The 57,671-nt window shown below is 33.4% G+C and carries 56 protein-coding genes and 1 riboswitch (1 of these 57 cut by a window edge); of the genes, 49 read left to right on the top strand and 7 right to left on the bottom strand.

The genetic code is table 11. The features are described 5' to 3' along the window. The 7 genes from hrcA to gndA all read left to right on the top strand — a co-directional run. A protein-coding gene (gene hrcA / locus MN581_RS02875) for a heat-inducible transcriptional repressor HrcA (protein ID WP_117973017.1) crosses the window boundary here: on the top strand, window positions 1–849 show its 3' portion. 198 nt of this gene lie to the left of the window's left edge; only the last 849 of its 1,047 coding nucleotides appear in the window; its start codon lies beyond the left edge, outside the window; the stop codon is at window positions 847–849. 16 nt (window positions 850–865) lie between these two features. Beyond that, window positions 866–1,438 (top strand): nucleotide exchange factor GrpE, encoded by a 573-nt coding sequence (gene grpE, locus MN581_RS02870; protein WP_117973016.1) that lies wholly within the window; start codon window positions 866–868, stop codon window positions 1,436–1,438. A gap of 47 nt (window positions 1,439–1,485) precedes the next feature. After that, entirely contained in the window at window positions 1,486–3,315 is a 1,830-nt protein-coding gene (gene dnaK, locus MN581_RS02865) for a molecular chaperone DnaK (protein WP_117973015.1), read from the top strand. Between the two features lie 142 nt (window positions 3,316–3,457). Beyond that, window positions 3,458–4,621, top strand: a complete 1,164-nt coding sequence (gene dnaJ / locus MN581_RS02860) for a molecular chaperone DnaJ (RefSeq protein ID WP_117973014.1) — start codon at window positions 3,458–3,460, stop codon at window positions 4,619–4,621. A 131-nt stretch (window positions 4,622–4,752) separates the two neighbouring features. After that, window positions 4,753–5,685, top strand: a complete 933-nt coding sequence (locus tag MN581_RS02855) for a metal ABC transporter substrate-binding protein (RefSeq protein WP_241699155.1) — start codon at window positions 4,753–4,755, stop codon at window positions 5,683–5,685. Window positions 5,686–5,773: 88 nt separating this feature from the next. Beyond that, complete coding sequence (locus tag MN581_RS02850; protein WP_241699154.1) at window positions 5,774–6,673, top strand: DMT family transporter; 900 nt, start codon at window positions 5,774–5,776, stop codon at window positions 6,671–6,673. 109 nt (window positions 6,674–6,782) lie between these two features. Next, window positions 6,783–8,210, top strand: a complete 1,428-nt coding sequence (gene gndA, locus MN581_RS02845; RefSeq protein ID WP_117973011.1) for an NADP-dependent phosphogluconate dehydrogenase — start codon at window positions 6,783–6,785, stop codon at window positions 8,208–8,210. Between the two features lie 45 nt (window positions 8,211–8,255). Here the strand turns inward: gndA and yidA are convergent, their stop codons facing one another. From yidA to MN581_RS02830, 3 genes are read right to left on the bottom strand one after another with little or no spacing between them, the layout of a single operon-like run. After that, entirely contained in the window at window positions 8,256–9,074 is an 819-nt protein-coding gene (yidA, locus tag MN581_RS02840) for a sugar-phosphatase (RefSeq protein WP_241699153.1), read from the bottom strand. Window positions 9,075–9,077: 3 nt separating this feature from the next. Then, on the bottom strand, window positions 9,078–10,415 hold the full coding sequence (locus tag MN581_RS02835; RefSeq protein WP_117973009.1) for an HD domain-containing protein: 1,338 nt from the start codon (window positions 10,413–10,415) through the stop codon (window positions 9,078–9,080). Beyond that, on the bottom strand, window positions 10,416–11,270 hold the full coding sequence (locus tag MN581_RS02830) for a lipoate--protein ligase family protein (protein WP_117973008.1): 855 nt from the start codon (window positions 11,268–11,270) through the stop codon (window positions 10,416–10,418). It abuts the gene before it with no gap. A 137-nt stretch (window positions 11,271–11,407) separates the two neighbouring features. Between MN581_RS02830 and MN581_RS02825 the strand changes: the two genes are divergently transcribed. The 26 genes from MN581_RS02825 to MN581_RS02700 all read left to right on the top strand — a co-directional run bounded on the left by MN581_RS02825 (window position 11,408) and on the right by MN581_RS02700 (window position 38,155). Beyond that, the gene (locus tag MN581_RS02825; protein ID WP_241699152.1) at window positions 11,408–11,854 is read left to right on the top strand and encodes a DUF1934 domain-containing protein; all 447 of its coding nucleotides are present in this window, start codon (window positions 11,408–11,410) and stop codon (window positions 11,852–11,854) included. 75 nt (window positions 11,855–11,929) lie between these two features. Beyond that, window positions 11,930–12,535 carry a DNA-directed RNA polymerase subunit delta gene (rpoE, locus tag MN581_RS02820; protein ID WP_117973006.1) on the top strand — a complete coding sequence of 202 codons (606 nt, stop codon included), beginning with the start codon at window positions 11,930–11,932 and terminating at the stop codon, window positions 12,533–12,535. Window positions 12,536–12,592: 57 nt separating this feature from the next. Next, window positions 12,593–12,934: a DUF1622 domain-containing protein gene (locus MN581_RS02815; protein WP_117973005.1), complete on the top strand. Its 342-nt coding sequence runs from the start codon at window positions 12,593–12,595 to the stop codon at window positions 12,932–12,934. 101 nt (window positions 12,935–13,035) lie between these two features. Further along, complete coding sequence (locus MN581_RS02810) at window positions 13,036–14,514, top strand: aldehyde dehydrogenase family protein (protein WP_241699151.1); 1,479 nt, start codon at window positions 13,036–13,038, stop codon at window positions 14,512–14,514. Between the two features lie 146 nt (window positions 14,515–14,660). Continuing rightward, on the top strand, window positions 14,661–15,527 hold the full coding sequence (locus MN581_RS02805) for a class II fructose-bisphosphate aldolase (RefSeq protein WP_117973003.1): 867 nt from the start codon (window positions 14,661–14,663) through the stop codon (window positions 15,525–15,527). 190 nt (window positions 15,528–15,717) lie between these two features. Further along, entirely contained in the window at window positions 15,718–16,995 is a 1,278-nt protein-coding gene (locus tag MN581_RS02800; RefSeq protein ID WP_117973002.1) for a UDP-N-acetylglucosamine 1-carboxyvinyltransferase, read from the top strand. A gap of 1 nt (window position 16,996) precedes the next feature. Next, window positions 16,997–18,268 carry a transcription termination factor Rho gene (gene rho / locus MN581_RS02795; RefSeq protein WP_117973001.1) on the top strand — a complete coding sequence of 424 codons (1,272 nt, stop codon included), beginning with the start codon at window positions 16,997–16,999 and terminating at the stop codon, window positions 18,266–18,268. 90 nt (window positions 18,269–18,358) lie between these two features. After that, window positions 18,359–18,622: a type B 50S ribosomal protein L31 gene (locus MN581_RS02790; protein WP_079347925.1), complete on the top strand. Its 264-nt coding sequence runs from the start codon at window positions 18,359–18,361 to the stop codon at window positions 18,620–18,622. A gap of 66 nt (window positions 18,623–18,688) precedes the next feature. Beyond that, entirely contained in the window at window positions 18,689–19,084 is a 396-nt protein-coding gene (locus MN581_RS02785; RefSeq protein WP_117973000.1) for a hypothetical protein, read from the top strand. A gap of 59 nt (window positions 19,085–19,143) precedes the next feature. Continuing rightward, complete coding sequence (gene nadE / locus MN581_RS02780; protein WP_241699150.1) at window positions 19,144–19,977, top strand: ammonia-dependent NAD(+) synthetase; 834 nt, start codon at window positions 19,144–19,146, stop codon at window positions 19,975–19,977. Continuing rightward, a complete protein-coding gene (locus MN581_RS02775) occupies window positions 19,965–21,842 on the top strand; it encodes an alkaline phosphatase family protein (RefSeq protein ID WP_117972998.1) in 1,878 nt (625 codons plus the stop codon). Before nadE ends, MN581_RS02775 begins: the two co-directional genes overlap by 13 nt. Window positions 21,843–22,084: 242 nt before the next feature. Then, on the top strand, window positions 22,085–24,757 hold the full coding sequence (locus MN581_RS02770) for a cation-translocating P-type ATPase (RefSeq protein WP_117972997.1): 2,673 nt from the start codon (window positions 22,085–22,087) through the stop codon (window positions 24,755–24,757). A gap of 176 nt (window positions 24,758–24,933) precedes the next feature. Continuing rightward, window positions 24,934–25,377 (top strand): hypothetical protein, encoded by a 444-nt coding sequence (locus MN581_RS02765; protein WP_117972996.1) that lies wholly within the window; start codon window positions 24,934–24,936, stop codon window positions 25,375–25,377. 129 nt (window positions 25,378–25,506) lie between these two features. Further along, the gene (locus MN581_RS02760; RefSeq protein ID WP_117972995.1) at window positions 25,507–27,843 is read left to right on the top strand and encodes an HAD-IC family P-type ATPase; all 2,337 of its coding nucleotides are present in this window, start codon (window positions 25,507–25,509) and stop codon (window positions 27,841–27,843) included. A 95-nt stretch (window positions 27,844–27,938) separates the two neighbouring features. Continuing rightward, on the top strand, window positions 27,939–28,400 hold the full coding sequence (locus MN581_RS02755) for a hypothetical protein (RefSeq protein ID WP_117972994.1): 462 nt from the start codon (window positions 27,939–27,941) through the stop codon (window positions 28,398–28,400). A 114-nt stretch (window positions 28,401–28,514) separates the two neighbouring features. Next, window positions 28,515–29,045 (top strand): ribosome maturation factor RimM, encoded by a 531-nt coding sequence (rimM, locus tag MN581_RS02750; RefSeq protein ID WP_117972993.1) that lies wholly within the window; start codon window positions 28,515–28,517, stop codon window positions 29,043–29,045. After that, complete coding sequence (gene trmD, locus MN581_RS02745) at window positions 29,035–29,775, top strand: tRNA (guanosine(37)-N1)-methyltransferase TrmD (protein WP_117972992.1); 741 nt, start codon at window positions 29,035–29,037, stop codon at window positions 29,773–29,775. The genes rimM and trmD overlap by 11 nt, the downstream gene beginning before the upstream one ends. Window positions 29,776–29,893: 118 nt before the next feature. After that, a complete protein-coding gene (gene rplS / locus MN581_RS02740) occupies window positions 29,894–30,241 on the top strand; it encodes a 50S ribosomal protein L19 (protein WP_079347943.1) in 348 nt (115 codons plus the stop codon). Between the two features lie 263 nt (window positions 30,242–30,504). Further along, window positions 30,505–31,887, top strand: a complete 1,383-nt coding sequence (locus MN581_RS02735; protein WP_241699222.1) for an aminopeptidase P family protein — start codon at window positions 30,505–30,507, stop codon at window positions 31,885–31,887. Between the two features lie 93 nt (window positions 31,888–31,980). Further along, on the top strand, window positions 31,981–32,742 hold the full coding sequence (locus MN581_RS02730; protein ID WP_241699149.1) for a threonine/serine exporter family protein: 762 nt from the start codon (window positions 31,981–31,983) through the stop codon (window positions 32,740–32,742). A gap of 11 nt (window positions 32,743–32,753) precedes the next feature. Continuing rightward, window positions 32,754–33,230, top strand: a complete 477-nt coding sequence (locus MN581_RS02725; protein WP_117972988.1) for a threonine/serine exporter family protein — start codon at window positions 32,754–32,756, stop codon at window positions 33,228–33,230. Window positions 33,231–33,310: 80 nt separating this feature from the next. Then, complete coding sequence (gene hprK, locus MN581_RS02720) at window positions 33,311–34,252, top strand: HPr(Ser) kinase/phosphatase (RefSeq protein WP_117972987.1); 942 nt, start codon at window positions 33,311–33,313, stop codon at window positions 34,250–34,252. Next, window positions 34,249–35,067: a prolipoprotein diacylglyceryl transferase gene (gene lgt / locus MN581_RS02715; protein WP_117972986.1), complete on the top strand. Its 819-nt coding sequence runs from the start codon at window positions 34,249–34,251 to the stop codon at window positions 35,065–35,067. The genes hprK and lgt overlap by 4 nt, the downstream gene beginning before the upstream one ends. 103 nt (window positions 35,068–35,170) lie before the next feature. Beyond that, a complete protein-coding gene (locus tag MN581_RS02710; RefSeq protein WP_117972985.1) occupies window positions 35,171–36,181 on the top strand; it encodes an NAD(P)H-dependent glycerol-3-phosphate dehydrogenase in 1,011 nt (336 codons plus the stop codon). 16 nt (window positions 36,182–36,197) lie between these two features. Continuing rightward, window positions 36,198–37,127, top strand: a complete 930-nt coding sequence (gene galU / locus MN581_RS02705; protein WP_117972984.1) for a UTP--glucose-1-phosphate uridylyltransferase GalU — start codon at window positions 36,198–36,200, stop codon at window positions 37,125–37,127. Between the two features lie 35 nt (window positions 37,128–37,162). Continuing rightward, window positions 37,163–38,155 carry a nucleoid-associated protein gene (locus MN581_RS02700; RefSeq protein WP_117972983.1) on the top strand — a complete coding sequence of 331 codons (993 nt, stop codon included), beginning with the start codon at window positions 37,163–37,165 and terminating at the stop codon, window positions 38,153–38,155. Here MN581_RS02700 and MN581_RS02695 read toward each other — a convergent pair. The 4 genes from MN581_RS02695 to MN581_RS02680 all read right to left on the bottom strand — a co-directional run bounded on the left by MN581_RS02695 (window position 38,152) and on the right by MN581_RS02680 (window position 42,106). Beyond that, window positions 38,152–38,913 (bottom strand): alpha/beta fold hydrolase, encoded by a 762-nt coding sequence (locus MN581_RS02695; RefSeq protein WP_241699148.1) that lies wholly within the window; start codon window positions 38,911–38,913, stop codon window positions 38,152–38,154. The genes MN581_RS02700 and MN581_RS02695 overlap by 4 nt on opposite strands. Before the next feature lie 104 nt (window positions 38,914–39,017). Then, window positions 39,018–39,779: a TPM domain-containing protein gene (locus MN581_RS02690; RefSeq protein ID WP_241699147.1), complete on the bottom strand. Its 762-nt coding sequence runs from the start codon at window positions 39,777–39,779 to the stop codon at window positions 39,018–39,020. Window positions 39,780–39,814: 35 nt separating this feature from the next. Next, the gene (locus MN581_RS02685; RefSeq protein WP_241699146.1) at window positions 39,815–40,864 is read right to left on the bottom strand and encodes a TFIIB-type zinc ribbon-containing protein; all 1,050 of its coding nucleotides are present in this window, start codon (window positions 40,862–40,864) and stop codon (window positions 39,815–39,817) included. Window positions 40,865–40,885: 21 nt separating this feature from the next. Further along, complete coding sequence (locus MN581_RS02680; RefSeq protein WP_241699145.1) at window positions 40,886–42,106, bottom strand: SPFH domain-containing protein; 1,221 nt, start codon at window positions 42,104–42,106, stop codon at window positions 40,886–40,888. A 178-nt stretch (window positions 42,107–42,284) separates the two neighbouring features. On the opposite strand from MN581_RS02680, the gene dnaX reads away from it, so the two are divergent. The 16 genes from dnaX to MN581_RS10145 all read left to right on the top strand — a co-directional run bounded on the left by dnaX (window position 42,285) and on the right by MN581_RS10145 (window position 56,603). Next, complete coding sequence (gene dnaX, locus MN581_RS02675) at window positions 42,285–44,009, top strand: DNA polymerase III subunit gamma/tau (RefSeq protein ID WP_241699144.1); 1,725 nt, start codon at window positions 42,285–42,287, stop codon at window positions 44,007–44,009. A 23-nt stretch (window positions 44,010–44,032) separates the two neighbouring features. Continuing rightward, a complete protein-coding gene (locus MN581_RS02670) occupies window positions 44,033–44,347 on the top strand; it encodes a YbaB/EbfC family nucleoid-associated protein (protein WP_241699143.1) in 315 nt (104 codons plus the stop codon). 60 nt (window positions 44,348–44,407) lie between these two features. Beyond that, on the top strand, window positions 44,408–45,004 hold the full coding sequence (recR, locus tag MN581_RS02665; RefSeq protein ID WP_117972976.1) for a recombination mediator RecR: 597 nt from the start codon (window positions 44,408–44,410) through the stop codon (window positions 45,002–45,004). Window positions 45,005–45,021: 17 nt separating this feature from the next. Then, complete coding sequence (tmk, locus tag MN581_RS02660) at window positions 45,022–45,687, top strand: dTMP kinase (RefSeq protein WP_117972975.1); 666 nt, start codon at window positions 45,022–45,024, stop codon at window positions 45,685–45,687. A 5-nt stretch (window positions 45,688–45,692) separates the two neighbouring features. Then, complete coding sequence (locus tag MN581_RS02655) at window positions 45,693–46,022, top strand: cyclic-di-AMP receptor (RefSeq protein WP_117972974.1); 330 nt, start codon at window positions 45,693–45,695, stop codon at window positions 46,020–46,022. 26 nt (window positions 46,023–46,048) lie between these two features. Further along, a complete protein-coding gene (locus MN581_RS02650) occupies window positions 46,049–46,969 on the top strand; it encodes a DNA polymerase III subunit delta' (protein ID WP_158559435.1) in 921 nt (306 codons plus the stop codon). A gap of 12 nt (window positions 46,970–46,981) precedes the next feature. Next, window positions 46,982–47,800, top strand: a complete 819-nt coding sequence (locus MN581_RS02645; protein ID WP_241699142.1) for a stage 0 sporulation family protein — start codon at window positions 46,982–46,984, stop codon at window positions 47,798–47,800. A 12-nt stretch (window positions 47,801–47,812) separates the two neighbouring features. Then, window positions 47,813–48,145 carry an initiation control protein YabA gene (locus MN581_RS02640; protein WP_117972971.1) on the top strand — a complete coding sequence of 111 codons (333 nt, stop codon included), beginning with the start codon at window positions 47,813–47,815 and terminating at the stop codon, window positions 48,143–48,145. Window positions 48,146–48,190: 45 nt separating this feature from the next. Next, complete coding sequence (rsmI, locus tag MN581_RS02635) at window positions 48,191–49,057, top strand: 16S rRNA (cytidine(1402)-2'-O)-methyltransferase (RefSeq protein ID WP_117972970.1); 867 nt, start codon at window positions 48,191–48,193, stop codon at window positions 49,055–49,057. A 170-nt stretch (window positions 49,058–49,227) separates the two neighbouring features. After that, the gene (locus MN581_RS02630) at window positions 49,228–51,087 is read left to right on the top strand and encodes a hypothetical protein (RefSeq protein ID WP_241699141.1); all 1,860 of its coding nucleotides are present in this window, start codon (window positions 49,228–49,230) and stop codon (window positions 51,085–51,087) included. An 18-nt stretch (window positions 51,088–51,105) separates the two neighbouring features. After that, window positions 51,106–52,770, top strand: coding sequence for a glucosaminidase domain-containing protein (locus MN581_RS02625; protein ID WP_241699140.1), 1,665 nt, complete (start codon window positions 51,106–51,108; stop codon window positions 52,768–52,770). Further along, window positions 52,755–52,852: riboswitch (purine riboswitch) on the top strand. It overlaps the preceding gene by 16 nt. A 62-nt stretch (window positions 52,853–52,914) precedes the next feature. Next, a complete protein-coding gene (locus MN581_RS02620) occupies window positions 52,915–53,487 on the top strand; it encodes a xanthine phosphoribosyltransferase (protein WP_117972968.1) in 573 nt (190 codons plus the stop codon). A gap of 195 nt (window positions 53,488–53,682) precedes the next feature. After that, window positions 53,683–54,852: an ATP-grasp domain-containing protein gene (locus MN581_RS02615; protein WP_147340777.1), complete on the top strand. Its 1,170-nt coding sequence runs from the start codon at window positions 53,683–53,685 to the stop codon at window positions 54,850–54,852. Beyond that, a complete protein-coding gene (locus MN581_RS02610; protein ID WP_158559434.1) occupies window positions 54,839–55,465 on the top strand; it encodes a GntR family transcriptional regulator in 627 nt (208 codons plus the stop codon). The genes MN581_RS02615 and MN581_RS02610 overlap by 14 nt, the downstream gene beginning before the upstream one ends. 12 nt (window positions 55,466–55,477) lie before the next feature. Next, window positions 55,478–56,395 (top strand): aldo/keto reductase, encoded by a 918-nt coding sequence (locus MN581_RS02605; RefSeq protein ID WP_117972965.1) that lies wholly within the window; start codon window positions 55,478–55,480, stop codon window positions 56,393–56,395. A 70-nt stretch (window positions 56,396–56,465) separates the two neighbouring features. Beyond that, the gene (locus tag MN581_RS10145) at window positions 56,466–56,603 is read left to right on the top strand and encodes an ATP-binding cassette domain-containing protein (protein WP_347247399.1); all 138 of its coding nucleotides are present in this window, start codon (window positions 56,466–56,468) and stop codon (window positions 56,601–56,603) included. Window positions 56,604–57,671: the final 1,068 nt, after the last annotated feature.

Below are 57,671 nucleotides of genomic sequence, written 5' to 3'. Positions count from 1 at the left end.
ATGAAAGGATATCGTTATTATGTGGATCATTTAATGGATCCTAGTAAGATTAGTTCTACCGATGTTCAACGTATCAAACGATTGTTTAATCGCAAGTTTAACGCCACAAATGAAATCATTGAGTGGTCTGCTAATATTTTATCCGATTTAACAAGTTATACAGCCTTTTCGTTAGGGCCAGAGGTAAAAGAACGTCGATTAACTGGGTTTCAAATTGTTCCGTTGAATACTCGCCAATTAATGGCGATTATTGTGATTGATCAAGGATATGTTGAAAGTCAAGTGTTCTCAATTCCAAGTTCAGTGTCAACTGAAGATATCGAAAAAATGATTCGAATCATCAATGATCGATTGTTGGGAGAAACACTTTTGACAGTTTACCATAAGCTTCGAACGGAGATTCCATTAGTTCTCCAACGTTATTTTAATAATTCAAGTAATATTTTATTCTTATTCGAAGATGTGTTTAATCAAGCTTTTGATGAACAAATTTATGTGGGTGGAGGGATGAATTTATTAAATTCTGCTGCTATTACAAACCCAAATGAGTTTCAGTCAGTGTATTCCTTAATTAGTGATACAGATAAATTGACTGAGCTTCTTATATCGGATAAAGATGAAAAAATTGATATTAAAATTGGAGATGAACTAAACAATGAATTGTTACAAAACATGAGTTTAGTAACTGGATCGTACGATGTTTTTCAACGAGGCAAAGGATTAGTAGCTGTTTTAGGACCTGCTAACATGTCTTATTCGAAACTGTTAGGAGTTATGGATGTTTTGACGGATGAGCTATCTAGACATCTAGAAACATATTATCGACATTTGGAAAATAGTGGAGAGTGAAAGGAGACTGACTAAAGTGAAGAAAGACGAATCAGTTGATAAAGTTAACGAGGAAGAAAAAAAAGACGAAGAGTCGATAGCTGAAACAAATGAGGCTGTTGAGACCGAAGAAGTGGTAGAAGAAAACGAAACGGAAGAATCGTTAGAACAAACATTACAGGAAGATTTAGATAAGATGGAAGATCAATTCCTAAGAGCTCAAGCAGAAATTGCGAATATGCGCAATCGACATAAAAAAGAGCGTGAGGAAGCTTCTAGATATCGGGCACAAGAATTAGCAAAAGAGTTATTACCAGCTTTGGATAACTTAGATCGTGCGTTAGCAATTGAAGTGAGCGATGAGCATGGTGAGGCGATGAAAAAAGGAATTGAGATGGTGAGAGAAAGTATGTTACATGCTTTTAAAGAATCTGGTATCGAAGAGATAAAAGCTGAAGGTGAAAAATTTGATCCAAATTTACATCAAGCCGTCCAAACAGTTCCCGCTGAAGATGGTCAAGAATCAGATGTGATTGTTCAAGTGTTACAAAAAGGTTATATATTGCATGATCGTATTTTAAGACCATCAATGGTTATCGTGACACAATAATATAAATGATATTTAAATAAAATAATTAGATAAAGGAGATTTTTAATATGAGTAAAATAATTGGTATTGACTTAGGAACAACAAACTCTGCAGTAGCTGTATTAGAAGGCGGAGAAGCAAAAATTATTACTAATCCAGAAGGTAACCGTACAACACCATCTGTTGTATCGTTTAAAAATGGTGAAATCCAAGTTGGTGAAGTAGCAAAACGTCAAGCAGTAACAAACCCAAATACAATTTCTTCTATTAAACGTCATATGGGTGAACCTGGATATAAAGTAGAAGTTGAAGGAAAATCATATACTCCACAAGAAGTTTCAGCGATGATTTTACAATACATCAAAGGATTTGCTGAAGATTACTTAGGCGAAAAAGTTGATAAAGCAGTTATTACTGTTCCAGCTTACTTCAACGATGCTCAACGTCAAGCAACAAAAGATGCTGGTAAAATCGCTGGTTTAGAAGTTGAACGTATTGTTAACGAACCAACTGCAGCAGCTTTAGCTTATGGTTTAGATAAAACTGACCGTGATGAAAAAGTATTAGTATTTGACTTAGGTGGTGGTACATTTGACGTGTCTATCCTTGAACTAGGTGATGGCGTATTTGATGTATTATCAACTGCAGGTGACAACAACTTAGGTGGGGATGACTTTGACGAAAAAATCATCGACTACTTAGTAGAAGAATTCAAAAAAGAAAATGGCATTGATTTGTCTAAAGATAAAATGGCAGTACAACGTTTGAAAGATGCTGCTGAAAAAGCGAAAAAAGATTTATCAGGTGTAACAAGCACTCAAATTAGCTTACCATTCATCACTGCTGGAGAAGCTGGACCTCTTCACTTAGAGTTAAACTTAACTCGTGCGAAATTTGATGAATTAACATCTGATTTAGTTGAAAGAACTAAAATTCCAGTTCGTCAAGCAATTAAAGATGCTGGTATTTCAACTTCAGAAATTGATGAAGTTATCTTAGTTGGTGGATCTACTCGTATTCCTGCAGTAGTTGAAGCTGTAAGAAAAGAAACTAAAAAAGAACCTAACAAATCAGTTAACCCTGATGAAGTAGTCGCAATGGGTGCTGCTATCCAAGGTGGAGTAATCACTGGTGATGTTAAAGATGTTGTCTTACTTGATGTTACACCGTTATCATTAGGTATTGAAACAATGGGTGGCGTGTTTACTAAATTAATCGACCGTAACACAACAATCCCAACAAGTAAATCACAAGTCTTCTCTACAGCAGCAGACAACCAACCAGCCGTTGATATCCATGTTTTACAAGGTGAACGTCCAATGGCAGCTGACAACAAAACATTAGGAAGATTCCAATTAACAGATATTCCTGCAGCTCCACGTGGTGTGCCACAAATCGAAGTATCATTTGATATCGATAAAAATGGTATTGTTAACGTAAGTGCAAAAGACTTAGGTACTCAAAAAGAACAAACTATTACAATCAAATCATCTTCAGGTCTAACAGATGAAGAAATTGAACGTATGGTGAAAGATGCTGAAGCAAATGCTGAAGCAGATAAAGAACGTAAAGAAGAAGTTGATTTACGTAACGACATCGATGCGTTATTATTCTCAGTTGACAAAACTTTAGGCGAGTTAGAAGGTAAAGTTGATGCGGACGAAGTGAAAAAAGCGGAAGATGCTCGTGATGAATTAAAAGCAGCTGTAGAAGCTAATAACATTGAAGACATGAAAGCTAAACGCGATGCATTAAATGAAATTGTCCAAGCTTTAACTGTTAAATTATATGAGCAAGCGGCAGCACAACAAGCACAAGAAAATCCAGAAGCAGCACAAAGTGGCGCGGATGATGTTGTTGATGCAGACTTTGAAGAAATCAACGACGACGAAAAATAATGATGAGTCAAGAAAAAAGCCAAAGCATTGTGCTTTTGGCTTTTTCTCTTGATTATTACGATAAAGCATTCTAAAATTGACTGATTTGTGGTATGATTTAAACGAATTTAGACGTTTTAGAAAAATGGGGGGTTAGTTATATATGGCCAAAAGAGATTATTATGAGGTTTTAGGAGTATCTAAAACAGCAACAGATGATGAAATAAAAAAAGCCTATCGTAAACTATCCAAAAAATATCATCCAGACATAAATAAAGAACCCGATGCAGAAGAGAAGTTTAAAGAAGTATCTGAAGCATTTGAAGTATTAAGTGATGCACAAAAACGTGCAGCTTATGACCAATATGGCCATGCAAGTACTGATCCAAACTTTGGTGCTGGTGGTTTTGGCGGTGGTGGTTTCCAAGATTTTGGTGGTAGTTTCGGAGGGTTTGAAGATATTTTTGAATCATTCTTTGGCGGTGGAGGACGTTCTAGTAATCCTAATGCGCCAAGACAAGGTTCTGATTTGCAGTATACATTAGATTTAACGTTTAATGAAGCAATCTTCGGGTTAGAAAAAAATATTCGTTATAATCGTGAAGACGAATGTGCGACATGTCATGGAACTGGAGCAAAACCAGGAACTCATCCAGAAAACTGTCCTAAATGTCATGGTTCAGGTGTTATTAATGTTGAAAGACAAACGCCACTTGGACGTATGATGAGTCAACAATCATGTGATGAGTGTCAAGGGACAGGTAAAATCATTAAAGAAAAATGTGAAACATGTCATGGTGCTGGACGTATGATTAAGTCTCATTCTGTTAAAGTGACTGTTCCAGCTGGTGTTGAAGATGGACAACAAATGCGTTTATCTGGACAAGGGGAAGCAGGTTATAATGGTGGACCTTATGGTGATTTATATGTAGTCTTTAGTGTGGAAGAAAGCCCAATCTTTGAAAGAGATGGTTCTGAAATCTATTATGATCACCATATTACATTTGTTCAAGCAGCGCTAGGAGACGAGATTGAAGTCCCAACTGTTCATGGACGAGTGAAGTTAAGAATACCAGCAGGGACCCAAACAGGTACAACCTTTAGACTTAAAGGAAAAGGTGCACCAAGATTACGTAGTAATGGAAATGGCGATCAACAAGTAACGGTTCATGTTGATACACCAACTAAAATGAATGAAGAGCAAAAGAAACTTCTACGTCAATTTGCTGAATTAAATGGTGAAAAAGCAGTAGTTGAACAAGAAGAAGGTTTTTTTGATAAAATGAAAGATGCCTTTTCTTCAGGTCATAAGAAAAAGAAAAAATAAGTAAGACGAAAAAAGTAAAACAGTTTATTTGTTTTACTTTTTTTATTTTTACTTGAAATAACTATAAAAAACATGTAATATATATTATTAGATAGTAATGTTTACGATTTGAGCGAAAGTGAGGATATACCATGAAACGCATAACGAAAATTATTTTAGGTGTCGCTTTGACTAGTTTACTTGTTGCATGTGGTAATACGGTAAAAGAAGATAAAAAAGAAGCAGATAAACTACAAGTGGTAACCTCTTTTTATCCCATGTATGATTTTGCGAAAAAAGTTACGGGAAACAAAGCAGAGGTGACGGTTTTAACAGAAGCTGGTGTAGAACCGCATGATTATGAGCCAAGTGCAAAAGATTTGGCAAAAATTCAAAATGCTGATGTATTTATTTATAATTCAAACGAGATGGAAACATGGGTAAGAGATGTCCTTGCATCTATTGATACGAAAAAAGTGAAAGTGATTGAAGCAAGCCAAGGTATTGACTTGATGGAAGCAACTGAAGAACATGAGCATGAAGGAGAAGCCTCACATGATCATCAATTAGATCCGCATGTGTGGTTAGATCCTGTTTTGGCTAAAAAAGAAGTAGAGACGATTACAAAAGGCTTAGTTGAAGTTGATACACCAAATAAAGATATCTATGAAAAGAATTCAACTGACTTTACACAGAAACTAAATAAATTAAATGAAGCTTACGTGGATGCAACAAAAGATGCCACTCAAAAAACATTTGTCACACAACACACTGCCTTTTCATATTTAGCTAAACAATATGGATTAAAACAGGTGGCAATTTCTGGCATTTCTCCTGATCAAGAACCTACACCTAAAGAATTAAAAAATATTGAAGACTTAGTCAAAAAAGATAATATTAAAGTGATTTATACAGAAAGTAGCGCGTCATCAAAAGTAGCCGAAACCATTACTAGCGCAACTGGGGCGACACTTTCAGAACTTAATCCGTTAGAGAGTTTGACTAAAAAAGAGATGGATGGGGGAGAAGATTATCTGTCTGTTATGTATACGAATTTAGAACACTTAAAATTAACCATAAAATAAACGATGGAAACCTAGAATATTTCTAGGTTTTTATTGTTTTTATAGGCCTTAAAGCTGTAGAATAAAGCGATAAGGGGGAGGTGAAAAAATGGAAAAAAGAAGTAGTAAATTAAAGGGTATGATTTTAGCTATTTTAGGTGGAGTTTTTTGGGGAGCATCTGGAGTAGTGGCTGAATATTTGATGACAACAAAACACGTATCAGCTAGTTGGCTTGTAGCCGTTAAAATGATTGTGGCAGGTTTTTTAATTTTAATGTATCAAATGGGAAAAGGGAATAAAGATAGCTTATCTCCTCTAAAAAATAAAACTGAATTAATTCAATTAATTATTTTTAGTGTACTGGGAGTACTTGGGTTACAGTATTCTTTTTTCAAAGCTATTCAAGTTAGTAATGCAGCGACTGCAACGATATTACAATATCTATCACCAATATTATTAGTCGTTTATTTTATTATCGAAAAGAAAGAGCTACCAAATAAATCAAGTGTGGTCAGTATTGTGCTATCATTATTGGGGACTTTTTTATTAGTAACTAAAGGAAACCTAAATGAATTAGCTATGTCACCGAATGGGTTGTTTTGGGGATTATTATCAGCATTTTTAGGTGCTTTTTATATTATTCAACCAAGAAAACTTATGGCAAAATATGGAACAACACTTATTATAGGATGGGGTATGCTAATAGGTGGGGTGTCTTTTCAGGTTTATCAACCGATTTGGCAAGATGTACCTACTTTTACACCTGGTGTGTCACTAGGGATTTTAGTTATAGTGATTATTGGTACCGTTTTTTCATATATCTGTTTACTTAAAAGTACAGAATATATACCACCACAGTTTTCGAGTTTATTAACATCATTTGAACCACTAAGTTCAGCTTTATTTTCAGTTTTATTTTTAGGATTGGTTTTAAAACCTATCGAGATAGTCAGTATGTTATTGATTATTTTTGCTGTTTTTCTTTTGTCTAGATGTGATATCTCATAAGAAAAGTCATGTCTATTTATATTTTAGGTAAAATAAGCTATAATTATTAGTAAGATATAATATAGATAAAAAAGTATCATTTTTTGAAAAAAGAATTGGAGGAAGATGTATGTCTAAACAACAAATTGGTGTTGTCGGTATGGCAGTCATGGGTAAAAACTTAGCGTTAAATATAGAAAGTAGAGGATACACTGTTTCTATTTTTAACCGTACATCATCAAAAACAGAGGAAGTAATCAAAGAGTATCCTGATAAAAATTTAGTTGCAACTTATTCTATCGAAGAGTTTGTTAATTCTCTTGAAACACCAAGACGAATTTTATTAATGGTAAAAGCAGGTAAAGCGACTGATTTAACAATCGAAAGTTTACTACCATTTTTAGATGAAGGGGATGTGTTAATCGATGGTGGGAATACTTACTTCAAAGATACTATCCGTCGTAATGAAGCGTTAGCAACTTCTGGTATTAACTTTATCGGTACTGGTGTATCTGGTGGAGAAGAGGGGGCGTTAAAAGGGCCTTCTATGATGCCAGGTGGACAAAAAGAAGCGTATGAATTAGTAGCCCCAATCTTTGAACAAATTGCAGCAAAAGCAGAAGATGGTGTGCCATGTGTGACGTATATTGGACCAAATGGTGCAGGTCACTATGTAAAAATGGTACATAATGGAATCGAGTATGGAGACATGCAATTAATTGCTGAATCATATGACATCTTAACTCGCGTTTTAGGTTTATCAGTTGAAGAAGTTGCTGACATTTTTAAAGAATGGAATACAGGTGAGTTGGACAGCTACTTAATCGAAATCACGTCAGATATTTTAACGCGTAAAGATGATTTAGGAACCGGTAAACCAATTGTTGATGTTATCTTAGATGCTGCTGGTAATAAAGGAACTGGTAAATGGACAAGTCAAAACGCACTTGATTTAGGAACACCACTACCGCTTATTACAGAATCTGTTTTTGCTCGATATATCTCAGCATTAAAAACTGAGCGTGTAGCGGCAAGTGAGATTATTCCTGTACCACCAGTGAAAGAATTTACTGGAGATAAAAAAGAATTTGTAGAAAAAATTCGTCAAGCATTATACTTTAGTAAAATCATGAGTTACGCACAAGGATTTGCTCAAATGCGTATGGCTAGTGAAGAATATGGTTGGGATCTAAATTATGGTAATATAGCGAAAATCTTTAGAGCAGGATGCATTATTCGTGCCCAATTCTTACAAAAAATTACGGATGCCTATGAACGAAATCCAGAAATTAAAAATCTTATTTTAGATGATTATTTCTTAGATATCACAACAAAATACCAACAATCAGTTCGTGATGTTGTTGCCTTAGCTGTTGAAACAGGTGTACCTGTTCCCACATTCTCATCAGCTATTTCTTACTACGATTCTTATCGTACAAAAGATTTACCTGCTAACATCATTCAAGCACAAAGAGATTACTTTGGTGCTCATACTTACGAACGTAAAGATCGTGATGGCGTGTTCCATTATGATTGGTATGGGGAAGAAAACAAATAAGTAAATGAAAAATCCAGTTACTAGAAAACTAGTAACTGGATTTTTTTAGTTATCGTTAAGCACCCATTCGTTAATGGCATATGCTACACCATCTTCATCATTTGTTTTAGTTATTTTGTTTGCAATGCTTTTTACACTGTCTACAGCATTTCCCATCGCAACCCCAATACCTGCATATTCAATCATAGATAAGTCATTTTCATTGTCACCAATTGCCATGACTTCTTCTTGTTTAATGTTTAGATGCTCAGCCAGTTCTTTGACTGATTCTCCTTTAGTTGCTTTAGGATCTAGTATCTCTAGATAGTAAGGAGCACTTTTAACGATGGCAAAGCGTTCATGAAATTCTTGTGGAATTTTTTTAATTGCTGCATCAAGAATATCTTCATGATCAATCATCATTGCTTTTACAAGTTTGATATCTTTTGTCATGTCATTTACCGGTTTATATTGTAGTGGAATACCTGTGATTACTGCTTCGTTAATGGTATAGGGACTAATATCAGGATTAGCTGTATACATTGTATCAGCATCTTGTACATGGAAATGAACGCCTAGTTTACGTGATAATAGTTCGACATCTTGATAGTCATCTAATGACAGTGAATGACGTAAAATAATTTCTTTTGTTCCAGCATTTTGAATCATGCCACCATTATATGTAATAATAAAACTGTGGTCATTTTCTAATTCAAGTTCTTTTACTAAATCAATTACGCCAATAGTTGGTCTTCCTGTTGTTAAAACAATATCAATCCCACTATCAGAAGCTTTTTTAATTGTTTCCTTCACTTTTGGTGTTAATTTTCTTTCTGAATTGACTAAAGTGCCGTCAATATCAATCGTGACCATTTTAATTCCCAAATATTACACGTCCTTTTTAATTATTTCTCCATTTTTTATGGAGTTGTTAAAAGTGTTAATAGAGTCTTCAAATAAAGTATAATTGTCTAATGTAGAGGATGCAAGCATTTCATCAGGGAAATAAAAGCGTTGATCTCCTTTAGTTTCTCCTGCAATTGCTCTAACTAACTCACTAGCACTAGATAGTTCAATCAGTTCACCATCCGGATATATAAGCTCAATTTGTGTTTTATTTTGTGATTTTTCTGGTTTATAAAAATCATAAGGTAAATCAAAACTGGAATTAATGGCAGTATAATAGGTATGATTAAAACCAACTTTTTCAACTAAATCTTGCAAATCTGGTAACATGATAAAGTTCTCAGTTGAAAAGGCTGCTGATTTAAATGGAACACGATTTAAAAATCGTTTAGATAAATCATTTAAAATAGCATCATCTGAATGGCTCCATAAATGAAATGCCGTAGTTAATACACCATCATCTAACACAAGATAATCGTTTAAATCAAAATCATGTGCAAGGAAAGGAACTAAAAGAGGCGACGTTTTATTAAAATATGATTTATTATCATGGTATAAATCTTGAGCTCGTTGTAATAAACGATCTAATACCATTTCCATTCCTCGAGAGACAGGATGAAAATAAATTTGCATGTACATCTGATAGCGGCTAACAATGTAATCTTCAACAGCATGCATGCCACTTATTTTAAAAACAATCCCACTTTTATGAGGTCTGATGACGCGTAAAATACGTGTTAAATCAAATGTACCATATTCTGTTCCAGTAAAATAGGCGTCTCGTAATAAATAATCCATCCTATCTGCATCGATTTGACTAGAAATCAGTTGAACGACTTGTTTATTTGGATAGGTTTTAGCAATCACACTCGCTACTTTGTCAGGAAATTCTTCTGACACTTGTCGTAAAATACGATTGATTTCAGTTTTTTTTGAGGTAATGATATCAACGGTTACTTGTTCATGATTTGTTTTAAAAATCGCTTCAAATGTATGTGAAAAAGGTCCGTGACCTAAATCATGTAATAATGCCGCACATAGTGTAACAAGTCGTTCTGAATCATCCCATCCATACTCCCCGTACTCTTTCACATCATAATTTCGTTTAAAGTAGTTGCAAATGCGGCGAGTAATTTCGTAGACCCCTAAAGAGTGACCAAAACGAGAATGCTCTGATGTGTGAAAGGTTAGAGATGTTGTTCCAAGTTGCTTGATTCGTCTTAGGCGTTGGAATTCTTTGGCATTAATTAATTCTAAAATAATTGGGTGTTCCACTTTAATATCGTGGTGTATAGGATCTCTAAATACTTTTTCAATCAATTAATCCACCTCCTTTAAAATAGTATTAATCCTCTCATTTCGCTGTTCCATTCTTTGGTAGCCCTTGTCGTAACTTTCTTTAAATTCATCAGAAGTTAAAAAATGGTTAAATTTGACTTGAGCAGTATCGTCAATTGTCCAGTTTTGACTAATGGCTTCAATAATGAGCATTTGCATTTGTTCAACGTTCAGTTTTTGTTGTAGTAAGTCCGATAAATTTCGCATAGAGTTTGGATCAACTGGAGGAAAAGTTTCTTTTCCAAATTTGTCTTTTAAACCCGCTTGATAAAATTGTTGGACTAGGTTTCCTCTTTTTTCTTGGTTACCATTAACACTGATATAAATCATAATGCTTAAGCCTTTTTTTATTCGACGTTGGGCAATACCGGCAAATTTTTTTTCATTAATACTTAAATCGTATTCACCAGGACAGTAGGAATTTACTACCTCGAAAGAGTCTATAGTAACATTGAATGAAGATAAAGCATTTGAAATGATGGCTTTCATTGTGTCATATCCATGATTAATACTGGTTTGATTAGTAAATTCTTGTGGTAAAATCATTGAAAAGTTTAAAATCCCATCATCCGCTACTACAGCTAAACCGCCAGAATTTCGTACAACAGGATGATAGTGATGGGATCTAACCGAAGAGATGGCATCACTTAAGTCTGTGACACGAGTATCTTGCATTCCTAATATTAGTTGATTTGTCATCGTCCAAAAATGAATGATAGGCATCCCATGTTTACCTGAGTAATCAGCCAAAATATCTGTTATGATAAATGGATCATATTTATTTTCATTTGTTAGATGATGTTGTTCAAACAGAACAATTGCTTGTTTTAACGACATATATACAACTCCTTTTTATACTTTCCTTATTATACCGATTCTTTTGTGAAACGGAAAGGATTTAAGAACAATGATAAAGGTTTGACAAACCTTTTAAAAAAGACCAAAATATATAAAAAAGTAAAGAGGTGGAATGGGTGTCAAAAAGAGAAAAAACACCAATTAATATTTTGGTGAAAACTGAGGTTACACAAGAGCAAGAATTGAAAGAATTTTTAGTAGAAGTCAAAGGTAATATGGTAGTAATTAATGATGTCATCTATTTAAGATACGAAGAATTACTGGAAGGAATTGATAAACCTGTTCCTGTTACAATAAAAATTTTACCAGATGAAACGGTAACATTGATTCGCTCAGGTGATGTTAAAATGAAATTAAATTTTTCCTATGAGGAAAAGCGGGAAACAACATATGCTACTCCTTATGGCATGATGAGTATTTCAACCATGACTAATCATTTACATATTAGTCTAAAAGATAATCCACAATCAGGTGATTTAACAATTGATTATGATTTATTTGCTGGAGAAGAAAAGTTAGGGACATACCATTTGATGATTAATTTTAGTGGAGAGAATAGATGAAATAAAAATTTTAAATTGCAAAGAAACGCTAGTTATTGTATGATAGAGAGTAGACTGTGAAAGGACGTGTGTCAGTTGGAAATTAAAGCTTTTGAAGGCGTAAATAAAAATGAATTGTCGATGATTGAAGTTGCACATGCAATTTTAAATCAACGTGGAGACATTATTGATTTTAGTGATTTAGTAAATGAAATCCAAAACTACTTAGAAAAAGCAGATAGTGAAATTCGTGACATCTTGCCACAATTTTATACAGACTTAAATATTGACGGAAGTTTTATTTCTTTAGGAGATAATCGTTGGGGCCTGCGTAGCTGGTATCCAATCGATTCAATTGATGAAGAAGTTTCTGGTGTGGATGAAGACGAAGAAGAAACACCACGTCGTAAAAAACGTAAAAAAGTAAATGCTTTTATCGCAATGGATGACGATGCCATTGATTACAATGATGATGATCCAGAAGATTTGGACTTAGTCGATCATGATGAAGATGATGATGAGTTGTATGAAGATGAAGAAGATGAAACAAAAGAAATCAAAGAATACACAACTGATTTATCAGAAATCGGTGCTGACAATGACGTTGATGATGACGTGCCAGAAGGTGTAGAAGAAGATCTAACCATCGTTGAAGAAGATGATTTATACGAAAATGATGATGAAGAAGACGAAGAATTATAATAAAAAGAGTGTCATTTGATGCTCTTTTTTGTTTATTATAGAATAGGAGGGATAGCAATGATTAGTGAGGTAGTAGATAAAATAATTTTTGTATTAAATGCTTTTTCAGTGATTATTCTCTTAGTGGGTGTGGCAAAAGCCGTCATCGATTTTACTAAAAATGAATTTGGAAGCGGCACAAGGGAAGAAATATCTTTCAGAAATAATAAAATTAAATTATATTTAGGATCTTATATATTACTAAGTTTAGAAGTGCTTATTGCGTCAGATATTATTGAAACTATTTTAAACCCATCAACACAAGATATTGTTATCTTAGGTGGAATTGTCGTGATCAGAACTGCTATCTCTTATTTTTTAGGAAAAGAAATTGAACAAACACATAATGAGGAAGAGTAGAGATACTCTTTTTTTTTATAAGCATAACGCTTGAATTTTAAAATGAAAGCAGATACAATTTTAACTATACCGAAATAAAAAAATATCAAAGGAGAATTGTTATGACAGCTTTTAAAGATATATACAAAGAATATAATTTATTTATTAATGGAGAGTGGACAAAAGGCGCTAAGGGAGAGATGTTAGATACTTTTTCGCCTGTAAATGGAGAAAAAATTGGCTCATTTGTTGATGCCGTTGATGCCGACGTTGATGCTGCCGTTGATGCCGCACAACAAGCATTACCTGAATGGCGTGATTGGTCACTTGTGGATAGAAGTAATTTATTATTAAAAATTGCAGATGTTATTGATGAAAATATGGAACATTTAGCCTATATAGAATCTATTGATAATGGAAAACCAATTCGTGAGACCAAATCGGTGGATGTACCACTTAGTGCCGATCATTTTAGATATTTTGCAGGTGTCATTCGTAGCGAGGAAGGCTCAGCGCAAGCGTTAGATAAAGATACTTTAACACTTATCTTAAGAGAACCAATCGGGGTGGTTGGACAAATTATTCCATGGAATTTTCCCATTTTGATGGCAGCGTGGAAATTAGCTCCAGCTCTAGCTGCTGGAAATACTATCGTCATTCATCCATCATCTTCCACTTCTTTAAGCTTATTAGAATTAGTTAGGTTGATTGGTCCAATGTTACCAAAGGGTGTGTTAAATTTAATTACAGGTAAAGGATCTAAATCAGGCGATTATATGTTAAAACATGATGGATTTAATAAACTAGCCTTTACCGGATCAACTGAAGTTGGTTATAAAGTTGCTCAAGCTGCAGCGGATAAATTAATTCCTGCAACCCTTGAATTGGGTGGAAAATCAGCGAATATCTTCTTTGATGATATGCCATTTGAAAAAGCAGTTGAGGGAGCACAACTTGGTATTTTGTTTAATCAAGGACAAGTATGCTGTGCAGGATCAAGGATTTTCGTGCAAGAAGGAATCTACGATAAATTCGTAGCAGAATTAAAAGAAAAATTTGAAGCCGTAGTCGTTGGGGATGCGTTGGATGAAAATGTCCAAATGGGTGCCCAAGTGAATGAGGGACAAGTAAATAAAATTTTAGAAGCAGTTGAAGTAGGGCGTAAAGAAGGTGCAACGATTTTAACAGGTGGAAAACGCCTTGATGGAGACTTAGGAAAAGGATGTTACGTGGCACCGACACTTTTAACTGATGTGACTAATGATATGGAAGTGGCTCAAGAAGAAATCTTTGGTCCAGTTGCAGTAGTGATTAAATTTAAAACAATTGATGAAGTGATAAAAATGGCAAACGATTCTGAATATGGTTTAGGTGGGGGTGTTTGGACTAAAAACATCAACACAGCTCTTAAAGTGAGTCGAGGAATTGAAACCGGACGTGTATGGGTTAATACATATAATCAAATTCCCGCCGGAGCACCTTTTGGTGGATACAAAAAATCTGGTATTGGACGTGAGACGCATAAAGCTATCCTTGATGCTTATAGTCAATTTAAAAATATTTACATCGATACAAAGGAAACAGGATTCAATCTTTATTAAAAAAGGACTGTAATAAAATTTTCTGAAAATAGCATCAAAGATTGTGATTTGACTAGCAAAAATAACTAAAGAGTGTTAAAATGATGGTGTTAGTTAAGTATCACCTATACCAAATAGAGTGATAACATAATAGGAGGAATTTAATTATGGCATTAGTATCAGCAACAGAAATGTTAAAAAAAGCTAAAGAGGGCAAATATGCAGTTGGTGCATTCAACACAAACAATTTAGAATGGACTAAAGCTATCCTACAAGGGGCTCAAGAATCTAATTCTCCAGTAATGATTCAAACTTCTATGGGTGCTGCAAAATATATGGGTGGTTACCAAGTATGTTATGATTTAGTTAACGACTTAATTGACTCAATGGGAATTACAGTTCCAGTAGCATTACACTTAGACCATGGTGAATACGAAGATGCATTAAAATGTATCGAAATTGGTTACACATCTGTAATGTTTGATGGTTCTCACTTACCATTTGAAGAAAATTTAGAAAAAGCAAAAGATGTTGTTGCTAAAGCTCACGCTAAAGGTGTTTCTGTAGAGTGTGAAGTTGGATCAATTGGTGGAGAAGAAGACGGCATTATCGGTTCTGGTGAATTAGCAGATCCAGCTGAATGTAAAGCAATGTCTGAAACAGGAATTGATTTCTTAGCTGCAGGTATTGGTAATATTCATGGTTCTTACCCTGAAAACTGGGCTGGTTTGAGCTTTGATCGTTTAGCTGAAATTGCTGAAGTAATCGATGGTAAACCAATGGTATTACATGGTGGTTCTGGTATTCCATTAGATCAAATCCAAAAAGCAATCTCTTTAGGCGTATCAAAAATTAACGTTAATACTGAGTGTCAAGAAGTATTTGCAGCTGCAACACGTAAATACATTGAAGAAGGCAAAGACTTAGAAGGTAAAGGATTTGACCCTCGTAAATTATTAGCTCCAGGTACTACCGCAGTAACTGAGTTAGTTAAAGAACGTATCCAATGGTTTGGATCAAACGGTAAAGCATAATTTTAAAGCTTGAATGAAAAAAGAGTGTCTGACTTTGTCAGTCGCTCTTTTTTTACGTATAAATTTACCAAGTGCTTTTTTTCATTTATATTGTGTGATAGAATACAACTATATTATGCATAACGAAACTTATTTGGCTGCTTATTTTAAGCGGCTTTTTTAAAGACTAAAGTGAGGTCATTAAGACAAAATGAAAAAATTAATTATAAATGGTGGAAAAAAATTAAAAGGCACTGTCACAATTAGTGGTGCTAAAAATAGTGCTGTTGCTTTAATTCCTGCTGCTATTTTAGCTGATACTCCTGTTATTTTAGAAGGAGTACCTGATATTAAAGATGTGCACTCTTTAAAAGAAATTTTAGAAATTATGGGTGTGAAAGTAACTTTTGATAATCATACTATGATAATTGATCCAACCAACATGGTATCCATACCAATGCCAAGTGGAAAAATTAATAGTTTACGTGCCTCATATTATTTTATGGGAGCGTTACTAGGTAAATTTGGTGAAGGTGTTGTTGGTCTTCCAGGTGGCTGTTATTTAGGACCAAGACCTATCGATTTACATATCAAAGGGTTTGAATCACTTGGAGCTGAAGTAACAACTGAACATGGAGCAACTTACTTAAAATCACCAAATGGGTTAGAAGGCACACGTATTTATATGGATATGGTGTCAATTGGTGCAACGATTAATGTCATGTTAGCGGCGGTAAAAGCAAAAGGTCGAACAGTGATTGAAAATGCCGCAAGAGAGCCTGAAATTATTGATGTCGCAACATTATTAAATAACATGGGAGCTAAAATTCGTGGCGCTGGTACGAATGAACTTCGGATTGATGGCGTGACAGAATTAAAAGGATGTCGTCATTCAATCATCCCAGATCGTATCGAAGCAGGGACTTATTTATCAATGGCAGCTGCTCATGGTGATGGTGTTATAGTCCAAAATGTTATTTATGAGCATTTAGAAAGTTTTATCTCAAAATTAGAAGAAATGGGTGTGCCAATGACTATTCGAGAAGATAGTATTGAAGTACATCCAGCTAAAAACCTAAAACCAATCAACGTTACAACGGTTCCTTATCCAGGATTTGCAACAGATTTACAACAGCCTATTACCCCACTATTATTAAAAGCCAATGGAAAAAGTATTGTGACAGATACAATATATGAGCAGCGAGTCAATCATATTCCAGAATTAGTTCGCATGGGAGCAAACGCAAGTATTGAAGGGAAAATGATTGTATTAAATGGTCAAGATGATTTAGAACTTGTAGGAGAAGATGTTACGGCGAGTGATTTACGTGCAGGTGCTTGTTTGGTAACTGCTGGTATCATGGCAAGTGGAACAACTCGCATTTCTAATGTGGATAATATTTTACGTGGGTACGATAATATCATTGATAAATTAACAAATCTAGGTGCTGATATTCATATGGAAGAAGGCACGGATAAAGAGGGATAATATGCGTGATTATTTAACAATGGGTGAATTAGAACATAAAACCCTAAAAGAAATATATGCTTATGCAAAAGATTTTAAGATACCTTATTATAGTCAAATGAATAAAAAAGAATTATCATTGGCTGTCATTCGTGCACAAGCAGAAAAACAAGGCTTTTTTATGGTGGAAGGTGTATTAGATATTATATCAAATGATGGATATGGCTTTTTACGACCTATTAATTATACACCCAGTAAAGAAGATATCTATATTTCCTCATCACAAATTAGACGATTTGGATTACGAAACGGGGATAAAGTATCAGGAAAAGCAAGACCGCCAAAAGAGAGCGAGCGTTATTATGGATTGATGCATGTTGAAACGGTTAATGGAAAAAATCCAGAAGATGCCAAACAACGTCCACATTTTCCAGCACTTACGGCGCTTTATCCTGATACAAAATTAGTATTAGAAACAACAAAAACAGATTTATCAACACGAATGATTGATTTATTTGCACCAGTTGGTTTTGGTCAACGTGGTCTAATTGTCGCACCACCAAAAGCTGGTAAAACGAGTGTCATAAAAGAGATTGCTAATGGCATTTCAAAAAATTATCCAGATGTGGAGTTAATTGTCTTATTAATTGATGAACGTCCGGAAGAAGTAACTGATATTGAAAGAAGTGTTGATGGTGAAGTAGTATCCTCTACCTTTGACCAGATGCCTGAAAATCATACTCGTGTCGTTGAACTTGTGTTAGAAAGAGCGTTACGTTTAGTGGAAGATAAACGTGATGTGGTGATTTTAATGGACAGTATCACTCGTTTGGCCAGAGCATACAACTTAGTTATTCCACCAAGCGGACGAACACTTAGTGGAGGGATTGACCCTGCAGCCTTTTATAAACCAAAACGTTTCTTTGGAGCTGCACGAAATATTGAAGAAGGCGGAAGCTTAACTATTCTGGCGACTGCTTTAGTTGATACAGGAAGTCGAATGGATGATGTGATTTATGAAGAGTTCAAAGGAACAGGTAATATGGAACTTCATCTATCAAGAGAATTATCAGAACGCCGTGTGTTTCCGGCAATCGATATTAAACGATCAGGAACGAGACGTGAAGAATTGCTTATGTCTCCAGAACACTTGGAAGAAATATGGAAATTACGCCGTCATATGAAAGGTGACTCGATTAATTCAACACATCAATTATTAACTTTTTTAAAGAAAACAAAAAATAATGAAACCTTTTTTGATACATTTAAAGACGTTTCTTTTTTAAAAAAATGAATTGCTAAAAATCATTGAACATGTTAATATAGTATCGTTGTAATAATAACTCTGTTTCAGCACATGAATCAGGGCAAAGGAGAGAGAAATATGAAACAAGGAATTCATCCAGAATATCATCCAGTAGTATTTATGGACTCACAAACAGGGTTCAAATTCTTATCTGGATCAACTAAAACATCTGAAGAAACAATTGAATGGGAAGATGGTAACACATATCCAGTTATTCGTGTGGAAATCACTTCAGATTCACATCCATTCTATACTGGACGTCAAAAATTTACACAAGCAGACGGACGTGTGGATCGTTTCAACAAAAAATATGGTCTCAAAGACGAAAACGCTGCAGAATAGTCTTCAGTGTCGAAAAGATTTCTGGTATTTTATCAGGAGTCTTTTTTTATTGAAAGGATTGGTGAAATGAATTGTTCAACAAATAATCAACCGTTTAAAATAGTAATATGGATTGAACATAATGATCATTGTTTGGTTACCACTAATAAAGATGGTGATAAACATCTTCTTGAAGTCCAACCTGAATTTGCAGAAACAACACTTGAAGCAATTGAAAGATATGGTAAAGATATATTAGGTTTATCATTTGAAACAATTGAATATGTCGATATTATTGAGCAAACAACTCATCAACATGTTGAACGAACCGAAACAGTATTTTTATATCGTGCTGAGATAAGTGAACAGGAAGTATTACCCAAATTGACCCAAAGTCAAATTATATTTTGGTTACCTATCGAAAAATTAAGACAAAACGTTTCTAGTAATTTTTTATCAAAATTTACTAAAGTAAACAAATGATAGTATGTCATTTATTTTTTTTATGGTAAAATAGGGGTTAAATGTAAGGAGAGATGGATATGACAGAGTTACAACAATTGATTATAAGGAATTTACAAGTTAAGCCATATATAAAAGCTAAGGAAGAAATTGCCATACGTGTCGCCTTTTTAAAAGACTACATGTTAGCGCACCCATTTTTAAAAACGTATGTTTTAGGTATTAGCGGCGGACAAGACTCTACTTTAGCAGGTAAACTAGCACAACTAGCAATCAGTGAATTACGTGAAGAAACTGGTGATACTGATTATAAATTTATTGCCGTTCGTTTGCCTTATGGCGTGCAAAAAGATGAAGATGACGCACAAAAGTCATTACATTTTATTCAACCAGATGAGTCATTAGTTATAAATATAAAATCTAGCGTGGATGCTTTAGTGAAAGAATTAAATGAAGGTTCAAATATCGTGGTGAGTGATTTTAATAAAGGAAATATTAAAGCTCGTCAAAGAATGGTATCGCAATATGCGGTGGCTGGTCAAAGAAGTGGCGCGGTAATTGGGACAGATCATGCCGCTGAAAATCTAACAGGTTTTTTTACCAAATTTGGTGATGGCGCAGCAGATATTTTACCTTTATTTGGATTAAACAAAAGACAAGGAAAAGCCTTGCTAAAAGAACTGGGTGCTGATAAATCATTGTATGAGAAAATTCCAACAGCTGATTTAGAAGAAAATAGACCAATGATAGCCGATGAAGATGCTTTAGGTGTGACTTATGAGGCAATTGATGATTACTTAGAAGGTAAAGAAGTTAGTGATAAAGATAGAGAAACAATTGAGAGATGGTATCAAAAGTCAGAACATAAACGTCATTTACCGATTACGTTAGGAGACACGTTTTGGGTAAAATAGAATCAAGGGTTCAAAGACGAGTAGAGCAAACCCAAAAAAAATCATGGCTAAGAAGGATTTTTACTAGTCCAATTACCAAAATCTTACTAACTTTAATCATTGTTTACTTAAGTAATTTCTATTTACAATTAAGTCAAAATACTTGGAGCTTCTCGCTTGCGTGGAAGTTTGCGTTGGAGTGGCATGTTGAGAAATTTTTACTAGGAACGCTTGTATTACTATTTTTAGATATGTTTCTTATTAGTCTGAGTGGGTCATTTTTAATGGGAAATATCATTTATATCACGAGTATTGGGTTACTTGGTATTGCTAACAGTCAGAAAATGGCATTGAGGATGGAACCTATCTACCCAGATGATTTAAAAATGATTTTTGAGTTTACGATGATGAAAGATATCATTGGAAATACGTATTTTATTTTAACGTTAGTGCTGATATTTTTAGCATTAGCAGGACTAGTCTACGCCTTATATCGCTCAATTCGTTTAAGTAAACGTCAACAAGTCATTCGTTTAGTATGTTTTGTTGTCTCAATCGCAGGGCTATTTTATGCCAGTTTATTTAACCAACCAAACAATCTATTACGAAAAGAGTACAATAAAACTGCGCTATGGATTCCATATAGTCAAAAAATGAACTACTATAATACAGGTTTTATGGGTGGCTTTTTATATAATTTAAAAGTTGAAGCCATGGATAAACCAAAAAATTATTCGAAAGAAACAATCGACAAAATCGTCAAAAAATATGATACAAAAGCAAAAGAGAATAACGCTAAAAAGAAAAACAAGGAAAAACCTAATGTGGTATTTATTATGTCTGAAAGTTTTTCTGATCCTGAAAAGTTAGATGGCATTAAATTAAATAAAAGTCCTATTACTGATTTTAGGAGTGTGGCACGACAGTCTGTTTATTCTGGCGAGATGTTGTCGCAAAACTATGGTGGTGGGACAGCAAATATCGAATTTGAAGCATTGACAGGAATTTCAATGGGATTACTTAACCCTCAAATGACGACACCATATACTATGATGTTACCTAAGAAAACGGAATTTCCATCGATTGTCTCGAGTTTAAAACAACAGGATTATCAAACAGTAGCTATCCATCCTTACAATACATCCATGTATAAACGCAAAGATGTTTACAATGTTCTTGGATTTAATCGGTTTTTAGATGAAAATACCATGACTCATAAGGAAAGGTTGTCAAATAATGGTTATATTTCAGATGCCTCAGCGTTTAGTGAAGTGCTAGATGTAATGGAGAAATCTGATAAAGCGTCTTTTGTCCATCTTGTGACAATGCAAACGCATATGCCATATAATAATAAATACACGGATTCACCTTATACATTAACGAACTTAGCATCTAGCGCCTCAATTGATAATTATGCGTTAGATATTTCATACACATCAAACGCATTGAAACAATTTATTGAGGACATTAATAAATTAGATAGACAGACAATTGTGGTTTTCTGGGGGGATCATTTACCGTCAATTTACCCAGACAATATTGTAGAAAAAAATAATCCATTTACAACACATTTAACAGAGTATTTAATTTATGATACTTTAAATAAAACGATTCATCACCAAGAAGTGATGAGCCCATTTTATTTTTCTAGCTTGATTACCGATTTTTCATCTGTTGAGCAGACAGGATTCAATGCCATGTTATTGGAGTTACAAAAAATTCTTCCGGCATTTGAAAAACAAATGTATTATGTAAATGGAAAATGGGAAAAAGAAGTATCTTTTACTAAAGAAGAAAGAGAGCTCTATGAGGACTATCAGTTAATGGTTTATGATTTGGTTTCTGGTGAAAAATATGGTCAACAAATGTTTAATGTCGAATCATAATCATGAATTTTTTAAGAAAATAGTGAATTAATTGTAAGTTAAAAATTTTCATGATATAATCAAGTGGAATTATTCATAAGGGAGTAACTGGCAGTTCTACATACTGCGGTAATGCCACCAATCGAAATCACGACGCATTTCTGGTGTTACCTTAAATAGTGAGACTTATGTATGTAGTTAAGCATACATAGGTCTTTTTTTATTTGACTTATGTATAGCGACAAATAAAAGGAGGAAAAGAGATGTCAGAGCAAAAAAAGAAGCAGTTGAACGATGCATTTTATGTTGAAGATGAGAAACAAGTGTTAGAAAAATTGCAATCAACTCCTAATGGGTTGAGTGCTACGGAGGTGGAAAAACGCCTTAAGGAGTATGGTCATAATCAATTGGATGAGGGAAAGAAAAAAAGTTTATTTAGTAAATTTTTAGACCAGTTCAAAGATTTTATGATTATTATTTTATTAGCAGCAGCTGTTCTTTCATTTTTCATGGGGGATCAAGTTGAAGCGGTTATGATTATTGTTGTAGTTTTCATCATGGCGATATTTGGTGTTTTCCAAGAGTCAAAAGCAGAAGAAGCAATTGAAGCATTGAAAGATATGTCCACACCAAATGCTAATGTACGTCGTGATAATACAACTAAAACAGTGAAAAGTACAGATTTAGTGCCTGGTGATATTGTGTTACTTGAAGCAGGTGATGTGATTCCAGCTGATATGCGTTTGATTGAAACAGCGTCGTTAAAAATTGAAGAAGCAGCCTTAACTGGTGAGTCTGTCCCCGTTGAAAAAGAAGCAGTTGTGTTAGAAAAAGAAGATATTGGTATTGGTGATCGAATCAATATGGCTTATATGAATAGTAATGTGACATATGGTCGTGGAGTTGGTGTGGTAACTGGTACAGGTATGAACACCGAAGTTGGTAAAATTGCTAACATGTTAGCTCAAGCTGACGAAACGAATACACCATTGAAAGAAAACCTAAATAAATTAGGTAAAGTATTATCAATTGCTATTATTTTTATCTGTATTGTGATGTTTGGTGTTGGGATGTTACGTGGTGGCCATGATTGGATGGAAATGTTATTAACATCTGTATCATTAGCCGTTGCTGCGATTCCAGAAGGATTACCAGCGATTGTAACGATTATTTTAGCTTTAGGAACACAAAAAATGGCTAAACGTAATGCGTTAGTTAGAAAATTACCAGCTGTTGAAACATTAGGTAGTACTGATATTATCTGTTCAGATAAAACTGGTACATTGACGTTAAACCAAATGACAGTTGAGGAAGTCTTTACAAATAATAAATCAATACGTGATTCAAAAGATATCCCCTTAGACAATACCACATTAAAAATCATGACATTTTGTAATGATACAAAAATTTCTGACGATGGCACATTAATTGGTGACCCAACAGAAACTGCTTTAATTAAATATGGTGAAGACCGTGGTTATGATATTGCATCAAAATTAAAAGACGAACCACGTTTAGCCGAAGTACCATTTGATTCTGATAGAAAATTAATGTCGACATTCCATAAATTACCTGACGGTCGTTTCTTTGTAGCTGTAAAGGGTGCGCCTGATGAATTATTGAAACGTTGTACAAACTATGACGTCAATGGCGACATTAAACCAATGGATAAATCAGAAGAAGATTTGATTTTAAAGACTAATAAACAATTAGCGACGCAGGCATTACGTGTACTTGCTATGGCTTATAAAATTGTAGATGAGATTCCAAGTGAATTAACAAGTGAAACTGTTGAGACAGATTTAATCTTCTCAGGTTTAGTCGGGATGATTGACCCAGAACGTAAAGAAGCAGCTGAAGCTGTACGTGTTGCCAAAGAAGCTGGTATTCGTCCAATTATGATTACTGGTGACCATAAAGACACTGCTGAAGCAATCGCTGTGCGTCTCGGTATTTTAAAAGAAGGTCAACATGATGCTGTTATTACTGGTGGCGAATTGAATAATATGTCAGATGAGCAACTAGCTAATTCTATTGAACAATATTCCGTTTACGCTAGAGTGTCACCTGAACATAAAGTACGTATTGTTAAAGCATGGCAAAAAGATGGAAAAGTAGTGGCGATGACTGGAGACGGAGTAAACGATGCACCAGCTCTTAAAACTGCTGATATTGGTATAGGTATGGGTATTACTGGTACGGAAGTATCTAAAGGTGCAAGTGATATGGTCTTAGCTGATGATAACTTCTCCACTATTATCGTTGCCGTTGAAGAAGGACGTAAAGTATTTTCAAACATTCAAAAAACAGTTCAATACTTACTTGCTGCAAACTTAGGGGAAGTTTTAACTTTATTTATTGCGACAATGCTCGGTTGGGATACATTATTACCAGTCCACTTATTATGGATAAACGTAGTAACTGATACATTCCCAGCGATTGCATTAGGATTGGAACCTGCTGAAAAAGGTATTATGAAACACAAACCACGTGGTCGAGATTCAGACTTCTTTTCAGGTGGTGTTATGAGTAGTATTATTTATCAGGGGATTTTAGAAGCAGGATTGACACTTGGTGTGTACATGTATGCCATTAATAACCCGGTTCACTCAAGTTATGATGCTATCCATGCAGATGCGTTAACGATGTCTTATGCTACACTGGGATTAATTCAATTAATCCATGCCTTTAACGTAAAATCTGTTCATGAATCAATCTTTAAAGTAGGAGCATTTAGAAATAAAATCTTCAATTACGCGATTTTACTTTCATTTGTTTTACTAGCATCTACAATTGTGATACCTGGATTTAATGATTTGTTTAAAGTGGCTCATTTAGATGGACATCAATGGTTAGCTGTATTTATTGGATCATTTGCTATTCTACCAATTGTAGAATGTGTCAAATGGGTTCAAAGAAAAACAATTTATAAATAGGACATTAAAACTATCCAATCTCTTTTGGATAGTTTTTTGTTTTTATTGACAAACTAAAGGTATCTATATAATATTGAATTAATGTGTTGCAATGTCTAGTAGAGTTATTGTAACTGATCCTTTAACATTTATTTAAAAAAGGTAAAATAAATAAGAATGGTTGAAAGAGGGGAATTATGTTGAAGAAACCAAATATAGGGCAATATTTACAAGTAATTAATGCCATTGTGACTGAATCTGAAAAAGTGGGAGAAAAAATGAATCCGTCATATGAAATTATTCGTACGGCAATTGATGAGGGAAATTTATCAGATTTGACGGTTGAACAATTAACAGATATTAAGAGCCGTTTTTCTGAAGGCACAGAAGAATATAGGGTAATGGAAAACACTTTGAGCCACCTAAAAGCACCTGTTAGAGTTTTAGGAATTCATAAAAAATTGGAAAAAGCATTTAAAGAATATGTTGAAGGCTGTCAAGAAATGATTGATTCGATTGATGCTGAAAATGCTAGAGTTGATAGTGAAGTATTTGATGTGTCAGAGCTTAAACAAGATGCAGCAACTGATGGTATTTCATTCTGTATTCAACGTATTACTCAAATTATTTTGAATAAGTAGTTAAAAAGAGATGAGAGATCGTCTCTTTTTTAACTATATCTAAATAGTGAAAAATTTAGTGTCTCAAGCAGACAGTTTTTTTAATAAATGGTATTCTTATTGTATAACAAGTGTTAGGAGTGGGATGATATGTCAAAAAGAAAATCCTATCCAGGACTGACAGATGAAGAAGTGTTAAATAGAATAGCTAGAGGAGAAGTAAATCAAGCAATCCCTAAGACAACACGTTCATTTAAACAGATTCTATTTGAGAATAGTTTTACATTATTTAATTTTATTAATTTAGTCATAGCTGGTTTTATTATCTATACTGGAAGTTATAAAAATTTACTGTTTTTGGGTGTGATTGTATCCAATACTTTAGTCGGCGTTTATCAAGAAATCAAAGCGAAAAATAATATTGATCGGTTAAGCTTACTTAGTGAATCAAAAGTAATGGTAATAAGAAATCATCAAACATTTGATATTCCACAAAATGAGGTTGTCAAAGATGATTTAATCATAGTTAAACGTGGACAGCAAATTGTTGTAGATGGAACTATTTTAGATACTGAAGGAATGGAATGTGATGAGTCTCAATTAACTGGTGAATCTGATCCTATCATAAAAACTATTGGGTCTTCTGTTTATTCAGGAAGTTATATTGTCAGTGGTAGTGGGGTGATGCAAGCAACGCACGTTGGAGAAGATAGTTATAACTACAAACTTAGTATGGAAGCCAAGCAAACTAAAGGCATTTATAGTGAATTAATTCTGTTGATGAATCGTCTAATCCGTTTGCTTACCATGGTAATCATACCAATCGGTGCTATTTTAATGATAACCAGTTTAACAAGTGGAACTCAGTTGAATGAAGCGATTTTAGGCAGTACAGCAGCCATTATGGGGATGATTCCAGAAGGCCTTATTTTATTAACAACTGTTGCACTAGCTGTTGGTGTTATCAAATTAAGTCGTAGGCAAGTGTTGGTACAAACAATGGGTGCTATAGAAACATTGGCTAGAGTAGACGTTCTTTGTTTAGATAAAACAGGAACGTTAACAAGCGGACAACTAAAAGTTGTAGAATATGATACAGTGGACACAACTCATTTGACAGATGAAACCTTTTCTATTTTAGTTGGTTCAATGATTAAAGGGTTGAATGAAGATAATGCGACTGGACTAGCTTTAATGAACTATTTTAATCAAAGCGACGAAAATTTACTTAAGCCGGTCAAACAGATACCTTTCTCTTCAGCGAGAAAATGGAGTGCTATTACATTTCAAGAAAACGGTACGTATTTTATGGGAGCCCCTGAGTATTTATTTGAAGGCTTTTCTGAAGATCAAACTAAAAAAATGGGATTGGCTTTTGAAAAAGGATTACGAATTATTGCGGTGGCTAAAAGTAATGATATTGAGATATCCCAGGTATTACCAGATCAATTAGAATTATTAGGATTTATTTACCTTGAAGATGAAATTAGACCAGAAGCACCTCAGACGCTTGATTATTTTAAGCAGGAGAAAGTGGATATATGTATTATATCTGGAGACCATCCAGAAACGGTCTCACAGATAGCTAAACGATCTGGCGTATCGCATGATGAAGAATCAATTGATATGAGTAAAGTACCAGATGAGAAAATTCCGGAAATTGTGAAGACACACCGTATTTTTGGGCGAGTTTCACCAGAACAAAAGAAAAAGCTAGTCATAGCACTTCAGGAAGAAAATCATGTTGTCGGGATGACAGGAGACGGAGTGAATGATATTTTAGCATTAAAACAAGCTGATTGTAGCATCGTTATGGCAAATGGGAGTGACGCTGCAAAGGGGATTGCTGATTTCGTTTTATTAGATTCTAATTTTGATTCCATGATAGATGTTGTATTAGAGGGAAGACAAGTTATTAACAATATTCAACGAGTGTCTTCTCTGTACTTGACTAAAACAGTTTATTCATTGTTTTTAGCAGCAATTTATATTTTTGTCAGTTCAGCATATCCTTTTCAACCTATTCAATTAAGTCCAATTAATGCTTTAACAGTGGGCATACCCTCTTTCTTTTTAGCACTTAGACCAAATACGCAGCCGATCAAGGGAACTTTTTTGAAAAATGTATTTGAACCACCACTAGCTAGTGGGTTAACAGTCGTCATTATGACTTTATTGATTGAGGTGTTAGGAAATATATTAGGGTGGTCTTATGAACAAAAATCAACCGTAACAGTCTTATTGACAGGATTTATTGGTTTCATTGTTCTTAGGGAAATAGCTAAGCCTTTGACGAAAAAGATTATAGAACTTTTAAGTGTTTTAATCGTATTGTTTTTATTCATTTTTACATTTTTTGATAACATTTTCTCACTGGTAAGCATATATAACAGTCAGTTAGCTTTTGTGTATTTACCATTAATGAGCGTGTCAGTACCGATTTTTTATCTTATTCGAAAAGTCATTCATAAGTTATTAAAAAAGTAAATTAACACAAATTTCACACTTTATTACTAAAAAAGATATATTTACTATGTAATATAAAATTGTGTTGTAGACATCAGTTTGTTATGGGGGGTAAAATGAAAAAAATAATCTTAAGTAGTATGTTGATTAGTAGTGTATTTGTTATCTCTGGTTGCTCATCTGGAGTGAATACTACAGCAAGTGCAGGACAAACTACTAAAAGAACTGGTGAAATTTCTTCATCAACTTCAGCTGTTAGGGAATCTAACCAAAAAAGCCGTCCCATCTTTGAAGGAAGGTTAACAATGGATCCGATTATTGAAAAAGATACGGTTATTTTATCATTTGAGTCGGTTGATGTAGTATGTGACCCTGACGCTATTCATGATGTTCTTGATTCTAATGGCGTAGTGTTAAATGTGGATAAAAAACTATATGATAAAACTAAAAACAAAGATAAAGTGAGATATGGGGCAATAATCGAGTTCACTTTGACCCCAACACCAGCTCTAACTTTTTCAATACCACCACAAGTGCCTGGAGATTCGATTGAATCAATCAAAGTGTTAGATAAATAGAAATGATTAGAGAGCATTGGTTAGTTTTTTAGCCAATGCTTTTTAAAATGTTTCGCTTTGGCTTAAGCAAAATGTTACAATAATAAAATGAATATGTGAAATGAGGGAATAAAGGTGACAGAGTATTTAAATGTTGGAAAAATTGTTAATACACAAGGAATTAAAGGGGAAGTCAGAGTAATTTCTCAAACAGATTTTCCAGAAAAACGCTATAAAAAAGGGAATATATTGTACCTATTTCAAGATGGAAAAGACATGGTTGAGTTAATGATAAAATCTCACAGAAAACATAAAAATTTTGATATTGTTAGTTTTGAGGGTCATCCGAATATTAATGACGTTGAGAAGTATCGTAACGGCATTTTAAAAGTTAAAAAAGACGAAATCGGTCAATTAGAGGAAAATGCTTTTTATTATCATGAAATTATTGGGTGTGAAGTAGTAGATGAAACAGGAGAACTATTAGGAACCATAAAAGAAATATTATCTCCAGGAGCCAATGATGTGTGGGTAGTCAAACATAAAGAACATGGGAAAAAGGATATCTTGTTACCCTATATTGAATCAGTTATTTTAAATGTAAATGTGGATGCGAAGAAAGTGACTGTTGATATTCCAGAAGGGTTGATTGACGATGAGAATTGATGTTTTAACTCTTTTTCCAAAAATGTTTGAAGGTCCGCTAACTGAATCTATTTTAGGAAAAGCCATCACTAAAGAGTTGCTGGATGTTCATGTAAGAAACTTTAGAGAGTTTTCGACAAATAAACACCAACAAGTAGATGATTACCCGTATGGTGGGGGAGCAGGAATGTTGTTGAAAGTTCAACCTATCCATGATGCACTTACTTTCATTGAAGAAGACGCAAAAACTAAACCTCGTGTGATTTTACTTGATCCAGCAGGCAAACGATTTAATCAAGAGATGGCGGAAGAATTTTCTAAAGAGGAACACTTGGTTTTTATTTGTGGTCATTATGAAGGCTATGATGAAAGAATTCGTTCTTTAGTAACCGATGAAGTGTCACTTGGTGATTATGTGTTAACAGGTGGAGAGCTTGGCGCAATGGTGATGATTGATGCAACAGTGAGGTTATTACCAGAAGTTTTGGGTAATGATCAGTCAGCCAAAACCGATTCTCATTCAACAGGTCTTTTGGAGCATCCACAATACACACGTCCGGCTAATTATGAAGGAATGGAAGTTCCTCACGTATTAACCAATGGAAATCATAAATTAATTGAAGAATGGCAGTTAAAAGAATCGCTTAGAAGAACCTACTTAAGACGACCTGATATGTTAGAATCGATTGAGTTAACAAAAGAGATGGAAAGATTACTAGAAGAAGTGAAAAAGGAAGAAAAAAGTATTTAGCCTCTTTACTGAAAAGAGTAATTATGCTATTATTATTTAGTGAGTCAAATGGCTCATCTATCACAACATTCCGCTGTGTAAGACTCATATGAATGTTTAGAATAAGGAGAATGTGGACATGAATCCATTAATAGAAGAAATTACAAAAGAACAATTGCGCTCTGATATCCCAGCTTTTAGACCTGGTGACACTGTACGTGTACATGCTAAAGTTGTTGAGGGTACTCGTGAACGTATCCAGTTATTTGAAGGTGTTGTAATCAAACGCCGTGGAGCTGGAATTAGCGAAACTTACACTGTACGTAAAATTTCTAATGGTGTTGGTGTGGAACGTACTTTCCCAATTCATACACCACGTGTTGCTCAAATCGAAGTAATCCGTTATGGTAAAGTTCGCCGTGCGAAACTTTATTATATCCGTGCATTACATGGTAAAGCAGCAAGAATTAAAGAAATCCGTCGTTAATAAGTCATTATTAACTAACAAAGAACTCTATGAAAATAGGGTTCTTTTTTGTTTGAATTCAAGTAGAGATATGAAAGTAAGTTTATCAATTAATAAACCTAATAGTAGCTCAATGAGCATTGGTTGTAACGTTTAAAATCAAAATATTGTCATAAATAAATCGCTAAATTTTGTTAATCTATCATTATCCTATAATGATAGTAGTTATTAACTTATGTTATGATATTGAATAGATAAATAAAAATAGGAGGTTTATTATATTGATGAATATAGATTTAGATATAGTAGAGGAATTAGTAGTTGATAGAGAGCTTCAACCTGTACCGTTAACAGATGATACGATAGGAGAACGCTTGGATAAAGTAATTAAAAGAATGTCAGATAAAAACTTAGATGCTATTGTTGTTTATTGTGACTTGGAACATGGTGGAAATTTTGAATATTTGACAGGATTTGTGACACGTTTTGAAGAAGGTATGTTAGTGTTACATAAAACAAAAGAGGCCTATTTAATATTAGGAAATGAAAACTTAAATAAAGTTTCTAAATCACGTATTAAAGCTAAGGGTATTCACATGCCTTATTTATCTTTAGCAAATCAACCAATGGATAATGACAATCCAATTACAAATTATTTTAAAGAAGCTGGATTGTCAAATAACATGCAAGTTGGTGTAGTAGGTTGGAAGTTATTCACTAGTCACTATTGTGATAATAACAAACTATTTGATTTACCTAACTTTTTAATACAAGGTTTAAAAGAAGTAGTAGATGAAAAAAATCTATCCAATCAAACGGGATTATTTATTAGTAGTGACAATGGAGCAAGAGTTACAAATAACAGTAATGAGATTGCTCACTATGAATTTTGGGCTCAGCTATCTAGCCAAAGCATGTCAAAGGGTTTGCAAACATTTGATGTTGGTATCTCAGAAATGGAGATTGGGGACGTGATGCAAGAGCTTGGACAACCAAGAAGTGTGGTAACAATTGCTGCAACCGGTGAACGTTTTGAAAAAGCCAATATGTACCCAACTAATAAAAAAGTGACTTTGGGAGATCCAGTATCTATGACTGTAGGATATAAAGGCGGACTCACTTCTCGTGCAGGCTATGCTGTTTCGACCGCTAAACAGTTACCAACAGGAGTAGAAGATTATTTAGATGTCTTAGCAAAACCGTATTTCAATGCTATTGCCACATGGCTTGAAACAATAAAAATTGGTATGACTGGGCATGAGATGTACAGTATCATAGAAGACATTTTGCCACAAAAAACGTATGGATGGCATTTAAATCCTGGACATTTATTTGCTGATGAAGAATGGTTATCTTCACCAATCTATCCAACATCTGATATCGTATTAAAAAGTGGGATGATGTTTCAAACAGACATTATACCCTCGATGGCAGGTTATGCAGGAGCAAGTTGTGAAAGTGGTATTGTTTTAGCAGATAGCACCTTACAACACGATATAAAAAAACATTATGTTGATCTGTATGAAACATTTATGATCCGTAGAAAATTTATTGAAAATCAACTGAATATAAAATTAAGTGAAGATATCTTACCTATGACAGATACTGTGGCCTATTATCGTCCTTTCTTTTTGTCTAAACATCACGCATTAAAACGAATTAAATAAAAAATCATGTTTTATTCCTATTATATCTGTATAATAGGAATTTTTTTTCGTTATAGTAAATGAGATGACATTGTATGAAAGAAGGAAATGCAAATGAATTCTCAACCTAGTTTTGATGATATTGTACAAGTATGTTTGTTATATGGAAAGATTTTACAAGAAAGTAATGCGACAAGTGATATGATTAATGCTAATATACATAAAATTATTAGTCATTTAAATATAGAAAATAATGAGTTATCAACCTTTAATGCAGAAACGAGCTTTGTCATTATAAATCGACATGATAATACAGTTAAGATGATTCCAGTAGAGAAATCAGGATATAATTTTGAAAAAATACTGCGAGTTGAACGAGTATTGGATGACTTTTTAGCTAATAAAATGGATACTCAGAGCTTTTTAAATGAGTTAAGAGTCATTAATCAAAAAAACTATTCTTTTCCTGAAAAAACACGAATTATTAGTGCAGCGCTTGTCTGTGGTGGGATGAATGTCATTATGAACGGCTTAAACTGGAGTTTTTTTACAACGTTTTTTCTAGGAATTATTGGATATTGGTCGTATTTAAAAATAAAAGAAACAACCAGAATAAATATCTTTTCTATTCTGTCTTATTCAACTATTATTTGCTTTTTTATTGTATGTCTAGTTAAAGTACATGTGGTGAGTGAACCATATTCTATTTTATTTAGTTGCATTATGCCATTGTTACCTGGTACGACATTTGTTAATGCTATTAGGGCAATGATGGACGGTAATTATTTGACGGGAATGATTCAAACTATGGATGCTTTTAGTACAGCCTTAATGCTAGGACTACCCGTTGCTATCATTTTTTCTAGTGCTTTATAAGGGGTGATTCGATGATTATAAAATTATTTTTTAGTTTTATTGCTGGTTGTGCCATTGCTGTTCTTTATAACATTGAGAAAAATTATACTTTGCTATGTGGGTTATCAGGGATGTTTACATGGTTTGTATATTATGTATGTACAAAATTGTCTTTTAGTGAAGCCTTGTCTTCTTTAATAGCATTGCTTGCTTTAGTATTTTTTTCTCACATACTAAGTAAGTGGAAAAATGTATCCAGTCTAGTATTTAATATGCCAGGAATTATGCCGATTGTACCAGGTGGACTGTTATTTAAGACCTTTAATAATTTGACAGAAAAACATTATGAAGTCGCTCTCCATTATGGCTTTCAAGCGTGTTTAGTAGGCGGGGCAATAGCCATTGGTTTTATTATTAATGAAGCAGTATCTAAAATTTTATTGGCAGCTAAAATAAAAATTGAAGAAGAATCATTTATAATCAAAAAAAATAAATCGAGTGAAAAGTAAAACGGTATCAAAAGATAGTCACTTAGCAAATTAAGTGTTAAAATAGACAAGATGAGTACTTAAAGTAAGGAAGTGAAAAAATGGTTCAAATCAAAGATATTGTTAATCAACTACATCTGGATGTCTATTCAGGTGATGATTTTTTAAATCGCACTGTTTCTTCCAGCGAAATTTCACGACCAGGATTGGAATTGACTGGTTATTTTAATTATTACCCATATGATAGAATACAATTATTAGGTATGAAAGAAATTACGTTTATTGAAAAGATGACAGTAGCTGAAAAAACAATTATTTTTAAAAAATTATGTAATGATGATACCCCTTGTTTTGTTGTAGCTAGAGGATTATCCGTGCCACAAGAATTGGTTAAGGCGGCAAACAAACAAGCAATACCGATTATACAATCTACTATTTCTACTTCTCGTTTATCTGGTATGATTTCAAACTTTTTGGAAAGTCAACTAGCCGAACGGGTTTCTATTCATGGTGTATTAGTAGAAGTATATGGTTTAGGTGTATTAATTCAAGGTAGCAGTGGTATTGGTAAAAGTGAAACAGGTCTAGAATTAATTAAAAAAGGGCATCGTTTAATTGCAGATGATCGTGTGGATATTTATCGTCAAGATGAACGAACTGTTATTGGAGAATCTCCTAAAATTTTAGAACATTTGATGGAAATTCGTGGAGTGGGTATTATTGATGTAATGAACTTGTTTGGGGCCAGTGCCGTTAGAAATCATGCTCATATCTCTCTTGTTGTACACCTTAGAGATTGGAGTGTTGATAATACATTTGATAGATTAGGTTCAGGTACTGAGTCAATTGATTTAGCACATGTTCCCGTACCTAAAATTAGTATTCCAGTTTCTACTGGTCGAAATGTTGCGGCAATTATTGAAGTTGCAGCAATGAATTTTAGAGCAAAAACAATGGGATATGATGCAACGAAAAAATTTGAAAATAATTTAGCAGAATTGATTGCTGAAAATTCAGATAATGGCAAGGAGTTTGATAAATGATAGCAACAATTAATCCGACAGCTTTTCATATTTTCGGTATAGCGATTCAATGGTATGCAATTATTATTGTGTCTGGTATTGTATTAGTTTCATGGCTTGCTACCAAAGAAGCTGTTCGAGTAGGACTTAAAGAAGATGATGTCGTGGATATGATGCTCTGGGCTCTTCCAATTTCGATTGTTGGGGCTAGATTGTACTATGTTATATTTGAGTGGCAATATTATGCGCAACATCCAATTGAAATATTTGCTATTCGAAATGGTGGACTTGCTATTTATGGTGGATTAATAGCGGGTGGCTTAGTATTATATCTTTATACACGTCATCACTTCATTAATACTTGGACGTTTTTAGATGTCGCAGCTCCGAGCGTTTTATTAGCACAAGCTATTGGTCGATGGGGAAATTTTATGAATCATGAAGCATTTGGAGAAATAACAACCAAAGTTTTTTTAATGAAGTTACATTTGCCTAATTTTATTATTGAGAATATGTACATTGATGGTGCATACAGACAACCAACTTTTTTATATGAAAGCACGTGGAATTTGATTGGATTTATCGTGATTATTTTATTAAGAAGAAAAAATCAATTTTTTAAACGAGGAGAAGTTGCCTTGACGTATATTTTATGGTATTCATTTGGACGCTTTTTTATCGAGGGAATGAGAACAGATAGTTTAATGTTTTTCGGTGGTTTAAGAATATCACAAATTCTTTCAGCTTTATTATTCATTGGTGCGCTTATCTTAATTGTCATTCGACGTAAAAATAAGAATTTGCCATATTATAATCGATCATATAGTCTTAAATAAGAAGTAAGATGTGTGGCGAGAAACGTCTCGCATCTTACTTCTTTTAGTAACCTATGATAAAATAAAGATACTAATGTTTTTTTAAAAGGAGAAATTTAATTCGATGAAACAAAAAATTGCTGTTTTAGGGGCAGGATCTTGGGGTACTGCTTTAGCGATGGTACTCGTTGAAAATGGGCATGATGTGATTATTTGGGGACATAAAGAAACTCAAATTAATGAAATAAACACTCATCATACTAATGCTCATTATTTGAAAGAAATTACGTTACCCAGTGAGTTAAAAGGAACATCAGATTTAAAGGAATGTGTGAAAGATGCAGATGCTGTGTTATTTGTTGTACCAACAAAGGCTATGCGTGATGTATCACATCAATTTAACCAAGTATGTAACAATCAACCGGTTATTATTCATGCAAGTAAAGGGTTAGAACAGGATAGTCATAAGCGTATCACAGAAATACTTGAAGAGGAAATTTCTCCAAATCATAGACAAGCGATTGTTGTATTATCTGGTCCTAGCCATGCAGAAGAAGTAGCTGTAAAAGATGTCACAACTATTACAGCAGCATCACATTCAATGCATGCTGCTGAGTACGTTCAACGTTTATTTTCAAATGACTATTTTAGAGTATATACTAATAGTGATGTCGTTGGAGTAGAAATGGGTGCGGCTTTAAAAAATATTATCGCACTTGGTTCTGGAGCTTTACATGGATTAGGTTATGGAGATAATGCTAGAGCAGCGATTATGACTCGTGGATTAGCTGAAATTAGCCGTTTAGGTGTTGCAATGGGTGCTGATCCTTTGACATTTATTGGATTAAGTGGCGTAGGGGATTTAGCAGTAACATGTGCGAGTGAACACTCACGTAATTTTAGAGCTGGGTATTTACTTGGAAAAGGTAATTCATTAGATGATGTACTAAATAATATGGGCATGATTGTTGAGGGTGTTTATACAACTAAAGCAGCTTATCAATTAGCTCAAGAAAGACATATAGAAATGCCTATTACAGAAGCTATTTATGACGTTATTTATAATCATACTGACGTTCCAACAACAGTAAAAAATATAATGCTTAGAGAACATAAATCTGAGCAGGAATTATAAAAGGAGAATAATACATATGTCTAAAGTGAAGAAAGCAGTCATTCCAGCAGCTGGATTAGGAACGCGTTTTTTACCTGCAACCAAAGCGATGGCTAAGGAAATGTTACCAATTGTTGATAAACCTACTATTCAATTTATTGTTGAAGAAGCTCTTGCTTCAGGAATTGAAGATATTTTAATTATTACAGGAAAAGCAAAACGTCCGATTGAAGATCATTTTGATTCTAATTTAGAGCTTGAAACTAATTTGAAAGAAAAAGGTAAGTTAGAATTACTTGAATTGGTTGAAGAGACAACTGGATTAAATTTACACTTTATTCGGCAATCACACCCACTTGGTTTGGGTCATGCAGTATTACAGGCAAAATCATTTGTTGGCAATGAGCCATTTGTTGTAATGCTTGGAGATGATATCATGGAAGATGATATTCCATTAACCAAACAATTAATCAATGATTATGATGAGACGCATGCTTCTACTATTGCGGTTATGGAAGTACCAAAAGATGATGTATCTAAATATGGTATTATTAATCCTGGTGGTGAAGTAGAAAAAAACTTATTTAATGTAAAAAACTTTGTCGAAAAGCCAGCTGTTGATAAAGCACCAAGTAATATGGCTATTATTGGCCGTTATCTGTTAACACCAGAAATTTTTCATGTGTTAGAACAACAAAAACCAGGTGCTGGTGGAGAAATCCAATTAACGGATGCTATTGATACTTTGAATAAAACGCAACGTGTTTTTGCTCATAATTTTAAAGGGACTCGTTATGACGTTGGGGATAAATTTGGTTACATGAAAACAAGTATTGAGTATGGTTTGAAGCACCCTCAAATCAAAGATGATTTAGCTCAACTTATTTTAGATTTGAGTGAAGACATCAAAAAAGAAAAAGGTATAACAACAAAAAAAACTGAGAGCAAAAAAATTGAGAAGGAATAATTCCCTTCTCTTTTTCTTGTTTAAAGGAGAATACTATGGAAATAATAAAAGCGATTTTACACATTATTGATAAAGATTCTGGACAATTAATTTGTTCACAAGCAGAACTTGATTTACGTGATTTTTATGTGAGTCAATATATGGAAACAGTGTTAAATCGATTGGATAAAGGAGAGTATAAGCATGGCATTCTATCAGGAGATAATGCTATTGTTCCTTTTGTGCAAGAAATAGAAACTGATTTTATAAAAGCAACACAAGATATTTCTCAAAAGATGTTTGATGTATTAGCTATTAGTGAGGATGCACCTAGTGGGGATGTCTTGTTTCTAGAGACTAAAGATTTAGAAGAAGATCATTATTTGGTCGTGATTAAATTTAATTATAAACCTCAATTTACACATCATGTGACGTATGTGGATGATGTGATGCAAAATAGCATTATTTTAAATCGAACTGTTTTTCCTGGTGTCACACAAAAAATTGATGAATGTTTTATGATTAATTTAGCAGATTTATCTACTAAAGTTATAGAAAAACGTTATATGTTTGAAGGGGAAAAGCGTTACTATTTTACGGAACGTTTGCTGCAACTTGATCCACTACCGACAGTTAGTGAAAAGTTAAATATTGTGAAAAAAGCAGTGAAACAAGTTGCTAAACGCTATAATGAAGAAGAGTACGTGAGTATGAGTCAAGCACAACAAGCAATTTTTGAAAGCATTGAATCAGATGGCATTATTGACACACAAAAAGTAGCTGATGTTGTATTTAAAGATAATATTTCAGCAAAAGAAGAATACCGAGAAATAATTGAAAAAACAAAATTTACTGAGGATATTCCAGAAAATATTGTGAAATACGAAAAAAAATACAGTAAACAAAAATTTAAATTAGCTAATGGAATTGAACTATCTATTCCAAGCGATGTGTTTAATGATGCGAATATGGTTGAGTTCATCAACAATCCTGATGGAACCATCTCTGTCATGATAAAAAATATTGAGGAGATTACCAGTAAATTCTAATGATGAAACTGATTCGTTAAGAAATTCGCCATGTTCTCCATCGTAGGGATGGTTAAGATATGGGGTTCATCTATTCCAGTCTCAAATCTCATATGTTTACCAAAAGTTTCATGTTTGTATAAGTTATAAAAATCGTGGCTAGCAGAATACGGAATTTTGGCGTCTTTTGTTCCATGCCAAAAATAGATTGGTCGACTGTTTATTTTTTCGGGTTGTTTATTGAGGTCGTAGGATGATGTCCAAGAGAGACTATCTTCTAAATCAATAGGTAACGTGAGTTGTTTTTCTTTACTATAATAAATCAGACGATCAATAAAACCTTGATAATTGGGAGTACCCATTAAGATAGCAGCAGCTGTAATATCAGGATGTTTTGTTAGAAGTCCGGCACTCGTCATTCCCCCCATTGAAAAGCCACCAACAGCAATTTGATTGTCTAAAACAAATTTTTTGTTGTAAAGATATTCTTTGATTAAATTAAATTCAATAAGGTTATGTTGGATACTAGACCAAAAAGCAAAAGAAGGAATGACAGATCGATTTTCAACGCGTCTCGTTCCATGAAACATGGCATCCGGAACAATCACACGGTGATTTAACTGAGCTACTTTTCTAGCAGGTGTCAAGGCCAATTCTTTTGATGTTTGCCAGCCATGATAAAAAACAACACATGGAAGTGGATCATATTGATGAGTTTCAGGAACAACTTCTAAAACAGGAATATGTTGAATCATTCTTTCTTTAATTAAGCATTTCATAAGTTTCCTCCTTTAGTTAAGGGTATCGATTGTTTGAAAATAAAGCAATCATTACAACTCAAAAAAATGCTATAGACAAAAAACAAATTGTCTACAGCAATTTTTTAGAAGCTTCCACCACCACCGCCGTGGCTTGTTCCGCTACTTCCGGTATGAGTACTGGACCCATTACTTGGAGGTGGTTTTGGAATATGTCTAGTTGTCGTAATATCAAATATTTTTGATGTATGAGATTCTGTTAAATCAAGTGAACTCATTTCATAATAGGGGTAATGATAAGTCGCTTTTTTTAACAAATAATTTCTAGAGATATACACATAAAAACCAATAGTTGACCCAATACCTGCTATACTGGCAATGATGATTGTCAGTATTGAGAATGCTTTTGAATTATCTCGTGCAACACGATGTGTATTAGCAGCTGGACCATCTTTAATATAATTTTCTGAAGCAGTTAAGGCATATTTAATGGCATCATAAAAGCGATCATCTTTCATATCTTCAGTGCTACTATTTATAATTTGATCGATACGATTGTCATTTAAAATATCTATCATATTTCCTGTTGTCGAAATATGAAATTTTCGATGTTCCATATCAATTAAAAATAGCATGCCACTTTTATCATCACCGAGTCCAAAATCATTATTATCATAGAAATCATCAGCATATGCTTCCGGTGTTTTTCCATCAGTATTTTCTGTTGAGACAAAAACAAAATCTTGATGATTTTTTTCTTTGAATTCATTGATAGCTTGTTCAAGGGAATTTTTTTCGTCAGTTGATAATAAATTAGCTTGATCAAATACTCGTTCTGATGTTTCTGCTACTGTACAAATAGAAAAGCTAAATAGACTAAATAACAAGATAATAGTGAAAAAAATGAGTGAGTGATATTTTTTTAAAATAGCAAATACCCCCCAACTAGGATAAGCGTGGTCACTAAAATACCTAATGCAACAGAAGTCCCGATTAATTTTGGTTTATTAATTGGCAACTTCCCACTTGTTTTTCCAGTGACACCGTTCATCGCATAATAAAATGGTTCATCACTTGTCTCAGACTGATAGGTTACAACCCAAACAGGTAATAACAAATATTTATTCGATTGACTTAATACGTGACTTTCGTGATGATTGGTCGATAGAGTTGTAAATCCTTGCATGTCATGTTCTAAAATAGTCTGAGTATAGTGAGAAAGTTCTCCAATGAGAGAGGGTTCTAATGAAGAAAATTCAATATCTCGTTTTTCTGCTTGAAAGCCAGATAAATATTTAGAGTCAAAATTTGTGACATCATTTAATGGAAAGGGCTGAACCGATTCAATCATGAGTTGTTTGGTATTTTTTTGAAGGGCATTTTTAATTAAATCTCTAAAATGAATGGTTCCTCCACGCGTTAGTTTATATTTTCTTGTTCGAGTGTACTCGGTATCGCCAACGCGCCAGACAGTAATTTTAGTTCCTGTTGCATCAACGCGCCCTTTTGTGGTTGCATCCGTTTTCCAATAAGGGAAATAAATGCCGGTAATTTTTTCTATTTGGGATTCATCAAAAAAGTCTTTTGGTATAAATTTTTTGGATTTTGCCCAAGATAAAAATTGTTCTTTTGCATCATCTTTGGAAATTTTAAAAGGTAAAATATTATTAGGTAAAAATTCACCAGAAACACGGTCTTTTAACACAACAGGATTATGACAGTAATAGCAAAATGTCGCGGCAGTCGTATCATCGGTCACGATTTCAGCTCCGCAAGACGGACAATCATAAAGATTGAACTTCTCTTGGCTCGTTTGGTCAAGATTTTCAGCAGCTTCTTTTAGTTCTGTTGAATCTAAATCCCCTTCATTAAAAACACTTAAACAATATTCACAATGAAAGGTTTGATTGCTAGGGTCAAAGAGTAAGGGCCCATCGCAATTTGGGCATTTATGTGAAACCACATCTGACATTGGATCACCTCATTTCTAAATTTATAAAGGCAATCCTTGAAAAGGAGCCCCACACTCTGGACAGAATTTTGGCATTTGATTAGTGATGGTGACAACATTTTGACAGTTAGCACATTTCATTTGAATACCAGACGTTTGTGGTGCAGGTTTTGATTGTCCACATTCTGAACAGAATTTGCCAGTGTTTTCTGTCTGGTCATTTGGGCAAATCCAAGTATCACCCGGTATTTGTTTGTTTTGTTGTTGTATTTGTTCTTGATTTCCTCTAGAGCTTTGGCTTAAATAGTCACCTGTCGTATTCATTCCCATGCCGACACCCATAAAGCCATTAACGCTACCATTAGAATTACTACCAGCATCCTGTAGTCCTTGTGCAACGGATCCTTGCACAAATCCTTCGCGAATTGATGCATCAGACAGCATGGCACCTTTATTTCTCATGTTAATTAATTCTTGAGAGTCATCCGTATAAGAAATACTTGCAACCCCAACACTAACAATTTCCATTCCGCGAAGATTTGTCCATTCTTCATCTAGAGCAGAGGACATAAATTTACTTAATTCCATACCTTTAGATGGAACGTATGAAATCCGTTCACCCATCATAGACATTTGATTAATGGATGTTTGGAAGGCAGATAAAAATTCAGATAAAAATTGGTCATTGATTTCTGAGATGGTGACATGGTTTTTATTTTTTGGTAAGACATTTTTATAAAATAGAATTGGATCAACGACTTTGACAGAATAGGTTCCATGAGCACGTAAAAATAACTCAGCATTATAGAAATTATCAAAATAATTTAACGGACTTGGTGTACCAAACTTAATCCCCTTAATTTCTTGTAGATTAATGTAAATAACTTGTTGTGTTTGTGGCGGTAGACCACCAAATTTAAATCGATTAAATGATTCTTCAATGGCTCCTTTTAGGTTTCCTGTAAACATAGATGGTGCACTAGCGTTGTTGACAGTGTAATAGCCTTCTTCAGCTGTGAAGTCGATAATCTTACCCCCATCAACTAGTAACATCATAGTATTTGGGTAAACATAAACAACGGAACCATCTGTAATAAATCCTTCGGTACCTTTTTTATTTCCTTGACGTTTATTATCTTTTCTGACTGGTACCCCAGTTGTCATGACAGTGTCATCACTTAAATTATATGGTTCAATGACTTCTAACCATTGGTCGGCTAATCCACCGCCAACAGAGTTAATTGCAGCTTTTATTAATCCCATTATTATCCCTACTTTCATTTTTGTAACCCGATTTAGATAAGTTTACCATAGATAAAAATATGCGACAATCGGGCGAAAGAATGATTTATAATAGTAGCTGATTGTGTGAGTCATGGCTAGAAATTTTTGAACTTTTAACATATAATAGAGAAGATTGAAAATAGAGAGGAGTGTTGATGTGGCATATCAAGCATTGTATCGTGAGTGGCGACCACAAACTTTCGATGATTTAGTTGGTCAAGGCATCATCACACAAACGTTAAAACATGCCATTATGCAACAAAAAGTATCACATGCTTATCTCTTTACTGGCCCTAGAGGAACAGGGAAAACCAGTGCCGCTAAAATTTTTGCAAAAGCTATAAACTGTGAACATTCGACGAATGGTGAACCTTGTAATGAGTGTGATAATTGTAAAGGAATTACAGAAGGTCGAATTAACGATGTATTAGAAATAGATGCTGCAAGTAATAATGGTGTCGAAGAAATTCGTGATATACGAGATAAAGTAAAGTATGCACCAACACAAGTGCCGTATAAAGTGTATATTATTGATGAGGTACATATGTTATCAACAGGAGCATTTAACGCCTTATTAAAAACACTTGAAGAACCACCTGAACATGTTATTTTTATTTTAGCAACAACTGAACCGCATAAAATACCGGCTACAATTATTTCAAGGACGCAACGATTTGATTTTAAACGGATTAATACACGAGATATCGAGCAACGCTTAGCTTATATTTTGCAAGAAAAAAATATTTCGTTTGATGATCAAGTGTTGAAAATTGTCGCTCGCTCTGCAGAAGGTGGCATGCGAGATGCGTTAAGTATTTTAGATCAGTTGATTTCATTTAGTGATGGAACATTGAGTATGGCAGATGCTTTAGAGGTAACAGGAAGCTTAACAAGTCAAATGATGGATGATTATTTTTTCGCTTGTTTTCACTCTGATACTCAAAAATCATTAGAGTTAGTTGATAGCATGCTAAATGAAGGCAAAGAAAGTAACCGGATTGTTGAAAATTTGTTGATTCATTGCCGAGATATCTTAATGTATCAACAAGCACCACGAGTAGTGGAAAATCAATTGCCTTCTATTAGTGAGTCATTTAAGTCGTTGAGTGAAGCGATTGATAGTCGTGTGTTGTATCAATGGATTGAAGAGTTGAATGAGATGCAAAAAAACATGAAGTTTACGTCACAACCATCCATTTATTTAGAAGTATTAACCATTAAACTATCAGAAATAATGGCAGTAAGACCAAAAAAACAGGTGGATGATTTGTCTACTCAGTCAGTTACTTCGCCTGATATAGAAGGCGAAAATTATCAAGAGCTTATCAAAAAAATTCAACAATTAGAGAAAAAATTGGAGCTATTACAAGAAAAAGGAAGTATTCAACAAGAAAAAAAAGTTAAAAGTAGTTCATCTAAAGCAAAACAGCCTCTTTATAAAGTACCAACTGAACGAGTCTACCAAGTGTTAGAAAATGCAACAAAAGAACACCTGGTAAACGTCAGAGACGTTTGGGTTGATTTACTTCAATTGTTATCTGTTACACAGCGAGCTATGTTAAAAGCATGTGAACCGGTAGCAGCGAGTGAAACAGGATTAGTCATAGCGTTTGATTATGATATTTTGTGCCAAAAGGCAAGTAATGATGAAGAACTTCAGCAAGCAGTGTATAATGGTTTAAATCGATTGATTGAGTATACACCTAGTTTGATTAGTATACCAAAAGATAGTTGGCAAGAATTAAGACAACAGTTTATCTTGCAAACTGATAGGACATATGAAGCTGGTGAGGATAAGGTAGAGCAAGTTGAGGAAGATGTGCTAATCAGTGAAGCAAAAAAAATGTTTGGAGAACAAAATATTCAAATAATAGAAGATTAAAAATAGAAATGGAGACGATAATGATGATGCGTGGAATGGGAAATATGCAAGGAATGATGAAACAGGTTCAAAAAATGCAAAAAGAGATGGCAGCAGCTAAAGAAACATTAGATGCACAAGTCTTTGAAGCTGAAGCAGGGAATGGCCTAGTAAAAATTACGATGACCGGCGAAAAGAAAGTGACCAGTATTGAGATTAACCCAGATGTGTTAGATCCAGAAGATCCTGATATGGTGCAAGACTTAGTACTTGATGCAACGAATAAAGTCATTGAAAAAATAGACGTTGAAACGGAACGAGTAATGGGTAAATACGCAAAAGCTATCCCAGGATTATAATAAGTAAGGAAAAACAGGAGGGAGACTTCCTGTTTTTTGACAGAAAAAGGAGGGTTTTGCATGCAGTATCCAACCCCTATTGCAAAATTAATTGATAGTTATATGAAATTACCAGGTATCGGTGCCAAAACGGCAACTCGTTTGGCATTTTACACACTCAATATGAAAGAAGAAGATGTGACAGATTTTGCCAAATCATTAATCAGTGTGAAGCGTGATTTGCATTTTTGTGAGATATGTGGAAATATCACAGAAGAAAAATCATGTGATATTTGTCGTAATCCAAATCGTGACCAATCAACGATTTTAGTAGTAGAAGAAACCAAAGATGTTATGTCTTTAGAAAAGGTAAGAGAGTATAAAGGACTATATCATGTACTACATGGTGTCCTTTCTCCTATGGATGGGACTGGACCAGATGATTTAAACATTGCTAGCTTAATTAAAAGATTACATAACAATGAAGTAAAAGAAGTCATTATTGCAACGAATGCCACAACCGATGGTGAAGCAACGGCTATGTATTTGTCTCGTTTAATTAAGCCTTCAGGAATAAAAGTGACACGCTTGGCACATGGATTATCTGTTGGTAGTGATATAGAATATGCAGATGAGATTACATTGTTAAAAGCAGTTGAAGGACGAACGGAATTGTAATGGAGGATAATGAATAAATGTCACGAAATGGAGTATTTATTACGATAGAAGGCCCAGATGGTGCTGGAAAATCAACAGTTATAGAAGAATTAATAAAAAAAATGTCTCATGAGTTAAATGTTGACATAGTGACAACAAGAGAACCAGGAGGCATCCCGATTTCTGAAAAAATCCGTGAGGTTATTTTAAATCCAACTCATACAATGATGGACGAGCGAACAGAAGCATTATTATATGCAGCCGCTAGAAGACAACATTTAGTTGAAAAAATTTTACCAGCTTTAGAAACAAATCATTTGGTTGTTTGTGATCGATTTATCGACAGTTCTATCGCTTATCAAGGCGCAGCAAGGGGTATCGGAGTTGAAGAGGTTCGTCAGATTAATGACTTTGCTATTGAAGGAAACTACCCTGATTTGACACTATATCTAGATGTTGAAGCATCAGTTGGGTTAAGTCGTATCAACAAGGGACGTAGTGAAGCTGAGTTGGACCGCTTAGATAAAGAATCATTGGATTTTCACGAACAAGTTCGATTAGCCTATTTAACTTTACTGGAATTAGAACCAAATAGAATAAAAAAGATTGATGCAAGTCAATCAATAGAAAACGTTGTAGATACTTGTTATAATTTAATTAAAGAAACTTTTTCAAGTATGTTTATTAAATCAAGTAAAGGGTGATAACAATGAAATTATTATTAGCAATTATTCAAGATAAGGATAGCTCACGTTTACAAAACCATTTTAATAAAGAAAATATACGTGCAACAAAATTATCTACAACAGGGGGCTTTTTAAAATCCGGAAATACTACATTTATTGTTGGGATTGAGGATGAACGTGTTGAAGAAGTCCTATCGATTATTAAATCAGTGTGTCATTCTAGAGAGCAATATATAACCCCTCCTATTTCTTTAGATATCGCGATGGATGCTCATTCCACTCATCCTATTGAAATACAAGTTGGGGGAGCCACTGTATTTGTTCTACCAGTAGAAGGGTTCTATCATTTTTAATGAGTGCCATAAAAGAAAAAATATTAATGACACAACCTATACTATATCAAAAATTTAGTCAGGTTTTTAAAGATAAAAAAATGAGTCACGCTTATATTATTCAAGGTAGTGATGTTAAAGAAGAAAAAGATTTCGCTTTGTTTCTTTGTCAGGGGTTATTTTGTGAGTCTCTTGACAGTAATGGTATACCTTGTGGAAAGTGTCGTTCTTGTTTACGTATCGAGCAGGATGAACATGCAGATATTGCCAAAATAGAGCCGGATGGACAGACAATCAAAGTAGATCAAATTAGGCAAATAAAATCATTTTTTACAAGTAGTGGGGTAGAATCAAGAAGGAAAGTCTTATTGGTTTTGGAATCTGAAAAAATGACTGTGCAATCTGCTAATAGTCTATTAAAGTTTATTGAAGAGCCAGATGGAGAAATATCTATTTTTTTCTTGACGAATAACGCTATGTCACTATTACCAACTATCCAATCAAGATGTCAATTAATTCTGTTAAAGCAGTTGGCAAAAGATCGTTTAAAACAAGAAATATTAACATTAGATCAGCCACTAGCTCATGTTGATTTGTTAGTTGAATTGACTAATTCAATGCAAGAAGCAATTGAATTAGCAAACGATGAGTGGTTTAACAGTACAAGGGATTTATTGTCTAAGTGGTTGGATTATTTTGAAAAAAATGATGCAAGAGCCTTTCTTTTTGTTCAACAATATTTGATAAAACAAGCACAAGATAAAATGCAGCAACGACAATTATTAGATATGTTAGTTGCGATGATGAAGATAAAGATGCGTAAACAAATTAATACACAGTTTTCTAATAGTATCGACTATGTTAGAATGATTATGAATGCTACACAAGCAAAACAAAAACTAGCATCAAATGTTAGTTTTCAAAATACATGTGAACAACTAGCTTTGAGAATTATGACATCTCATTAGGAGGAATACACTGTGATAGAAGTAGTTGGTGTAAGATTTAAATCATCTGGACGTATTTATTACTATTTACCTCAAAAAGGTGAACAGTATTCATATAAGCAAAAAGTTGTAGTGGAGTCACAAACAGTAAAAAATGTGGCAGAAGTTGCTTTACCTAATAAACAAGTCGCCAAAAAAGATTTACCTGACGATTTAAATATGATAATTCAACTAGCTGATGAGACGCAATTGGAACAAGTTAAAGAAAATAAAATAGATGCATTAAATGCTTTTGATGTGGCTAATAAAAAAATACGTGAACATCAGTTAGAGATGAAATTAGTTGATGTTGAGTACACACTAGATAGAAGTAAAATGATGTTTAGTTTTACAGCTGATGGGCGTATTGATTTTCGCGAGCTGGTACGAGATTTAGCCTCGATTTTTAAAACACGAATTGAATTAAAACAAATTGGTGTTCGGGATGAGGCAAAAAAATTAGGCGGTATTGGTCCATGTGGTAGACCTTTGTGTTGTAGCACGTTTTTGGGCGATTTTGTTCCTGTTTCTATTAAAATGGCAAAAGACCAAAATTTATCATTAAATCCAACCAAAATCTCTGGATTGTGTGGTCGATTGATGTGTTGTTTGAACTACGAAAATGATGAATATGAAAGACTTCGTAAAATGATGCCAGATTTTGGTGAGAAAGTTCAAACGCCAGATGGTATAGGAAAAGTAATTGGATTAAATCTTTTAAATGAAGTGATTAAGGTAAAATTAGTTTCAAGGGAAACCCCAGTTGAATATCAGTATGATGAGTTGATAAATGGTGGAAAAGAAAATGGTTAAAGGAAGAATAGCATGGATAAAATGAAATTATATGATGAGTTGGTCAATGTTGAACGTCAATTAGAAACCATGTTATTTCAAGTCAAAGAGATGAAACCGATTGTTGATAATTTAGTAGAAGAAAACTTAAACTTAAAATTAGAAAATCAGCATCTCCATGATAAGTTGGATAAATTAGAAAAACAAGAAATAGTAGACGACGGAAGACAGGAATTATCAAAATCAAGATTAAATTTAGAAAAACTATATGAGCAAGGATTCCATGTTTGTAAAGATTTTTATGGTTCGAGACGTGAAAATCAAGAAGAATGTGTCTTTTGTTCTAGTATGATTTATGGTAAATAAGCTGGATGGGAGTTTCTCCCACCAGCTTTTTTAAGGAGGGAAAAGATGAATTGTCAAAAAAGTTTTGCCATACAAGATGATAAAGGAAAGCTCTATCTAGTTCCGACTCCAATTGGTAATTTAGAGGATATGACGTTTCGTGCTGTAAGGCTGTTGCAGGAAGTATCTTTCATTGCAAGTGAAGATACAAGAAACACTCAAAAATTATTAAATCATTTTGATATAAAAACAAAGCAAATTAGTCTACATGAGCATAACTCACATGATAAAATTCCAACATTAATCAAGTTATTGCAAGAAGGACAAGATATCGCACAAGTAAGTGATGCAGGTATGCCTTCTATTAGTGATCCAGGACATGATTTGGTTGTGGCGTGTATTAAAGAAGGTATATCAGTTGTATCTATACCAGGAGCGACAGCAGGGATGACCGCTCTTATTGCTAGTGGACTATCCCCACAACCGTTTTATTTTCATGGTTTTTTACCACGAAAAAAGAAAGAACAGGTGGCTGAATTAACAAAATTAAAAGGGGTTAATGCGACTATCATTTTTTATGAATCGCCTTATAGAGTAGAAAAAACACTGGCAACAATGGAACAAGTGTTTTCAGAAGAAACACAAGTTGTTCTTTGCCGAGAACTGACTAAATTACATGAAGAATATATCAGAGGAAGTGTTCAAGAAGTTATTAATTATCTATCGAACCATCCTATAAAAGGTGAGTGTTGCTTGCTAATAGAAAATGTCGTTGAAGAAGAAACGATATCTTATGATAGTGATATGTCTATTGCCGAACATGTTAATTTAGTCTCTGAACAAGAAGACATGACAGTAAAGGAAGCAATTAAAGAAGTCGCTAAAATAAGAGGGTTAAAAAAACAAGAAGTGTACAAAGAGTATCATCAATGACATAGATTTATAAAGAATTAACATGAAAAGACATACCCCGAAAAATCTTGCATAATAATGACTGTGTGATATAATTTCATTATATATGTACAATTTCTATAATTACCTTTTTGCTTACTTATAGAACATTGTGACGATTAGATAGGGAAATATAGTGAGGTGAAAGTTGGTTGTTTAGTAAATGGCTAAGAAGACAAAACGATAATCCAGAAAAAGATTATGAAGAAGATTATGAGTCAGAAAATTTGCCGCAAACAACAGAAGAGTTGTTTTATGACAGTGAAGACGATGATGATTATTACTATTATTATTACTATGAAGACGATAATGAGGGTGTTAAGCCTAGTATTCCTGTTTTAGAGGATAGTAATTCAGATAATGTAGATGATTTATATAGTGAATCTAATCAGTTTTACACTAATTCTGCTTTTGAAGAAGAAAACTTTTCAGTACCAACAGAAGTTGTAGAAAGCGAAAATACTAGTATTTCAGATAATAATACTAGTATATCATCTAATCAGGTTGATTTGGTTGCGTTAGAGAATGAAAATGACCAATTAAAAGCTCAAATAGATCAACTATTACTTGAAAAAGACACGTATGAACAAGAATTGGAAGAAGCTGAAAAAGTAAAAGAATACAATGACTTGTTAGGAAGCCAAATTGTTGAATTAGAGACAAAATTAAACGAACAGCAACAATTGGAAAGTGATTTATCTGATTACAGTAAAATAAAAGAAGAAAATAATAATTTAGTCGATGAAAAAACACAATTAACGCTAGAATTAGATAATCTAAAAGAGCAATTCTTATCATTACAGTCTGATAGGCAAACTAAAGATGATCAAATCACTCAGTTTGCAAGTAATATGACGTCATTAGATCAAGAATTGGTGCAAGCATCACAAGAAATTGAGACTAAAAATACTAAAATTGAGGAATTGACGCTAGCCTTATCTAATAAAGAATCAGCATTAGAGGAAATGACAACACTTTTAGAAATAAAAGAAGAAGATGTATTAAGATTAGCAAATGAATCAAATGAAAAAGACGATGAAGTTCAAGAATTGAAAAATAAAATTAATACTATGGACGAAACGATTTCATCATTACAAACTGAATTAACAAAAGCTAAGAGCCAAGAGGGTTCTTTTGTAAATAAAGAAGTTGTGGAAAACTTAGAAAAAGAATTACAAGATAAAGCAAATCAAATAATCGAACATCAAAAACAAATTAATGAATTATCTGAAGAAAATAATCGGTTAATATCAAGTCTAAAAGAGGTTGAAGAAGAGTTAAATAAAACAACGGTTGAATTGCTAGAATTAAAAGATATTCAGCGAGTATTAACTGAATTGCAAGATGAACTCCAACAATCAAAAGAATTAGAAAATATTCTGACTAATCAATATGAAGAAGAAAAAATATTGGCTAAAGAAGCTAATGAAAAACGTGAGAAAATGGAACAGGAGTTAACAACAATGACTGAAAATCTTGAAAATCAATTAAGCAAAACTGAAAAATTAGAAAAAGAGCTAGCTGAATTACGTGAAAATCAACGTATTATTGATGAGCTTGAACAAGAAATTAATGGTATGAAAACACAGCAAGAACGTTTAACAGCTAGTTTAACTGACTTAAGCGGTGAGCGAAGTCGCGCACAAGAACTTGAAGAAGAAGTACAAAAATTACGCTCTGAGTCTTCACCAGAAATTGAAGTGTTACAAGAAGAATTAAGACAAACAAAAGAACAATTAAGACGTGCTAAATCACAACAACAAATTGGTATGAATCAATCTGATATAGCTCAAGTTATGATAGAAGCTCAATCAAAAGCAAGAGAAATCGTTGAAACAGCTAATCAGGAAGCAAAACGTAGAATAGTTGATGCCGAGTCTGAATTAAGTACCATTAGTCAAGAGGCTCGTAATTATTATCGTAAGTTAGAATCTATTAAATATGAATCTGAAAGCGTCTTTTCAGAATTATTAAGAAAATTAGAAAAAATTGGAGATATTGACCGTATTTAATAGGGGGAGGGGAATATAATGAGGAAAGAAAAGAAAAATTTGTCTAAAAAACTTATTGCCAATACCATTATAGGCGTTAGTATGTCTGTTATGTCAGTTTGTTTGCCTATCTTAGAGGTCGTATCTATTGCAGAATCAGATAAAATATCCTCATCCCCTAAACCTTTATATAGTCTAAATGTTAATGAGAATATTCTAAAGAGTAATGTAAAAGAAAGTAGCAATTCTGAAGATACTATAGAAGAGTCATCTGGTTCAACAGCTGACTCTTCTTCGAGTACGTCATCTGAAGAAACTTCTAGTTCAAGTAGTACACAGGAAAGTAGTAGTAATTCATCAACAAGTAGTTCAACAGAACCGACAAAACCATCAACTAATGAAACAAGTTCCTCGAGCTCATCAAGCTCGACAACAGACGCTTCTTCTAGTAGAAACGAGGATAGTAGTATTAGACCAGATAAAAATTCTAATACATCAATGTCTAAACCAAGCTCGTCAAATAGCGCAATTTCTAGTAGCGCCTCACCTTCCAATGCAAGTAATGTAAAAAATGAAAAGTCACTTATTAATTATTCACGAAACCAAACAACTGCGGAGTTTATCGAAGAAATAGGTGAAGATGCAAGAGAAATTGGTCAAAAAAATAATCTTTATGCGTCTATTATGATAGCACAAGCAATACTCGAAAGTGGTTCTGGCAATAGTAGTTTATCTAGGACTCCAAATCATAATTTATTTGGTATTAAAGGCTCTTATAAAAATGAGTCTGTTGAGATGGCTACACTAGAAGAAAATAGTGACGGCGGTTTATATACTATTAATGCTAAATTTAGAAAATACCCAAGTTATAAAGAATCATTGGAAGATTACGCTATGCTGATGTCTGGTGGAATATCTGGCCGTTCGACTTTTTATCAAGGAGCTTGGAAATCTAATACATCTAACTATCAAGAAGCAACAAAATATTTAACTGGAAGATATGCAACTGATTCGAGATATCATGAAAAATTAAATGGATTAATTGAGGCATATGATTTAACACAATATGATTCAAAAAAAGCTAAAAAAGAGACTATTGATAAAACAAAAGAAACAGAAAATTTTATTAAAGAGATTGCTCCTAAAATTGAAGATGTAGCAGATAAAAATGATTTATATGCTTCTGTTTTAATTGCTGAAGCAATTATTAAAAGTAATTCAGGAAACAATGAATTGATGGAAAAACATAATATTTATCAAGTGACTGGTCATTCTAATAATCAGACTGTTAAAGTTGAAACATTAAAAACAGATATTGAAACAAAAAAAACAACGCTTGATTTAAAAGAATATAAAGTGTATTCAGATAACAATGAGGCTATTGATGATTATGTTGCAGAGCTGAAGAAAGATAAAACGAGTTATCAAGAAATGACGCGTTCTAAAAAAGATACACCTAGAAAAGTAACAGCTTACCTAACTGCACAAAATAAAGAAGATAGACGTTATCATAAACGTTTAAATGGTTTAATTGATACATATAATTTAAAACAATATGATAAAGTAGCTAAAAATAGTGATAAAAAAGAAAAAAAATCAACTAAGTCTGTCGATGTTGTCAATGAACTAGGTATCAATATGGTTACTCAGTTAGCAGAAAGTTTTGCCCCAACAAAATTATCATCACTAACAACAACAAAATAATCACTTATATATGACTTTAATATGGTAAGTCGTTTCTACCTGATACCGAAAATATCAGTCTATGAGTAAATAAAAGGACAAAAAACCCCTTATTTACTTATGTAAAAGGGGTTTTTTATCTTATATATCATTGGAGGAGAAAAATTGGAATTATTAAAACAAACAATTGTTAAACAAGGTAGAGTTTTGGATGAAAATATTTTGAAAGTTGATAGCTTTTTAACTCATCAAATTGATCCAAATTTAATGAATAAAATTGGTCAACATGTGGCACAAACTTACAAAGATAAAGGTGTAACAAAAATTGTAACCATTGAGTCATCAGGTATTGCTCCGGCAGTATTTATTGGATTACATATGGGACTTCCAGTTGTGTTTGCTAGAAAACAAAAAAGTTTAACAATGAATAGTGAGCTTTTAACATCTGAAGTGTATTCATTTACCAAACAGGTGACAAATACCATTGCCATTTCTAATAAATATCTTGAAGAAGGTGACAATGTATTAGTTGTTGATGACTTTCTAGCTAATGGACAGGCAGCATTAGGATTAATTGAGTTATGTAAACAAGCTGGGGCGACTATTGAAGCTGTATCGATTGTCATTGAAAAATCTTTTCAAGATGGTAGACAATTATTAGAAGAGCAAGGCTACACTGTAGATTCATTAGCTCGTGTGATTTCTCTAAAAAATAACGAAATCGAGTTTATTGATTAATCGAGATACTGTATAATTTGATATAGGTAAAAAAAGTTGTTTTTAAGTCAATAATTAGAGTGTCAATAAAATAGGAAGAGCAAGTGATAGATGACAATCTATCCTTGCTTTTTTTCGTGTTTTAACCTTTACACATACCCGATAGATTGATACTATTAAAGTGTTTTAAAAGAAAAGGCGAAGGTAGTGAAAGATTTGTCGGAAAGAATTTTACCTGGTAGCACAATAGGTATAATTGGCGGAGGCATTGTATCCTATCAATTAGTATTGTCTGCTAAAAAAATGAGGTATAAAGTAGCTGTTTTATCAGAGTCTCAAAATTGTATAGCAGGAAAAACAGCCGACATACATTTCGTTTGTAATATAAACGATGAAGTTAGTTTATTGAAATTAGCTGAAGTATCTGATGTCGTAACGGTTATTACAGAAACATTAGATAAAAATACTTATAAATATTTAGCAGAAAAAACTTTTTTTTCTCAAAATATGTATGCTCATTCTATTGTTAAAAATCGTTATTTACAAAAGCAATTTTTAGATAGTCATTCAATTAATATAACACCATATGAATCGGCTGTTGTCGTCTCTGATGTTTATGATGCAGCAGAAAGGATAGGGTACCCTTGTATTATTAAACAAGAAAATCGTCAATTATATGGTTGGGATAATAATTTGATTATTCATAGTGCTTTTGAAATTAATCAAACCGTACCTTTGATTCAACAGGGTCTCTGTGTTGTGGAATCCTATATTGAAAAGCAAAGTGAATGGGAAATTACGCTATGCCTAAATGACGAGGGATATTACACTATATTTCCTCCTATTAGGATAGAAGCGACAAACATTGGTGAATTACCTTATATTGAATCGTTTGAAGAATGGGAAGATTTAAAGAAGGATACAGTAAACCAAATGGAATTAATTACTAAAGTAATTGCTTCTGAATTAGGCGTATCTGGCACGGTTAAAGTGTCTTATTTTTTAACGAATGAAGACAATTTATATGTTAATAATATCTATACGTTTCCAAGAGAACATGATATTTTGACGATTCATTCATGTAGCTTATCTGTATTTGATTTACATATAAAAAGTATTTGTAATTTTTCTCTGCCTGCTGTGAGGCAATTAGCGCCAACCTATTTATTACCGTTATATAAGGGAGAAAAAGAAGCGCTCTATAATTTAATGGAAAAGAAAAATAAATGGCAATTTTTTCTTAATGATGGTTTTAGACATACTCAACAAGAAGGCTTTGCTCAAGTTTTTCCAATTAATAAGCAAGAAAGTTTACAAGAAATAAAATATGCAGGATTGATAAGTGATTCTGTTGAGATTCAGGATGGTCAGAGTGAAAAAAGGTAAAACGCAAAAATTAGTTTATGATTATGTCAAAAAGCAAATTGAAACTGATACGTGGTTGAATGGATATCATATTATTGAGCAAGATTTAGCCAATGATTTAAAAGTTAGTCGAACGCCGATTCGATCGGCAATTGATCAATTAATTGATGAAAACTATTTAAAAAAAGAAGCCAATCGGGGTGTCATAGTAAAAAAAGAAAGAATAAGCAATAAAGAATTTACGGAACGAACCCAATTGATTGAGTTGCTTTGTTCCCATTATCTGTTTCAGTTACAAATTAAAGAATATTTAATCGATGATCAGTCATTTTTATCTATGGAAGAATTAAATAAACCATCATCAAATAAAGAATATTATTATGATTTATTTTGGCAACAATTTTTATCACCCTTAAATAATGAGTTAATGAAATCGACTATTTTAACACAGATAACTTCTATAAAATTAGTCGAATTTCCCAATGTTTCCATTAATTTTTTGTATGATGAAACACATAAATTAAGTAAAAAATTATCAAGGTTATTATTAGAAAAAAATTATGAAGTAGCTAGAAAAGAAATTCGTGTTTATATCAATCGTTTGAATTTAGAGCTAATCGATCAACAAATATAAGGAGGTTGTATTATGAAAAAAATTCAAATTGGAACGTCATCAATCGAGGCGTCCCAACTTGCACTAGGATGTATGAGAATGGCAGGTTTATCAACCGAAAAAGCAAAAGAAGTGGTAACAGCATCAATGGAAGTTGGAATAAACTTTTTTGATCATGCAGATATTTACGGTGATGGAGAGTCTGAACGTCTTTTTGGTGAAGTCATCAGGGGCTTAAATGTATCAAGAGACCAATTTTATCTTCAATCAAAATGCGGTATTAGAAAAGGGTACTATGATTTTTCAAAAGAGCACATTATCTCATCAGTTGAAGGAAGTTTGCAACGTTTACAGACAGATTACCTTGACGTATTAGCACTACATCGTCCAGATGCGTTGATGGAACCTGATGAGATTTCTGAAGCTTTTTATGAATTAAAAAAATCGGGTAAAGTCCGTTTCTTTGGGGTGAGCAACTTTGCACCAAGCACGGTAGAATTGTTACAACAATCATTATCGGATAAATTGATAGTGAATCAATTACAATTTGGTTTACAACATGCTGGGATGGTGTCAACCAATATGAATGTTAATATGGAAAATGAAACAGGCATTAATCGTGATGGCTCAGTATTAGATTATATGAGACTAAAACAACTAACTGTACAAGCTTGGTCTCCTTATCAGTTTGGTTACTTCGAAGGAGTATTTATTAATCATCCAGACTTTAAAGAGTTAAATAACTGTTTACAAAATATTGCTAATCGCTATCAAGTGACACCAACTGTGATTGCCACTTCATGGATTAATCGACACCCAGCTAATATTCAAACAATCGTTGGTAGTATGAATCCAGAAAGAATTAAGGAAATATCGCAATCAACTGGTGTTGAATTAACACGTCAAGAATGGTATGAATTATATCAAGCATCAGGCTTTAAATTATTATAGATGATAAAGGGGAAAATCAATCAATTAGTAAAAAAAATACGGATCTCTTGGAGTATTATTTGTTGATTAATTGGTATTTGAAAGTGGAAAAACTTATGGTGTAATAGGTCCAAATGGAGCTGGAAAGATCACCTTATTTAAGTGTATGACTAGACTAATATTGTTACAGATTATTAGGGAGACGTTAAAATCAATGAGATATCCGTAAGAGGAGATAATAATGCCTTAACTAATTTAGTTATTGTATTAGATGGTGTATCTGTCTATAAAGAAAGAATATCTTGGAAATAAGGTAAAAACTTACTCTTATGGAATGGTTAAAAAACTTATCCTATTGATAGCGTGTGTTATACGATCCCAATATTTTAATTTTAGATGAGCCATTTAGAGGATTAGATAGTGAAACAGTGGATTGGTTTAAATTTTATTTAAAAAAGATGACATCACAAGGTATGACATTAATTATGTCATCACACGTCAAAAATGACATTGAAATGTTATGTGAGGAAGTCATCATTATTAGAAAAGGACATCCAGTTTGACAAATATCATTACGGGATATAGAAGATACCAAAATACGAGATATAGATACCTCTAATCAAGAAACATTTTTAATTATATTGGAAATTTAAACTATTATTCAAAGGTACTTCCTAATGGTTGTATCCGAGTAGACATTAAAGATGAACGATAGTCAGAAGTAACACAGCTATTAAATGATCAAAATATTAATATCTATGAAATAAAAAAAGTCACAGTATTAGATGATCATTTGAATGGGGTGAGTAATTAGTATGACAGGTACACAAATTTTTAAAATGGAATGATTTAAATATATATGAGATAAAAATTATATTATTTCGACAAGTATTTTAGCTATCATTAATATTTTTGTAACGATTTATTTTACTCATATTATTGATAATTACTTCTTTGGCTTTATGGTAGTATTTTTAGTGTTAACCATTTTTGCCAATATGATTTTTATGTTTCTTTATCCTTTTCATTGGTGTCAATGGATTATAAGAATCATGTTATGAGTATGTTAGTATCATCTGATATTAATTGCACACAGTAGTTTTTTGCAAAAATTGGAGCCATCTTTTTATGGAATGTATTGTTAACGTTGGTGTTGATATTCATCTCGTTTTCGTTAATTTTATTTAAATTATTACAAGTAGTCGATATTCAATCACTCATAACAGGGATTAATCAAGGAATTAATATGGCTGGTTCTTCTTTTGGAGAGTGTTTATTTCTAGTTTTATTTCTTATA

The sequence above is a fragment of the Vagococcus sp. CY53-2 genome (assembly GCF_022604695.1).
GTDB lineage: Bacteria > Bacillota > Bacilli > Lactobacillales > Vagococcaceae > Vagococcus.
The sequence above is the reverse complement of the archived record's forward strand: the minus strand, read 5'-3'. Positions and strand labels throughout refer to the sequence as shown.

What these genes read in the sequence shown, in the direction of transcription:
- tmk (WP_117972975.1), top strand. Translation starts at nt 45,022, where the DNA reads ATGTCACGAAATGGAGTATTTATTACGATAGAAGGCCCAGATGGTGCT.
- MN581_RS02625 (WP_241699140.1), top strand. Translation starts at nt 51,106, where the DNA reads ATGAGGAAAGAAAAGAAAAATTTGTCTAAAAAACTTATTGCCAATACC.
- MN581_RS02700 (WP_117972983.1), top strand. Translation starts at nt 37,163, where the DNA reads ATGGAAATAATAAAAGCGATTTTACACATTATTGATAAAGATTCTGGA.
- trmD (WP_117972992.1), top strand. Translation starts at nt 29,035, where the DNA reads ATGAGAATTGATGTTTTAACTCTTTTTCCAAAAATGTTTGAAGGTCCG.
- MN581_RS02670 (WP_241699143.1), top strand. Translation starts at nt 44,033, where the DNA reads ATGATGCGTGGAATGGGAAATATGCAAGGAATGATGAAACAGGTTCAA.
- MN581_RS02805 (WP_117973003.1), top strand. Translation starts at nt 14,661, where the DNA reads ATGGCATTAGTATCAGCAACAGAAATGTTAAAAAAAGCTAAAGAGGGC.
- rho (WP_117973001.1), top strand. Translation starts at nt 16,997, where the DNA reads ATGCGTGATTATTTAACAATGGGTGAATTAGAACATAAAACCCTAAAA.
- MN581_RS02765 (WP_117972996.1), top strand. Translation starts at nt 24,934, where the DNA reads ATGTTGAAGAAACCAAATATAGGGCAATATTTACAAGTAATTAATGCC.
- MN581_RS02770 (WP_117972997.1), top strand. Translation starts at nt 22,085, where the DNA reads ATGTCAGAGCAAAAAAAGAAGCAGTTGAACGATGCATTTTATGTTGAA.
- MN581_RS02605 (WP_117972965.1), top strand. Translation starts at nt 55,478, where the DNA reads ATGAAAAAAATTCAAATTGGAACGTCATCAATCGAGGCGTCCCAACTT.
- MN581_RS02785 (WP_117973000.1), top strand. Translation starts at nt 18,689, where the DNA reads ATGAATTGTTCAACAAATAATCAACCGTTTAAAATAGTAATATGGATT.
- MN581_RS02800 (WP_117973002.1), top strand. Translation starts at nt 15,718, where the DNA reads ATGAAAAAATTAATTATAAATGGTGGAAAAAAATTAAAAGGCACTGTC.
- MN581_RS02680 (WP_241699145.1), bottom strand. Translation starts at nt 42,106, where the DNA reads ATGGGATTAATAAAAGCTGCAATTAACTCTGTTGGCGGTGGATTAGCC.
- hprK (WP_117972987.1), top strand. Translation starts at nt 33,311, where the DNA reads ATGGTTCAAATCAAAGATATTGTTAATCAACTACATCTGGATGTCTAT.
- galU (WP_117972984.1), top strand. Translation starts at nt 36,198, where the DNA reads ATGTCTAAAGTGAAGAAAGCAGTCATTCCAGCAGCTGGATTAGGAACG.
- MN581_RS02855 (WP_241699155.1), top strand. Translation starts at nt 4,753, where the DNA reads ATGAAACGCATAACGAAAATTATTTTAGGTGTCGCTTTGACTAGTTTA.
- MN581_RS02725 (WP_117972988.1), top strand. Translation starts at nt 32,754, where the DNA reads ATGATTATAAAATTATTTTTTAGTTTTATTGCTGGTTGTGCCATTGCT.
- MN581_RS02810 (WP_241699151.1), top strand. Translation starts at nt 13,036, where the DNA reads ATGACAGCTTTTAAAGATATATACAAAGAATATAATTTATTTATTAAT.
- MN581_RS02695 (WP_241699148.1), bottom strand. Translation starts at nt 38,913, where the DNA reads ATGAAATGCTTAATTAAAGAAAGAATGATTCAACATATTCCTGTTTTA.
- lgt (WP_117972986.1), top strand. Translation starts at nt 34,249, where the DNA reads ATGATAGCAACAATTAATCCGACAGCTTTTCATATTTTCGGTATAGCG.
- MN581_RS02850 (WP_241699154.1), top strand. Translation starts at nt 5,774, where the DNA reads ATGGAAAAAAGAAGTAGTAAATTAAAGGGTATGATTTTAGCTATTTTA.
- MN581_RS02685 (WP_241699146.1), bottom strand. Translation starts at nt 40,864, where the DNA reads ATGTCAGATGTGGTTTCACATAAATGCCCAAATTGCGATGGGCCCTTA.
- MN581_RS02830 (WP_117973008.1), bottom strand. Translation starts at nt 11,270, where the DNA reads ATGTCGTTAAAACAAGCAATTGTTCTGTTTGAACAACATCATCTAACA.
- gndA (WP_117973011.1), top strand. Translation starts at nt 6,783, where the DNA reads ATGTCTAAACAACAAATTGGTGTTGTCGGTATGGCAGTCATGGGTAAA.
- rplS (WP_079347943.1), top strand. Translation starts at nt 29,894, where the DNA reads ATGAATCCATTAATAGAAGAAATTACAAAAGAACAATTGCGCTCTGAT.
- MN581_RS02710 (WP_117972985.1), top strand. Translation starts at nt 35,171, where the DNA reads ATGAAACAAAAAATTGCTGTTTTAGGGGCAGGATCTTGGGGTACTGCT.
- MN581_RS02640 (WP_117972971.1), top strand. Translation starts at nt 47,813, where the DNA reads ATGGATAAAATGAAATTATATGATGAGTTGGTCAATGTTGAACGTCAA.
- MN581_RS02790 (WP_079347925.1), top strand. Translation starts at nt 18,359, where the DNA reads ATGAAACAAGGAATTCATCCAGAATATCATCCAGTAGTATTTATGGAC.
- MN581_RS02755 (WP_117972994.1), top strand. Translation starts at nt 27,939, where the DNA reads ATGAAAAAAATAATCTTAAGTAGTATGTTGATTAGTAGTGTATTTGTT.
- nadE (WP_241699150.1), top strand. Translation starts at nt 19,144, where the DNA reads ATGACAGAGTTACAACAATTGATTATAAGGAATTTACAAGTTAAGCCA.
- dnaK (WP_117973015.1), top strand. Translation starts at nt 1,486, where the DNA reads ATGAGTAAAATAATTGGTATTGACTTAGGAACAACAAACTCTGCAGTA.
- MN581_RS02650 (WP_158559435.1), top strand. Translation starts at nt 46,049, where the DNA reads ATGACACAACCTATACTATATCAAAAATTTAGTCAGGTTTTTAAAGAT.
- MN581_RS02655 (WP_117972974.1), top strand. Translation starts at nt 45,693, where the DNA reads ATGAAATTATTATTAGCAATTATTCAAGATAAGGATAGCTCACGTTTA.
- MN581_RS02815 (WP_117973005.1), top strand. Translation starts at nt 12,593, where the DNA reads ATGATTAGTGAGGTAGTAGATAAAATAATTTTTGTATTAAATGCTTTT.
- rsmI (WP_117972970.1), top strand. Translation starts at nt 48,191, where the DNA reads ATGAATTGTCAAAAAAGTTTTGCCATACAAGATGATAAAGGAAAGCTC.
- dnaJ (WP_117973014.1), top strand. Translation starts at nt 3,458, where the DNA reads ATGGCCAAAAGAGATTATTATGAGGTTTTAGGAGTATCTAAAACAGCA.
- MN581_RS02760 (WP_117972995.1), top strand. Translation starts at nt 25,507, where the DNA reads ATGTCAAAAAGAAAATCCTATCCAGGACTGACAGATGAAGAAGTGTTA.
- recR (WP_117972976.1), top strand. Translation starts at nt 44,408, where the DNA reads ATGCAGTATCCAACCCCTATTGCAAAATTAATTGATAGTTATATGAAA.
- MN581_RS02730 (WP_241699149.1), top strand. Translation starts at nt 31,981, where the DNA reads ATGAATTCTCAACCTAGTTTTGATGATATTGTACAAGTATGTTTGTTA.
- MN581_RS02735 (WP_241699222.1), top strand. Translation starts at nt 30,505, where the DNA reads ATGAATATAGATTTAGATATAGTAGAGGAATTAGTAGTTGATAGAGAG.